The following is a 57,299-nucleotide window of genomic DNA, read 5'->3' on the forward strand; positions in this document are numbered from 1 at the left end:
TCTCCTTGTCAGTTGGGATTTCGACAAGTGTCACGGCTCCCGCCCCCCAGTCGTCGCCGGGCGTTACCCACAGGCCCGGCCGCTGGTGGTAGTTCGCTTCCAGATCGGCGTAGTTTGCCAGATGCCGAGGCCGTTGCATCAGACCGAAGCCTTTTGGCCCCTCATCCACAAAACTGGAAACCTGCAAGGTTTTGGGATTGGCCAACGGTCGCCAGATGCGCTCTCCGTGGCCATTTTCGATGAGCAGGCCGTCGCTATCGTGCACCGCAGGGCGAAAATCGTCGAACATGCTCCGGTTGCTCTCGTCGAACATGAACATCGAGGTTTCAGCTGCAATGCCAACATGTTCGAGCGTTTCACGCGGGAAAAGTGTCGCTTCGATGTTCATTACGGTGTTATCTCCCGGCGTGATCTCGAAGCGATAAGCTCCGGTCACACTTGGGCTGTCCAACAGAACATGCATGAAAACTGTTGAGGCCCCCGGTGCCGGTGTCTCCACCCAGAATGCGCGAAACTCTGGAAATTCCTCACCGTCGGAGCTGCCGGTGTTGAGGGCAAGCCCTCGCGCGGACAGTCCATAGGTCTGACCTTTGGCAACCGCACGAAAATAACTGGCGCCCTGAAAGACCGCATATTCCTGAAAAACGCCAGGCTTCTCGATTTCGCCATGAATGCGAAAACCCGAATAGCCGACTGTATCGGTAATCGGCAGATCCGGAAACTTGTCTGTCTTGTCGAAGGCATCCAACGCGAAATGGATCGGTGCGGAAGTTTTTTTATCATCCGACACAACGTGGATTTCGATAGGGGTTGGAAAATAAAGCCCAGGCGCGAAGAACTCCAGCCGCGCGGGTCGATCTGTGCCATTCCAAAAAGCGTTGCGTGTGTCGAACCAGATGGAGCGATATTGATCGTATGTAAGGTCAAGCCAAGGCTGGGGCACTCGCGGAGGCGGCGCATAGGGTTCAGACGCGAGAGTGCGGGCACGCTCCACAACCATTTCCGGGCTGAAAGCTACAGGCTCTTCCAGTCCTATTCCTTCCGGTAAAACTTCTGCCGAAGCCCTGCCGCAAGCGGCGAAAGCCGCAGCAACCGCAAGGGTCTGGCGTCTGGTTAATGCGTTCATGCCGCGTTTTCTCCTGCAAGTACCGAAACAGGTTCCGGCTCGCGTAATTTCTTTTCGGCCGGCTCGGCCTTCCACGGGTTTCGCTTGATCCACCCAACGAAATAGGCCGTCGCGATCAGGATCGCGAAGCCTGTGATGTTGACCAAAGCAACGAAGAGTACGTCCTGCACCCACAGGCTAGAACTCATTCCGTCCTCTCCGGTTCCCGGATTGATGTAAAACTCCCTCCAGACGTCGAACGCGGCGCCCAAGAAACGAGCAAGCAGCATCGAAGTCAGGAATACGGCGAGAGACTGTTGCCCAACCTTTCGGATGACGGCGACAACACGTGGCCAGACAGTGCCAATGTTGAGGCGCGCGCCCTTCGGGCCGACCATTACCCATGCGACGTAGGCGAGGGCGAGAAAATGCAGATAGCGGAAGAGGCCGAAATCGGTCTTTATGATCAGATATTGGTGGTCGATCCGCCAGTTTCGCGCAGAATCTAGACCAAACTCTCGCACCCCCACGTTGCTGAACGGAACGGCGAGTACGACAACTGCAGCGGCAATGACGAGCAGATAGCGGTTTACGGGTGGTGCCGGTATCCATCCTTTCATCAGGCAAAACCCGGTGAAAAATACCAATTGCCAAGCGAACGGGTTGAAGAACCATTCCCGCGTGTTGTTCGGCGGCTCAAACCAGAGCTGAGCGGGCAGATGCAGGAACTCGAGGCGAACGGCCAGAGGCTCAAGGAAAGCAAAGCCAAGATCGAAGTACCGACCGACATTCGCAGCACACCACAAGGTCAGGACCGCGACAATGACAGCCCATGTCCCTATTTTCTTGAGTGCCATAACAAGCGGTATCATCGCGAGGATTGCCAGGTACATCGGCAGAATATCGAAGTAGTTCGGCACATACGTCAGCGTCATCAATCCGATCAACTGCTCTATCGGATTTTCGAAGAAGGGGTAGAGGTTCAACTGGCCCACGTAGTCCCGTGGAAGGAATTCTATGGCGTTCAACATGATCATGCTCATGGCGATAACCATGAACATGCCGATGTGTGCCCAATAGACCTGCCAGACTCTGTGGGCCGTACGGACAGCCCCCATGGCCAGCCCGTGGCGTTCAAAGACTGCGCCGAAGGCAATTGCGGACGCCATACCGGAGCAGAATACGAAGATTTCCGTAGCGTCGGAAAAACCCCATCGGGCAGGGATCCATCTTGTCCACGGGTTACCCGGTGTATGGGCCAGCAGAATTATAAACATTGCGATGCCCCGGAAGAAATCCAGACGAGGATCGCGGGGACGAGTCGCTTGAGCAGGGCTTTTCATGGCATCCCTCTCTGCCGAAAACAGCATATGCGCAAGTGGTTACGCCAAAGGAGCGGCTGTCCGCCGAGCATCGGCACGGGCGGTTTCAAGCAGACATCGTCTACGGGCTGTATAGCCGTCTTCGAAGCCGCCACGCTTTGCCGTGCGTTCGCCCAACATCGTTTCTGCCGTGTCGAGGCACCCACTGCGGAGGGCAGCTTCGATCGTCAACCGTTCGAACACATCTCGCTGTGCGTGACTGCCGCCAATGCGTTGAAGGCCTACGCGAGCGGAAAGCAGATTGGTCAAGGCCGTCGTGAACTGGCCTTCGGAATAGGCTTCCAGCCCTTTGGCAGCGGAAAGACCGGGGTGACTGGTTATTCTGTGCATGTCCGTTTCTTTCCTGACAGCGTCTTCGGCCATTCGTTGAAGCATCTTCCGCATCGCGCCTTTCCGCTCACCACCCATCAGTGCAAGGATGTAGTGCAAATCGGCGAAGACAACACATCCATCGTCGATCCGGCCTTCGGACAGCGCGGCCAGTTCCTCCCATCTTGTCCCGACATTCACCCCCTCCACTTCCAGCCTGGAGAGGAGTGAGGCTGCATTGGAAATATCCCGGTAGTCGTCCGTTTTTTCGGCCCTGATTTCGGCATCATACAATTGCAACGCCTCTTCTGTTCGGCCGAGATCCAGCTGCATTAGCGCAATGTGCCACCACACATGATAGCGAAAATTGTTGCAGTGTTTCCAAGCCTGTGTCTGGCCGGAGAGCCAGAAAAGGCCTTCTTCCGCACGTGCCGTCATGTCGTAGACATGGGCAACCGCATGCAATCCCCAGGCGTCGTCCGGTGCAAGCAGAAGGCCTTCCCGCCCAGCCCTTTCGGCAGCGCTGTAATCTCCGGTTTCTTCGAGTGCAAATGAATAGCACCCCTTGAGGTAGCCAAGTGTCGCATGGCCTTCATAGGCAGGGCGGATCTTCTCCAGCGAAGATCGCATTTCATTCGGCTGGCCAAGGACGAAACGGATTGCCTGCACAAATTTCATCGCGAGGGCATCCTCCGGCCACTGCGCAAGCAAGTCATCGAATGCTGATGCCGCGGTGGACGGTTTTCCGGAAAGGTAGTGACCAAGGGCGAGGATATAGATCGATTCACGAGGATTTTCCGACCCGAGTTCCTTGGCGGTTCGCAGAGCTTCCTCGGCGGTCTCGATGAGTTCGGACCGTCCCAATAATAGACAGAAAAGTCCTTTTGTTGCGTGGGCTAGCGCGAAATTTGGCGCCAGTGCCTGCACTTCGGAGAGATGGTCCGGCGTCGTGGCAGAATGTGCGAGAAAAGCTTTGATCGTCTCGTTCCATTCCGCGATTGCATCTGGTTCACGCAGCGAAGTCTCGCATCCGCAGAAATCATCTCTGTTGCCCATATCGAAAATGTCCTACTTTCAACTCGTTGCAATCTGCATCATCGGATAGGTTGCTCCTCGCAACTCACAGTGGCGTCAGGTCACGAACGTGTTATTCGCATTGATGCAATATTTCGGAATTCACAAGATGGTGCGCGGAATGATGCTCAACAGATCGGCCGCCCTGGGCTTTTGCGGCCTCGTAGCCTTGGCAATCCTCGCTCTTCAGGCTGGAGGAATGTCGCTTTTTTGGGCATCACTCATCGGTGGCTTCGCTGGCTTCTCACTTTACCACGCGGCTTTCGGCTTCACAGCGGGCTGGCGACGACTGGTGACCGAAGGCCGGAGTTTTGGCATTCGTGCGCAATTCCTGCTGATCGGCTTGACTGCGATATTTTCCTATCCGTTGATCGGATGGTTTGGAGCCGGCGGTTTTGTCCAGCCAGTTGGCGTGGGCATGGCGTTTGGAGCCTTCCTGTTCGGAGCAGGGATGCAGTTCGGCGGTGGTTGCGGGTCCGGTACGTTGTTCGTCGTCGGCGGCGGCAGTACGCGGATGGTTATCACGCTCAGCTTTTTCATTCTCGGTTCTGTTATCGGCCATGCGCATGTTCCGTACTGGAACGAGTTACCACGGATCGGTGGCGTTTCGGCCATTCGCGAATTTGGCACCTTGCCCGCATTGGCTTTGCTTTTGATGGTTTGTGGCGGGCTCTCTTGGGCCGCGACAGTCTACGAGAAACGTCGTCATGGCAGTCTCGAGAAAACGCGCGAAACGGGTTCCCTGTTGCGTGGGCCATGGTCGCCATGGCTGGGTGCGTTGGCTTTGACGATTGTTGGTGTTCTCACAATTCTTGTTCTCAACCGACCATGGGGCATCACTCAGGCGTTCGTTTTCTGGGGTGGGAAGCTGCTCTATTTGGGTGGTTTGTCTACTGATCATTGGATGCTGGAGCGTATTCCCCAGTCTTCTCTGGACCGGAGCGTTTTCGCTCACGGCACTTCGGTGATGGACTTCGGCATAATTCTCGGAGCAATGATTGCAGCCGGACTGGCAGGGCGGTTTGCGCCAATCTGGAAGCTCAGCTTCAAGGACGTTTGGACAGCCGTTTTAGGTGGGTTGATGATGGGCTACGGAGCGCGGCTTGGCTACGGATGCAACATTGGTGCCTATCTGGGTGGTCTGATCTCAGGCAGTCTGCACGGTTGGGTTTGGGCGATTGCAGCTTTCGCAGGCTCCAGCCTCGTCGCTCGGGCACGAATGCCGCGGCCGGGAAGCAAACTTACGACTGCCTAAGGATCAGAAAGTACCATCGTAAGCGTGGCGGTCAATCCGACAGGCCAGAACCGTGAAGCCGTCACGCTGGAGAGCCAGTTTAGCTTCGTTCCGAAGGGTATCCTCGTTGTCGATCCAAACTCCCGTACCGCCGAGCGCGGAGGCGACTGCCGGAAAATTTGTACCTCCGAAGTCAACACCGAGGTTTGCGCGCTGCGATCCGCGCTGTTTCATTTCTATGAGCGCCAGACTTTCGTCCACCAGAACCGTGATGATCAGCGGTACCTTGAGGTCGCGAAGTGTAGCCAGTTCGCCCAGCCCCATCTCGAGTCCAGCATCTCCGACGAAAGCCACCACCGGCACATCAGCGTTCCCAATGCGATACCCCATTGCCAGCGGCACTGCGCAAGCCATCGTGCAGAGCGCAGTCGATTGAAGCATCTGCCGCGGAGCTGAACACTGCCAGACATGTGACAGCAGAATTCGGTGAGCCCCACTGTCGGCGGTGATGACGGTATTCTCCGGCATCACATCCCGAAGTGTTGCGAAAACTGCCGCCGGCCCCCAACCTTTTGGCTTGAAAAGTTCTGCCAGTTGCCGGCGCGTAGAGTCAATTTCTCCACCCGGCCAGCGATCGATTGGTTCCAATCCTTCGTTGAGCAGGTGGAGCGTCGGAGCGACAGAGCCTCTTAGTGTGAAGACGGCATCATGCATCCCGTGGGTACGCAATACGTCTGCGATTTCGATTACGCATTGTTCCTCTGACCACGGTTCTCGCCAACCGATACGCATCTCGATCGGGTCATAGCCCAAGAGAAGGATGCAGTCCGAAGCTCGGATAAGTGGCATCAATAACTGATCGGCCTTGGGCGACAGGCCCGCACCGCCAAGTGCAAGGGAATGGGTTTCCGCAAGGATTCCTTTCGCCTTGTAAGTTGTAATCAGTGGGATGCTCTGCCGTTTACAGAATGCTGCAACATCTGCGGCGGCACCCTGGTTCAGTGCGTCCACGCCGACTATCGCAAGTGGCCGCTGTGAGGCTGCCAGCCTGTCCCGACAAGTAGTCATCAGGTCCGTGTCGGCGGAAACGTGAGAAACACTTTGGCGGAAAGAACCGGAAGTGCGTATTCTTTCAGCGCCTTCTGCAACGGAAATGGGTACATCAACGTGCACGGGGCCAGGCTGCCCTTCGAGTGCCAGTTCGATGGCCTTGCGGATGATAACGGAGACAGCGCCTTCCGGAGCCCGGTAGCTGGCCTTCACGATTGGGCGCAACATGGCCTGATGATCGAAAACCTGATGTGTGTAAGTGTGGGCGTCAACCTCATCGACGCAACCCGTAAGGAAGATCAGTGGTACCCGGTCCTGCATTGCGTTGGCGACGACGTTGACGGCGTTGGCGACACCAGGCCCAAGAGTGGCGATGAGTACACCCGGCGCACCCGTCGCGTGCCAAAGACCTTCAGCCATGAAGCCAGCTGCATTCTCGTGTTTGGTGAGAACAAACGAAATGCCGGACCTGTCCAACCCTTCTATGAGGGCAAGAACTTCGCCGCCGGGAATGCCGAAGGCATGTGTCGCCCCTGCTGACGCCAGAGCCCGGCCAATGACATCAGCACCGTTCATCGCAAAACTCCATACTTTCGGATTTTTCGTAAAACAGAGATGGACCGTGACGGGAAATCAACTGATCTTGAGCGTCAACTTTCGTAGCCGCCCAACTCGCAAACCTTGGCCCACTCCTCCGGACGCACGGGTTGTACCGACAAGCGGCTGTTGTTTACCAGTACCATATCGGCGAGTGCATCCTGCGCTTTGCAAATTTCGAGCGTGACAGGTTTTGGCATCTCAGCAACGGCCTCGATGTCGACGCATTCCCAGCGAGTGTCATCGGTTGTGCTGTCCTGGTGCGCCTCGGCACAAACCCTCACAATGCCAACGATGCTTTTTTCCTTCTGCGAATGGTAGAAAAAACCCAGATCGCCCTTCGTCATCTCGCGCATGAAGTTCCGTGCCTGATAGTTTCGGACACCGTCCCACTCCTCGCCTTTTGCGCCCTTGGCTTTCTGGTCGTCCCAACTCCAGGTGCTTGGTTCAGATTTGAAGAGCCAGTATTTCATCCTGTCTGCTCCTGCTTGCTCAGGCTGTTTCTTCGCGCTGCGGCCGTGCCAGCAATGCTTGCATCGCCCCGGCCACGTCTAGTTCACCATTGAGCACCTTGGTAACGGCGGCGGCAATAGGCATTTCCACGTTGTGACGGGAAGCGAGCGTGACCGTGGCTCGTGCCGTCGCGATACCCTCGACTGTCTGACCTTCAGCGGCCACGGCGCGCGCACCAAGACGGTAGCCGGCGGCGAAGTTCCGACTCTTCTGGGAGGCTGAGCTGAGTGCAAGGTCTCCCAGACCCGAGAGGCCGGCGAGTGTCGCCGGATCGGCGCCCATGGCCTTGGCCAAACGCTGCATTTCGGCAAAGCCGCGTGTCATCAGTGCCGCCCGCGCACTTTCTCCCAAGCCGGCGCCGGCACACATGCCACATGCAAGAGCAACCACGTTCTTGAGCGCTCCGCCGAGTTGGACTCCGAGGATGTCGGTACTGGTATACAAACGGAGGGTCGGAGTGCTGAGGCTGTCCTGCAAAGTGGATACCAGGTGTCTGTCGGACGCCGCCAATGTCAGCGCTGTCGGGAAACCGCGCGCAATTTCGTCGGCGAAGCCGGGGCCACTTAATACAGCAAACTGTCGTTCCGGCAGCAGAGCAGAGGCGATTTCCGTTTGCAGACGACTGTCGTCCAACGAAATGCCCTTGGCCGCCAGTACAACGGGTGCGGATGGAAGAGCGTCACCACATTGCCGCAGGAAGGTTTCGGTCGCCTGGGCTGGGATGGCGAGGAGAAGTGTTGCGTTTGCCTTTATATCGGCGATCAGACCCGTCGGCTGTACAGACGGCGGAAGGCCGACACCCGGCAGCCTGCGGCTGTTTTCGCGTTGATTGGCCAGGGCCTCCGCTTGTTCCGTCGTGCGAGCCCAAAGTTGTACGGGACGCCCTGTCTTGGCAATCGCTATTGCCAACGCCGTGCCGTAAGCGCCGGCACCAATGACGGCGACCGGCGTCATGCCTTCGCTCCCCGCTTGCCAAAACCTATGAGAGCAGTTGCCAGGTTATCCAGAGGCCAGCGTGGCCGGGCAGGTAAATCCAGGGGGCTGGCACCGGACGCCTTGTATGTCTCGATCCCCGCCCAAGCGATCATCGCCGCATTGTCCGTGCAGAGCGATAGCGGGGGAGAAATCATCAGTGCGCCCGCATCGTCGACAAACGATTGAAGGCCGCTGCGAATTGCAGAATTGGCCGCGACGCCTCCGGCGACGGCCAAGTGCCTTGCGTAGGGTCCGTGGCGATCTTCGAACATCGCCCATGCCCGACGCGTCTTTTCGATCAGCACGTCTCTGACTGCCGCCTGAAAACCGGCAGCAAGGTCGTTTCGATCCTGCGGAGACAGGCCGCCCTTCCGGTTCGCAATTTCATCGGTAGCTCGGCGGAGGGCGGTCTTAAGCCCTGAAAAGGACATGTCACATCCCGGCGAGTCGAGCAGGGGGCGCGGAAACAAGAAACGGGTGGCATCACCCTCTGCCGCACAACGCTCGACTTGCGGTCCACCGGGATACCCGAGGCCGAGCAGCCTTGCCGTCTTGTCGAACGCTTCCCCGGGGGCATCATCGATCGTGCCTCCGATACGGTGAAACTCGCTGGCAGACTCAACGATCAGAAATTGGCAATGACCGCCAGAAATCAGCAGCATGAGATATGGGAACGCGATGCAGTCTGTAAGCCTGGGCGTCAGCGCATGCCCCGCAAGATGATTGACTCCCACAAATGGTATGCCGCGCGATAGTGATATCGCCTTGGCCGAGAGCAGTCCCGACAGAAGGCCACCAATAAGCCCCGGGCCTGACGTAGCGGCGATCAGGTCTATCTCGTTCAGGCTGACACCCGCACTTTGCAAAGCTCTTGAGATAGCATCGTCCAGTCTTTCCGCATGCGCGCGTGCAGCGATTTCCGGAACGACACCACCGTAACGTTCGTGTAGATCGTTCTGCGATAAGACGACATTGGACACGATCGTCCGTCCGTCATCGACAACAGCGGCCCCGGTATCGTCGCAACTGCTTTCAATGCCCAAACATAGCATGCAGGATGGCTCCCGGCGCAGTGAATTGCGCTCCTTCTCGCGGGCAGGTAACACTCGAACCATGGACACGCAATCCCGCCGCCAGCTTTTGATTACTCGGCCGGAAGGCGATGCACGGCGCTTTTCATTGGCGTTGGAACACTTGCGGCCACGTGAGTTTGAATGCGTGTTCGCACCGCTTCTAAAGATACGCTTCAACAAGATGGCACTGGATTTTGGCGCTTCAGATGTCTTGGTTTTCACCTCGCGCAACGGCGTCCGCGCATACATTGAGAACGGAGGGTCGAGGGAGGTGCCTGCAATTTGTGCAGGTGCGGCAACAAGTGCTCTATGTGAAAAGTATGGATTAACTGCGAAATTCCTGGGAGAGACGGCAGAGGCCATGCTTGAAGGCCTGCTCAGCGAAGGAGACCGCAGCGTCCGCTATTGTCATTTGAGCGGCCAATACAAAACGCGGGACGTGGCGGCAGAGCTCTCGGCGGCGGGGTTCAAGGCGGATAGTCTCACGCTCTATTCACAGATTGCCGGAAAATTGCCTGCAAAAACCCTGTCTGCCTTGGTCGACGGCTCAATAGATGGAGTCGCTCTATTTTCTCCTCGATCGGCAGAAGTGTTTGCCTCGGAGGTAAAATCCATCGGATTGCCGGACGATTTCAGGATGGTTTGCATTAGTGAAAACACCGCTAAACCGCTTATGGACTGCGGTGGCCAGTTGCTTGTCGCGAGTGAACCCAGCCAAGAAGGCGTAATCAATGCGCTGTAACGCTGCTTGTCGCACCGCACCCTCAGCACTAGACTAAAGGAAGCAGGGGATTCTTCGGGCACTTCGTCGGAAGTTGGGGGACCTGCTCAGAACTTGGGATGAACACGACGTATGCAGGATAAGCCGGAAGAGCCCGAAGATGAAGGATCTGAGGGAGTAAAACCCGAAGTGACCGAGACTTCTTCAGAAACAGCCGAAACAGATGCCGAGGCCAGCGAGCGCGCTTCTGTGGGTTCGGTTCCGGATGAGGCGTCCGTAGGCGAGACCGAAACCGGCCCCATGGCCGACGGGAATAATTCCGACGAAGATGAACCCGTTTCCGATCCTAAACCAGGCGACGAACTTTCGGCGGCGTTGGCTGGCTCGGCGTTGTTGTCAAAGGGTACTGTCGCAGAGCCGCAAGAGAGTTTCGAAACCGAGGAAGAGATTGAGGTGGAGCACGCCGACGAGTCTTCCGGCACGCTCGCCGGGAAGGTCCTTACCGGTCTGGTGCTGTTGATCGCCGGCATCGGGATCGGCCTGTGGGGCGCACCGAAACTTGCGCCGCATATACCGAATGGACTGGCACCGGTCCGGACGTGGTTGCTTCCAGGCGAGGGTGCGGTTCGCGCGGAACTGGAGGCGGTCAGGGCGGAAATGGACGCGCGATTTGCCGCCCTGCCGAAACCTGTGGACGCAGAGACTATTTCGGCAGAGTTGCGTGGCGCGGTGAGTGCCCAGGCAGAGGATTTCGAGGCGCAAATCGCTTCGCTGTCCGACCAGATCGCGGGTGCAGACAGCGAAGCGATTGAGGCGCGGCTCAACCAGTTGGAGACACGCCTTGCCGGGATCTCCGGCCAGATTGAATCGTTTGGAGACCTCGCCGCTGTCGAGGGCCTTTCCGAAGATTCACTTGCCGAAATATCCCAATTTTCGTCCGCAATCGCCGGTATGAGAGCAGAGATTTCGGAAATGGCCGCGAAGAACGGCGCACTTTCTCAACGTTTGGAGGAAGTGGCCGCGTCTGCGAATAGACGCGTGGAAGAAGCGGAGATTGCAGTTGCCGAAGCAGAGGTTTCTGCCGAAGACGCTGAGAGAACTGCTGCCGTCCGCTCCTCCATAGCTACGATCCGGGCATCGCTGGCGGCGGGCAGTCCCTATCAGGAAGCCGTCGATATCGTCGTAGCTGACGGAAATGCCGACGTTCCGCAAATTCTTACAGAGAACGCCGAGAGCGGCTTTGCCACAATGACAGAACTACGGGCGTCGTTTGGCGACGCGGCACTTGATGCGATTCGTGCCGAGATCAAGGCTGAAGCCGGCGGGCCGGTCTCGCGCTTTGGCGCTTTCCTGCAATCGCAGGTGGCGGCGCGTTCACTGACACCAAAGGAGGGCAACTCGACCGACGCAATTGTCAGCCGGATGAGTGCGGCTCTTGATGACGGAAATCTCGAAAGGGCTCTGACTGAGGCGGAGGACCTTAGCGAAGCTGCTTCTGCGGCAATGGCCGGATGGTTGCAGAAGGCGCACGACCGAGCCAATGCTGCTGCCGCCATCGAAGACCTGAGCGTTGCGACGCTCGGCACCAATTGAACCGGAAGGGCCCTCAATGATCTGGTCGCTCGTCAAGATATTGTTCTTTATCGGTATTGCTGCGGCTCTGGCATTTGGTGCCGGGTTGCTGATGGAAACGCCTGGCGGCGTTCGCCTTGCCTTCAATGGGCAGGAGTGGACGCTGACGCCGCTGGCATTCCTGATCTCCCTGATCCTGCTTATGATCGTCATCTGGTTGATACTCAAGCTTGCGGGTCTGTGCGTTGCCGTTGTGCGTTTTCTGTTGGGAGACAAGACGGCCATCAACCGGTACTTCGACCGCAGGGCTGAGCGTCGGGGCTTCGATGCCTTGGGCGATAGCCTGATGGCCCTTGCATCCGGCGATGCTCGCAAAGCGCAGTCCAGCGCACTCAAGGCTGAGAAATTGCTGAATCGTCCGGAGTTGACTCATTTGGTCAGTGCTCAGGCGGCGGAGGCCAACGGCAATCACGCACGGGCTGCAGAAATCTACAAGGCGATGCTTTCAAACGAAAAGTCGCGATTTCTGGCCATCAAGGGACTGTTGAAACAACAGCTTGACGCTGGAAACACCGATACTGCCTTGCGTCTTGCCGAGAAGGCATTTGCGATCAATCCGAAACACGATGAGATCGGCGATACGCTGTTTACTCTTCAGTCAAGAAAGAGCGATTGGTCCGGAGCGCGAACTACTCTGGCTGCAAAAGTACGGCAGTCCGCCTTGCCCAAGGACGTCGGCAAACGTCGAGAGGCGGTGCTTCTTGTTGCCGATGCGATCGTCGCCAAAGAGGCCGGCGAAGTTGCCCGTGCCCGTGATGCGGCGTACCAGGCCAACAGGGTTGCCCCCGATTTCGTTCCGGCGGCGGCCCTCGCGGCGAGGCTACATATCGATGCCGGTGAGCCGCGGAAGGCTTCCAAGATCCTCAAGCGTGCCTGGTCGACCAATCCGCATCCGGATTTAGCGGCCGCTTTTGCCGAGATCGCGCCTGCAGAAACGCCGATTGAACGCAGCAATCGATTTAAACCACTGCTTGCAATGAATGCGGATGATGCCGAGAGCAAGCTTGTCGGTGCTGAATTGGCACTTGCGGCAGAGGATTTCCCTGGCGCGCGGCGGGCGCTCGGCCCCCTCGCTGAAGAAGATCCGACTACACGATCACTGGCGATCATGGCGGCCATCGAAAAAGGCGAAGGTGCTTCGGACATTGTGGTGCGCGGTTGGCTGGCAAAGGCATTGAGTGTGCCGAGAGGTGAGTGCTGGATCTGCTCGAACTGCCATACAGTCCATGCCGATTGGTCGCCGGTCTGTGATGCATGTGAGAGTTTCGACACCATGGCCTGGGCTCGGCCCGTCGAGACCGGCCAGGGCGAGAACAGTACTGTAGCCATGTTGCCGCTGATCATCGGGGCACTTGAGGACCGGACCGAAGAAGAGGATCTGACATGGACGGAACCGGAACCGGATACGGGCCCGGCGGTTGCAGAGCCGGAAGTTAAGGCGGAAAAGCCCGCACCGAAGCCGGATTGGGTTGAGGCGGATGCTGTGATGGACACCGTAAATGAAGATGACGAAGTGTCACCTTCTGCTGCGAAGGCGGCGTCCTGACATTTGTCATTGCACCCGGCTTCCGCACTGAAGTTTTCCCGGATTTTGCGCATTCTATGGGATTGCGGTGGTGTCTCACAGCATGTAAAGGAAGCGCGGGTTGGCGTCATCGTTCCTATCGAACGTAGGTTCGATTATAATGCGGTGGGCCGGCAATAGCCGCTGTAGCTCAGATGGTAGAGCACGTCATTCGTAATGATGGGGTCGGGGGTTCGAGTCCCTTCAGCGGCACCACACAATTTTCACATTGCCCACTTCGTTTGAACAGACAGCCTGATTTTACGTTGTCTCTCGCTGCACGAGAAGTTTGTAGAGGTGACGGATGCGCTCTGTTATCGGCCGAGATTTGTCGCCAATCTGCTTGCCATCAATCGATGCGACTGGGGTTTGGGCGCCGAAGGTGCCTGTCAGAAAAGCTTCGTCGGCACCGTATGCCTCGAACAGAGAAAAGTTCTTTTCCAGTATGGGAATGTTGTTCTCTCGGCAGAGGTCGATAACCTTCTGTCGTGTTACGCCGTTCATGCAATAGTCACCGGTAGAGGTCCAGACTTCTCCTCGCCGGACGATGAAGAAGTTGCAGGCATTCGTCGTATTGACGAAGCCGTTCGGGTCGAGCATCAGGGCTTCGTCGGCGCCGGCAGCTTCCGCCTGTAGGCAGGCAATAATGCAGTTGAGCTTGGAGTGGCTGTTGAGCTTCGGGTCCTGGCTCATCGGCAACCCCCGAACCTGCGGAACCGTGGCGAGACGAATGCCTTCCCGCGCAAGGGTTTCGACCGGCTTCGAGTGTTCCATAATAATCACCATCGTCGGACCGGAGCGGCTCAGGGACGGGTGCTGGAAGGGCTTGTCCTTGACGCCACGGGAGAGCATCAGGCGGCAATGGACGTCGTGGGTCATACCGTTGGCAGCGGCTGTTCTGCAAAGCGCATCCAGGACTTCCGGCTTCGTCATACCGACATCAAGAGAAATGGTTTTGCATGAATTGAAGAAGCGATCCATGTGCTCGTCAAAGAACGCCCACTTGCCATTGTAGAGGCGCAGACCCTCCCAGATACCATCGCCCAGCATAAACCCAGAATCGTAGACGGATACCTTTGCCTCGTTGCGATGAACGATATCGCCGTTCACGTAGATCCGGATGTCCCGGTTCCGCGCGTCCTGTTCGGCATCGTGGGTTGTGAGGGCGGTATCGTGAGTATCCATCTTAGGAACTTTCTCAAATTCAGGAGTACGGCACCGAAAATTGCGGTGCCGTTGGGGGGCGGAGTCGGTCTACATCCAGCCACGCTCCTTGTAGTAGCGGATGGCTCCGTCGTGCAGTGGTGCCATGATGCCGTTGGTGATCATGTCTCCTTCGTTCAGGTTGGCGAACGCGGGGTGCAGTTTCTTGAAGCGTTCGAAGTTGTCGAACAAAGCCTTTACGACGGCATAAACAGCCTCCTCGCTCGTGTTCGTAGAGGACACCAGCGTTGCCAGAGGTCCATAGCTTCGAATCTCTGCTTTCTGCCCCCGATAGAGACCGGCCGGAATGGTCGCAGCGGCGTAGTACGGTGTGGCCTCAATCAGTTCATCGACCTCCGGGCCGTCTACCTGAATAAACCGTGTTTCACACGAGACGGTGGCTTCGGTAATGTTGCCGACAGGATGGCCGGCCGAAAACATGATCGCTTCAACCTTGTCATCGCAAAGGGCGGCCGACTGTTCGGCCGACTTCAATTCGGCGGCCAAAGCCAGATCGGTTGTGTCAATTCCAACAGCGTCCAGAAGCACTTCGGCCGTGGCGCGGGAGCCCGAACCCGGATTGCCAATGTTGACGCGCTTGCCTTTCAGATCCTGTATCGTTGCGATATCTGCGTCTGTCCGCGCGAGGACGGTAACGATGTCAGCATGGGCCGACAGGATAGAACGCAAGTCGCCATTCGGGCCAGCATCCTCGAAAGTACTTGTTCCGTTCATAGCGTGGTATTGCCAGTCGGATTGGACTACCCCGAAATTGAGATCACCTGCACGGATACCGTTCAAATTGGCGATCGAACCGCCAGTCGCAGGTGCTGTACATTTCAAACCGTTTTCCGCGGACTCCCGGTTGACCAACTGGCAGATCGATTGACCAACCACGTAGTAGACACCGGTCTGGCCTGCTGTTCCGATCGTTATGAACTCCTGCGCCTGTGCTAACGATGCGAAGCTCAGTGCGCCGAATGCGGAGAGGAGTGCAACTTTGAAATCAAACGCCATTTTTTTTCCTGTCTGTTTTCGTTGCTCGCAGATCAGTGTCTGCGTGAGGTGGCACGGTGTCACCACTTCCAAAGACAAAATGGCAGGAGTTTTGTAGGATTGTCAACAATTGACCGTACAAACCGGTGAGTTTCGAGCGTAGCTTATGGGGAAGCGAACCTCTCAAGCGCCTTCCGGTGTGTTCTCCGGAAAAAAGCACGCCGCAGAATGTGATGCGTCGGAAAGCTTTGGACGTTCAGCCCGGCATTTGGTCTCTGCTTTCCAGCACCGTGGTGCAAAGGGGCAGCCCTGCGGCACATTGAGTGGCGAAGGAAGTTCGCCCTTCAGGTTGATACGGTTTTTCGCCGCACCCGGCTCAGCTCGTGGCGTGGCAGAAAGCAAAGCCTTTGTATATGGGTGCATAGGAGCGTCGAGGACATCTTGCTTCGAGCCTCTTTCAACGGCACGACCAAGATACATCACGATCACATCGTCGGCGACATGACGCACGACGCTGAGATCGTGGCTGATGAACAGATAGGATAGGCCAAGTCGATCCTGAAGTTCCGTAAGGAGATTGAGGATGGCACTCTGAATTGAAAGGTCGAGGGCGGAAACCGGTTCATCAAGCACGAGCACCTTGGGATCCAACATGAGGGCTCTGGCGATCGCAATCCGCTGACGTTGCCCGCCGGAGAACATGTGCGGGTATCGGTCGAAATGTTCCGGGCGCAAGCCGACCATTTCCAACATTTGGCGCGCCTTGGATTCACGCTCCTTTCGGGAAGTTTCCGAATGATTGATCACAAGTGGTTCGCAAAGGATTGCTCCGATCCGCTGGCGGGGATTGAGCGAGCCATAGGGATCCTGAAAAACAATCTGAACGGATTTGCGCAAACTTGCCCAGTCAGTTGGCAAAACCGGTTTACCGTCGAGTACCAATTGCCCGTCCGTCGGCTCTTCGATCATTGCGACCATCCGCGCCAACGTGGACTTCCCGCACCCACTTTCTCCGACCACGGCGAGCGTGCGCCCAGCGTATAGCTCAAAGTCGACGCCACCGACGGCCTGAAGCAGCCGGGATTTCCTCAAGAGGCCGGTGCTGACGGTGTAGTGCCTTTGAAGGTTAGTTGCCTGCATAACTGCTTGCGTCATGAAGCATTCCTTTCCGCCGTGTTGCGCGGATAAAAACATTTTGCAAAGCCGAGTTGCGCGTTCTGCTGTTTCGGAGAATGCGCCCGGCACTTGTCATCGGCAAACCTGCAGCGAGGTGAGAACAGGCAACCTTCCGGGCGGTCAAATTGGCCCGGAACCATTCCAGGTATGGTCGGCAGGAGACGTTCCGTGGCCCGCTCGGGCAGGGCGTCGAGAAGAGCAACTGAATAAGGATGGTGAGGGCTGTGGAACAGCGAATAGACCGACTGTTCCTCGACCTTCTGACCGGCATACTGAACGCTGACACGCTCCGCTGTTTCGGCAACGACGCCCATGTCATGTGTGATCAATACCAAACCCATTCCCGTTTCCTCGCGAAGGCTGCGAAGCAGATCGAGAATCTGCGCCTGAATGGTGACGTCCAGAGCCGTAGTTGGTTCGTCCGCGATCAGAAGTTTGGGTTTGCACGCGATGGCCATGGCGATCATCACGCGTTGGTTCATACCGCCGGACATCTGATGCGGAAATGCCGAGAGCCGCCGTTCCGGATCAGGAATGCCGACTTGTTCAAATAGCTCAATGGCTCGCCTCTGACGGTCTGCTCGGTTCAGGCCGAGATGAAAACGCAGCGCTTCTTTTACCTGCCAACCGACGGTGAAGCATGGATTGAGCGAAGACATCGGTTCCTGAAAGATCATCGCCAGCTCCTTGCCGATGATCTGACGTCGTGATTGTCTGGTCATCGTCAAAAGATCATGGCCATCGAAGCTGATCTCATCGGCGGACACAGATGCGGTCCATGGCAGGAGTCCCATCAAGGCCAGCATTGAAACTGACTTACCGGAGCCGCTCTCTCCGACGATTGCCAAAATTTCGCCGGTATCAACATCCTGATCGACGCCATCGACAGCGCGAAACTTGCCGGATGCGGTCGTGAAATCGACACTCAGGTTGCGGATGCGCAGAAGGGGCATCGTTCAACTCCTCCGCAATTTCGGGTCAAGCGCATCACGCAACCCGTCACCCATCAGGTTGATTGCGAGAACGGTTACGAGGATCGCAAGGCCCGGGAAGGTCACAACCCACCAAGCCCTGAGGATGAATTCACGAGCCTCGGCCAGCATTGTGCCCCACTCTGGCGTTGGCGGCTGGGCACCCATTCCCAGAAATCCGAGTGCTGCAGCATCGAGAATGGCCGTCGAGAACGAAAGGGCCGCCTGTACGATGATCGGTGCCAGGCAATTGGGCAGTACCGTCACGAACATGAGCCGGCCGAGACCGGCACCGGCCACACGCGCGGAAGTCACATAATCCTTCTGTCTTTCGGATAGGACGCTGGCGCGGGTCAACCGAACGTAATGTGGTTGCAGTACGATCGCGATCGCGACCATCGCATTGACCAGAGAAGGGCCGAGTATCGCCACCAGCACTAGAGCAAGTAGCAATGACGGGAAGGCCAGAATGATGTCCATGATCCGCATGATCACAGTGTCCAGCCATTTTGGCGCGAAGCCTGCGATAAGTCCGACTACGATGCCTCCGGAGGCAGCAATGCTGACCACGATGACTCCAACGAAAAATGAGAACCGGGCGCCGACAATAAGGCGAGAAAGCATGTCTCGGCCCAGCGGGTCGGTACCCAGTAGATACTCCCATGTGCCACCCTCTTGCCAGACGGGCGGCTGAAGCGCGGCGGAGCGATACTGCATCGTGGCGTCATGCGGGGCGATCCAGGGGCCGAAAAGTGCAAGGAATGCGAAAACTGCAAATATCCACAGACCGATGACCGCCCCGCGGTTTTCCCGGAAATAGAACCAAAACTCGTGCAGGCTTCCGCTGCGCGCTTTGGGTTGCTGTAGCATTGCGGAATGCGCCATTATCGTTTCCTGATCTTCGGGTTGATCACACCATAGAGAACGTCAACCGTCAGGTTTACCACCATCACCATCACGGCAATCAGCAACAGCCCTCCCTGAACAACGGGGTAGTCGCGGCGGAAAATGCTGTCGACCATCCATTTGCCGATGCCGGGCCAACTGAAAATCGTTTCCGTGAGGATGGCACCCGCCAGCAAAGTTCCGACAGAGAGGCCGATGACCGTTATTACCGGGATCAACGCATTGCGTAGGGCGTGGACACCATTGATACGCCGTGCGGTAAGGCCCTTTGCTCTGGCCGTGCGGATGTAGTCCTCTCCGAGAACCTCCAGCATTGCGGAGCGGGTCTGGCGCGCTATCACAGCCAGCGGAATGGTTCCGAGCACAATAGACGGCAACAGCAGGTGCCGCACAGCAGAGGCAAAGGCTCCGCTCTGGCCAGATGCCAGGCTGTCTATCAACATGAAACCGGTGGCATTCGGAAAATAGTAGATTAGGTCGATCCGGCCGGAGACAGGGGTCCACTGCAGCATTCCGGAAAACACTATGATCAAGAGGAGTGCCCACCAGAAAATCGGCATTGAATAGCCGACGAGTGCGGTGGACATCAGGGCACGGTCAAAAAACTTGCCACGGTTTACGGCGGCGATGACGCCAGCGGGTAGGCCGATCACCACAGCAATGACCATTGCGCACAACGACAACTCCACGGTTGCTGGAAACAATGTAAAGAATTCATCCCAGACCGGTCTCTTGGTGACAAATGACTCACCAAGATCGCCACGCAGTACCCCAGTCAGGTAGTCCCAAAACTGGATGTACACTGGCCTGTCAAACCCGAATTGCGCAGATAGTTCGGCATACCTCTCCGGCGTTAGCCCGCGTTCACCGGCCATTACTATGATGGGATCGCCGGGTAAAACCCTGATGAAGGCAAAAGAGATCAGCGTCACGCCGATGAACGTCGGGACGAAGGTCAGGAGACGACTGACAAAGTAGTTTAGCATGGCAGGATCGTTAGCTCCTTCGGAAACTGTGTCAGCGATGTGCAGCCGTTTTCGGTCACCAACACATCATCCTCGATCCTCACGCCAAAACTGCCGATCTTGTAGAGACCGGGTTCATTGGTGAAGACAGTGCCGGCCGGCAAAACCGAGTGGTTACCACGCATGATATATGGCGCCTCATGAACATCCCGACCAAGGCCGTGGCCGGTTTTCGTGCGTATTCTGTCGGCGTAGGGAGAAGCCTCCAGTATACCGATCACCGCATCGTCTACCTGATGAGCGGTGATGCCCGCGCGGGTGATCTCGAACCCCCTGCGGTTTGCCCTGAGAACCGTATCATACACATCCTGCGCTTCATCGCTGGCGTGCTGCAAAAAGACAGTCCGGGTGATATCAGCCGCAAACCCGTCCTTCCTCGCGCCGAAATCGAGGAGCAGCGCGTCGCCGGGCTGGACGACGTAGTCTGCCCGTGCCTTTGCATGCGGGAGCGCAGAGCCGTTGCCGGCCGCGACGATTGGGTGAAATGCCTGATCTTCGGCGCCTTCCGCAAACAGCGCCTGGATCAATGTCTGTTCGATCTGCTTTTCGGTCTGGCCAATCCGCACGCTCTCCAGCGTTCGCACAAGGGCGCGTTCGGATATCCCGATGGCCGATTGCAATGCGGCTACATCTTCCTTTGTCTTGACCATGCGCAGACCTGAGATCTCCTGCTCGGCATCAATGATCTCCAGACCGGGTTGCGCACGCAGTAACGCATGGTGTGTGAACACCCGCATAACTTGGCCTTCAACTGCGAGTGAACGGATATGCAGATGTCGTAGCATGTCTGCGAAGGCGGCGTCGTAGCCGTCCTGATCCCGCCAGTCAAATACAGCACCTTCGAATCCGACCAGATCCCAACTCCGCAACTCAAGGTTGGGGACGAGTGCTGCCGGGTCTCCGTCGCGAGGGATCACAAGAACAAAAGGCCGCTCGTTGCTCATGAACAGATGTTGTACCACACGGGTGAAGTTCGGCCCGGGAACGAGTGCCAACGCATCCACATCAAGGGCAAGCGCGACCTTGCGGTATTCTTCAAGTCGGTTGCTGAGTGCTGGCATCGGCTGGTGACCTTTGGGCTGGCAAGCAATAAGGGCGGCGCAAGAATACGCCGCCCCAATCAATTATGCAGTTTATTGAGAGAGACCGACCTGGTTGAAGATGTGGCCACCGAGCGGATGTACCACGTAGCCCTCAACCTCCGGGCGCATTGTCATGTAGACGACTGAATGCGCAATCGTTGCCCAAGGAGCCTGTTCTTTGAAGATTACTTGGGCCTGCTTGTAGAGGTCCGCGCGTTCTTCTTGGGATGACAGTACCTTTGCCTGTTGGATCAGTTCTTCGAACGGCTCATGGCACCACTGTGCCCGGTTGGAGTTTTCGACACCTTCACACCCAAGCAGCACCGCAAGGAAGTTGTCGGGATCGCCGTTGTCACCCGTCCATCCCAGCAGGATTGCGCCATCGCGATCCAGTTCGCGGGAGCGGGAAAGGTATTCGCCCCACTCGTAGGAAACGATTTCCACGTTAACGCCGACCTGTGCAAAATCTTCCTGCATGAGTTCGGCCATTCGGCGTGCGTTCGGGTTGTAGGGCCGCTGAACCGGCATTGCCCAGATTTTCATGTCCAGGCTCTCGATGCCTTCTGCTGCCAGCATTTCCTTGGCGGCTTCGGGGTCATAGGCATCGTCAACGATGTCCTCGTTGTAGGACCACATAGTCGGCGGAATCGGATTTTTTGCGATCTCACCAGATCCTTGGAAAACAACATCAATGATCGACTGCTTGTCGATCGCCATGTTCAGAGCCTTGCGGACCTTGGGGTTGTCAAAGGGTGCAACGGTTGTGTTGTAAGCAAGGTAGCCGACATTGAGGCCTTCCTGTTCCATCACGACGATGTCTTCGGCGTCCTGCATCGCCTGTACGTCTGCAGGGTTCGGGTAGGCCATTACGTGGCATTCCCCTGCCTGAACCTTCTGGTAACGGACGCTTGCGTCCGGTGTAATGGCGAAGATCAAGGCTTCGACCTTTGCGGCATCACCCCAGTAATCATCATTGCGAACGTAACGGATCACGGCGTCCTTCTGATAGGCCTGGAAGCTGAACGGCCCTGTACCGATCGGGGCCTGGTTCAGCATTTCCGGTGTCCCTGCTTCCAGCATCGCGTCGCCATATTCGGCAGACTGGATGGACGCAAAATCCATTGCCATGTTAGCGATAAATGGAGCTTCCGGACGGGTGAGGTTGAACTTCACGGTATAATCATCGACTTTTTCGATGCTGCTGATCAGGTCTGGCATAGCCATTCCGGTGAAATATTCCCATGTTCCACCCGAAACCTGGTTATAAGGATGATCCTCATCCTTCTGCCGGTTGAAAGTGAAAATCACGTCATCTGCATTGAAGTCACGGGACGGCGTGAAGCTGTCGGAACCATGAAACTTTACACCCTGACGCAGGTTAAAAGTTACGGTCATGCCATCTTCGGAAACTTCCCAAGACTCTGCGAGGCCGGGGATGACTTCAGTCGTGCCGACCTTGAACTCCACCAGGCGATTGAAAATCGGGTGGCTCGACGCGTCGAACGTCGTTCCAGCGGTGTAGAGTGCGGGGTCAAAACCTTCGGGTGAGCCTTCGGAACAATATACCAGGGTCTGCGCCGAGGATGCTGTTGCGCACAGCGTTGCAAGCAACGCACCGGCTGCCAGCTTCTTTGAAAACAACATTGTTGATCTCCTGTTGGTAGGTTTGGTGAGTGATATTTTATTCACCGTCTCGGAAGCACTCCTCCCCCGAAACGGCGATCGTAAACTACCCATTGGCATTTTGACCAAGGGGCTGCAACCGGGGGACACTAGCCTTCTTCTGCAAACGTCAAGGTCGTCTTCAGCCCTTGCTGCATGTGTTCCTCGAGATGGGACAACATGGCCTGCAGATCATCACCACAGGCCAATTCTATGTACTTGTCGTGTGCTTCGCGACGCGGGCCTCTTCTTCCATGTGCCTGTTGGTGCAGGGAAAAATAGAAATGGAGGTTGGACTTCATTCTTTCCCAGCTTTGCAAGAGCAGAGCATGACCGGAGAGTTCATAACACCAACTGTGCAGATGCAGTTCGCGGGCAATTGCTGCTGTCGGAGCAATTCCGTCGTCGACTGCCTGACGTAACGAAAGTTCTCTTCCACGCAGATCGTCCAGCGCTGCAGGGGTGCGCTTCGCCCAGCACTCTTTGAACGCGAATTGCTCCAGGGTCGTGCGCAAGGAATAGATCTCCTGCAAGTCACGTGGCGACGCGGACCGGACGAAAAGGCCCTTGTACGGCTGACTGACCAAAAGACCGGCCTCGACAAGTTCGCGTATCGCTTCGCGCAAAGGGCCGCGACTGATTTGAAGCGCTGAGGCAAGGCCCGTTTCTGTAAGTTTCGTGCCGGCGGCTAGTTCACCGGTCACGATCAATTCCGTCAGTTGGTCGGCAGTCTGTCGGCGTCTCGTCGCATCACCAACTGGTTGCATCGCCCTGAAGGTGTTCATTTCAGCGCCGTGGCCGTCAGGAAAGTGCATTCAGGCATCGAAGTTGCTCGCGGCTATTGCACGTCATCATGCAATTCAAGGCCGAACCATCACATCGATGGTGTATGATTGTCAACAAGATGAGTTTCGATATCTATTCTGCGTTAAAGTTATCCGAACATGTCGGCCGTGATTGCGTCGTACCAGCCCAAGGACTCCTCAAAGGTTTGTTGACGAATATCGCGATCTTCTCCCGGTTGGCTGACGAAGCCGTCGATGCGCGCAATCTTGTCTTCCGTTGCTTCGTAGGTCGCGCCGACTTTGACACCATCGTTTTCGTCAATGAGCGACCAGCAGGTGTTTGCAAAACGCGCGGGAAACGTCCGGGACCCAGTCAGAGCACTTCGAACGGCCATCGCACAGACCTTTGCCTGGCTGTTGGCCGAGAATGCCGATTTCGGCATATCTCCCTGGTCGGCCGAGTCGCCGAGGACGTGAATGTTCTCATCCACCCTGCTGGCCATCGTAGCCGGCACGACCGGCGCCCAATTTCCCTCGGTTATTCCGGCTTTTTCGCAAATGTGTCCGGCCTTCATTGCGGGAACGACATTGCAGACATCGACCGCTTCAACCTCACCGTCGATGACGACTTCCATGGCGCCGGGTCGTACTTCCACCTTGTCGCCACCGAAGTCTGGACCGACACGCTCTATCATACCAGGGTAGTGTGCGTTCCAGCCTTCTTCAAAAAGGGCTTGCTTCGAAAAACTCTCCTTTGGGTCGACGATCAGGATTTTCGCGGTCGGGTTGGATTGTTTCATTAAATGGGCAACCATGGAGACCCGCTCGTACGGGCCGGGCGGGCAGCGATAGGGGTTCGGCGGAGCAATTAGGGCAAACGTGCCACCTTCTCGCATCGCCAGCACCTGAGCCCTCAGAAGTTCGGTCTGTGATCCAGCCTTGAAGGCGTGCGGCATCTTCGTCTGGTCGGTCTGTTTCCAACCCGGAATCGAACCTTCGATGAAATCTATTCCGGGGCTTATCACCAGTTTGTCGTAGGAAAGGACATTGCCTCCGGCAAGACTTACCGTCTGCGCCTCCCGGTCGATACCCGTTGCCCAATCGTGGAGAACAGTGATTCCGTACTCGGCTGCCAGCTTTCCATAGTTGTGTCCGATGGATGCAAGATCACGAAAACCACCGAGATAGAGGTTTGAAAAAAAGCAGGTGTAATAGGTTCGGGTCGGTTCAATCAGAACGACATCGATCTCGCCTGCGCTGTCCTTGGCGATGTAGCGTGCCGCCGTAGCGCCTCCCGCGCCGCCGCCGATGATTACGACCCTAGGTAGGCTCTGGCCGGTAACGGCCGGTGCGGCGAGCAAAGCTCCGGTCGCAACCGAGCCACTCACAAAGTCACGTCTATTGATCTTCATTGCTTCCCCCGTTTCCGTTTTCGTCCATCTGGGCAAAAAATGCTGCCAAGGCAGCAATTTCTTCGTCACTCAGCCGAGCGGCGACCGTCTGCATGGCCGAATTGCTTCTCTCGCCTCTCCGATAGGCGCGCAGCGCATCGGCGAAGCTTTCCATCGGCAAATTTGTGATCGACGGGATCCCCTTGCTGGTGCCGTCGGTCCGATGGCAGGTGAGGCATTCGCTGGCGAGGTATTCGCCGAATTCCTTATCGGCTTGTAGGCTGATTTTCGACTGGTCCGTTATTGCCTGAGCCTGCTCTTCCGCCAACGCGCCGGAGAAGACTGAAATTGTCGCAAGAAAAAGGTTGAATTTCTTTATGCATTGCCAAACGGAACTAACCCGTGTTTGCAGGTTCATGTCAGAAACCGGTCCGAATGCTGATTTTCTCAGGTGACATCGACCTGCTTCTCCTCACGATAGATGTCACCATCATCGTCAAACCAGGTAAACTGCAAAACGCCGGATGTTGGGATGACCGCTTCAAATTCGAGAAACGGATTGGAAGAGACAGAAGGGTGCATTTCCACGTCCACAACAGTCTCTCCCTCAAAGGTGCAGGAGAACCTGTTTATGATCGAGCGCGGGATCAGACCGCCTTCAGCGTTGCGTCGTTGTCCGGACTCCATTGGATGGGTGACCATCGTCTTTATGGTGAAGGACCGGCCAGCTTTGACTTTGGCGGGCAGTTTGATCCGCGTTTTTACGCCACTTGCCATTTGTGTTCTCCGCCTTCAATCATGCGCCGCATCCGCCGATGATCACGGCAACTTTCTTGGCGGTGCTTCGGTAAGTCCCGTCGGCCATCTGGGCAATCGCGATGACGTTTTGACTGCGCGCCAATCGCATTCTCGTCGAGGCGCGGCGCTTGCCGGCAAACTGGCCAAACGTGAAGACGACGACTTCGGCGTCCGGGTTGTCATCCGCAAAAATTGCAATGGAAACGGCGTTGTCAGCAAAAACTTCAACGGGAACGGTAAATCCATTCTCGGCAATTGAATCGATGGCTAGGTCCACGCCGCCCTCAGAAAGCTGGGCCCCGCCAGTAAAGTTATCAATGGCATCTGCGATTTGTTTCGCGCTGGCCTCAGGAAGCAAGGTAAGCATTGCAGTGGCGCTCAGCCCCGTAACGAAAAATGTTCGCCTTCGTAGGTGCATTCCGCTTCTCCTCGACCGATACATTGCCACCGGTGAACATTTTTCGCAATTCCGTCGCGGATTTGTGAGATGCGTTAGGGGAGCGGTGACGAGACTGATTTACCACGCATGCATGCCAACATTGGAATTGCACGTTGAGCCTGGCATCTTTCGCATCATACCGCCCAAAGGGTTCAGGCAGTTATCAACCCGTCCATGATACCAACCAATTCCTCGGTAATTCCCGGCTCGGAAAGCGCATGTCCGGCGTGGGTAACCATGCGCAGGTCCGACGCGGGCCAAAGGGAGTGCAGTCGCTGCGACGTAATGGGCGGGCAGATCATGTCGTACCGCCCCTGAACGATGAAGCCCGGGATATGTTGGATCTTGGGCATGTCGCGAAAGATTTGCCCGTCCTCTTCAAGAAAGCCGTCATTGATGAAGTAGTGGTTTTCCAGCCGGGCAAACGCTCTGGCATAGGTGCCCGACGGTGAGCCACGTTGTCCGTTGGAATTTATCGAAGCCAATTGGCTTTCCCACCCGGCCCAGGCACGGGCAAACCTAGTCTGCTCGGCATGGTCCCTGCCGAACAATCGCTTGTGGTAAGCCGCGACCAGGTCGTTGCGTTCCTGCTTCGGCACCATGTGGGAGAAAGCCCGCCATTGTTCGGGCCAGAATGCGCCTGCACCACCTCCATAAAACCAGGCAATTTCGGCCTTTGTCATGGTGAACACACCGCGAAGGATCAAGTTTTTGACGCGGTCCGGGTGTGCCTGAGCGTAGATAAGCGCCAGAGTTGCGCCCCACGAACCGCCGAAAACGCTCCACTTATCGATTTTGAGTTCTTCGCGGATGCGCTCAATGTCGGCAACCAGATCCCAGGTTGTGTTGTTTTCGACTGACGCGTTTGGCGTGGATCGACCACAGCCGCGCTGATCGAACAGTATCGTTCGATAGTGGCTCGGATCGAAGAACCTGCGCATACCCGGTGAACAGCCTCCGCCGGGACCACCGTGCAGGACAACAACTGGCACGCCGTCAGGATTGCCGCATTCTTCGACGTAAACCTTGTGGTTGCCAGGTACTGCCATCATCAGCGTGCGATACGGTTCCCGCGGTGGATGCAGGCTGGGCCTTGGTGACGCACTGGCAGGATGGATGTTTTCTGGCATCAGGATCGAGCTATGTTAACGATGCGAACACAATTACAGGTTGGTCCAATGAGTGCAACGCCGTCCGTCAGTTCCGTCAACGAAACCGAGATCGCAAAGTTCGAAGCGATGGCGGCGGAGTGGTGGGATACAGAAGGCAAGTTCAAGCCGCTTCATATGCTTAATCCCACCCGGCTTGACTATATTGTCAATCAGATCAGTGCCGAATTTGGTCGCGACACTAAGGCCGAAAGCCCGTTCGCGGGCCTTCGTTTGCTCGACATCGGTTGCGGTGGCGGCTTGCTTGCAGAGCCAATGGCACGTTTGGGAGCCGAAGTGGTGGGAGCGGACGCCGCTTCCGGCAATATTCCCGTTGCTCAGATTCATGCCAAACAATCCGGTCTCGAGATCGACTACCGTCACGCAACCGCAGAGGCGTTGGCTGAGGATGGCGAGAGGTTCGATGTAGTTCTTAACATGGAAGTGGTGGAACATGTCGAAGACCCACAAGCCTTTTTGACGACTTGCCAATCGCTTTTGAAACCGGGTGGGCTGATGATCTGTTCAACTCTCAACCGAAACCCCAAGAGTTACCTGATGGCAATTATCGGCGCCGAGCACGTGATGCGATGGTTGCCGAAAGGAACGCATGATTGGAACAAGTTCATTACGCCTGACGAACTCTTTAGCATGCTCAGTGAGGCCGGCCTCGAACCCGTGGATCGGAAAGGTTTCCAGTTCAATCCTCTATTGTGGAATTGGCGGATTTCGGAGGCTGACCTCAGTGTAAATTATGTGACTGCCAGTGTAAAACCCAGCGTAGCGGAACACTGAAACTGTTTGAGTAGTTTCGAAAATCTCGGGCTTAGGTTGGTCAACCTACCGGACTGGCCAGACTTTGCCTCAGTTTGCGCAGCAGCGGTAACGCCGCCCGCAGTTCCTCAGGGTCAATCGTCTTCAGTATCTCATTGAAAACCGGTTCTACGGCCGACGAAGCATGTGCCAAGGTACGTCGACCGGCTGGGCTGATCGAAACAAATTTGCGACGGCCGTCATCCCAATCTGGGCGAATATGCACCGATCCGGCGGCTTCGAGCTTGGCTAGTGTATTTGTCAATGCTCCCTTCGTCAGGTTGAAACTCCGCGCCAGCTGAGCTGGTGTTTTTTCACTGGCGGACACTGCCAGATGATTGAGAACAGTGAAGTGCGAAACTGCCATGCCCTTCGGTAACGACTTTTGCAGGCGCGCGTGCAGCAATTGGTCGATTGTCGCAATTTCCGAGACCAGAGTGAGAATTGTGGCATCACCTGGGCCCGTTTGGCGCGATCTTTCCATTTACCTCGTCACTCTGCGAGCATTGAATCCAGTTGGCCAGCCCTTTCAAGAGCATTGATATCGTCGAAGCCGCCGACGTGAGTTTCTCCGATGAATATCTGGGGCACGGTTCGCCGACCTTTGGCGCGCTGCACCATTTCCGCCCTCCGTTCGGGTTCTGCCATGACATCGACTTCTGAAAAACTGATACCCTTCTCGCTAAGCAGTCGTTTGGCAGCCGCGCAATAGCCGCAAATCGGAGTTGTGTAGATTTCCACGGTTTTCATCGTCATGCCCTCGAACTGATACGGGCTTTATATAAGTTCCAGCGCATCTCTTGCAACGCGCGCGAGAACCAGCGCGCTGACGCCTGCTGGATGGCCGGTTCGCACTGCAGAGGTCGCCGCGCCAAGCGTTGCCCCGGTAGTTAAAACGTCGTCGATCAAAACACACTTTCTGCCGGCAATCGCCTCGATACGGCGCGGGTTCAGGCGTATGGTATTCTGGAGAATGGCGAAGCGCTCTGCTCTGTTTTTGCCCTCCAGCGATGTCGTCCGTTCTTGTCGGATCAGGAGATCCGGCACGCAATGCACGCCGGTCAAAGCGGAAAGCTGTCGGGCCAGTTCCGCCGATTGGTTGTGGCGTCGACGCGCGAGGCGCGACCAATGCAGCGGTACGGGCGCCAGAACGTCTGCATTTCGCAATAGATCACGACCGGCAGCCGCCATCCAGCCCGCGGCTACCAACGCCAGATCCAACCGGTCCCGATGTTTGAGCCCAAGGACGACCTTTTTGCCAGTGCCCTCGTAGAGGATTGCTGCACGCCCATTGTCCCAACCAGGAGGCGCGTACATGCATGCGTCGCAAATGACATTTGTTGTCGGCAGGGAGAGTGGCACCGGCAAGCCACAACAATTGCAGATTGAACCGCTGATAAAACTGGTATCTTTCCAACAGGTCGGGCACAGGCCGTGACTATCTGTGGTCTCCTCCTCACACCCTACGCATTGCGGCGGATAGACTGCATTTAAGATGGTGCCCAAGCCACTGGCGATTGCATGAATCATCTAGACCACCTATGTGCCGGGAAAAGGAATTTGGATGTCATCGGCCCCTCGTCTGTTTGATAGCGAAGCCCTCTCTCAGCGTAGGCACCGCGCGGCGCTTGCACCTGCCCATTTTCTCCAGAGGCAGGCGGCAGCCGAAGTCAGAGAAAGACTCGAAGACATTAACAGAGTCTTTACAGCACCGGCTGTGATCGGGCCGCAGGCAGAAGAATGGTCCCGATGGCTTGGCATCGAGAACACTGCTGTGGTTTTGCCGGATGCTGAAATCCTGCCATTCAAGAAAGGCTCTCACGATCTGATCGTCCATGCCTTGTCATTGCATTGGGCCAATGACCCGGTCGGACAGTTGGTTCAGATGCGTCTCGCACTTCAGCCAGATGGATTGATGATCGCTTGCTGCTTCGGAGGACGGTCGCTGTCCGAGCTTCGGGCTGTACTGGCGGAGGCAGAAGCAAAAATCCGATCGGGTCTCTCTCCGCGGGTGGCCCCGATGGGTGAAATAAGAGAGCTAGGGTCGCTGTTGCAGAGAGCCGGTTTCGCCTTACCCGTTGTCGATGCCTCGTTGACCGAAGTCACCTACGAAAATGCGACAGCATTGATGCGCGATCTCAGGGCGATGGGAGAGACCAATGTTCTAGCTGCGAGAGAGCGTGGATTTTTCCGTCGCGATGTTTTGGCTTTGGCCGAGAGCTTATATCGCCAGCACTTCCCGGCAGAAGGTGACCGTATCCGGGCCACCGCCGAAATTGTGTTCCTGACCGGATGGGCGCCGTCTCCCGACCAACCGCAAGCACTGCGTCCGGGATCGGCCAAAATGAGGCTCGCCGATGCGCTTCAAGTGGAGGAACATTCTGCAGAAGATGCGACACCGAGACCCATGCAGAAAGATTGACTGAACTGACGGCCGCGATACTTCGCAATGACAGTGACTAGCGGCAGAAATCAAAAGGAAGATAAGCATCGATGCCAGAGAACAGTCCCTTGGCCTTATCCCAAGGCGAGAGCGACAGGCTTGCATTCGCCGAAGACTCTCATCCGGCGATTCCGAAAGCGCGCATCGGCATAGTTCTAGCCAATCTCGGAACTCCGGATGCGACAGACTATTGGTCCATGCGCCGTTATTTGAACGAGTTTCTGAGCGACCGTCGTGTGATTGATTATTCGCCTTGGCTTTGGCAGCCGCTGCTGCAGGGCATAATCCTGACAAAGAGGCCATTTTCCAGCGGAGCAGCCTATCGGAGTATCTGGAACAACGACAAGAATGAAAGCCCGCTGTTGACCACAACGCGAGCTCAGGCAGAAAAATTGGCGGCACGGTTAAGGGAAACATACGGTGACCACGTCATCGTCGAGTTCTGTATGCGCTACGGCAATCCTTCCACGCGGTCCGTGATCGAGGAGTTGAGGGAAAAGGGGTGCGAGAAGATCATTTTTTTCCCTCTTTACCCACAATACTCTGCCCCGACGACGGCTACGGCAAACGACCAGGCATTTCGGGTGCTGATGAAGATGAACTGGCAACCCGCGATTCGAACGGTTGCCGCCTACTATGATCATCCCCTGTATATCGAAGCGCTGGCGCAATCCGTGGAACGGGCATATTCGGAGCTTTCCAGAAGGCCGGATGTGCTGGTCACATCCTACCACGGCATGCCGACCCGTTACCTCAAGGAAGGCGACCCATATCACTGCCAATGCCGCAAGACGTCTCGCCTGCTGAAGGATCGCCTAGGATGGGAGGATACAGAGATCGTCGTCACCTTCCAGTCGAAGTTCGGGCCGGAGGAGTGGCTGCAACCATATACTGTCGAGGAAGTCGCGCGATTGGCTTCCGGGGGAAAGAAGAACATTGCCATCATGGCACCAGCGTTTTCGAGTGATTGTGTAGAAACGCTTGAAGAAATAAACGAGGAGATCAAGGAAAGCTTTGAAGAGGCGGGCGGCGAGGTTTTCACATACATCCCGTGTCTAAATGATCAGGAAGCCCACATCGATATGATGCAGGCAATTGTCCAGGATGAACTGTCGGGATGGATGCCGCCGCGCTGATCGCGGCGACGGTGTCTGTTAGGCGCTTACGGCGCTCAATTCCACAGATGGCGCATCTACACGGCGAACCGTGGATACGATCGGCTTACCCACATAGTAGGCCGGACCTACGCGAACCATCACATTGCCATCGGCATATTTACGCACGAACTCACCCTGAATAGAGATATGTGTGCCTGTCTGTATTGTCTGAAGCATTTCTATTTCTCCCAAACCACCATTCTTGTGCGCACTTCTGTGAGTACTTCCCCGTTGGCGTGTCACAAAAATGCCTTCATTTCCTAAGAATGCAAGCCACAGTTTAAGGAACTGTTGAAAAATTGAGGATCTGTGTTGTCACAGCCAATCACGAAGGATTGGGATCAGTGGTAAATCTGCTTCGGGCATGGGGAAGTTTTTCAGGTCGCGAACATGAACCCATTTCAAAACCTGCCCCTCGACCGGTGAGGGAGTGCCTTCCCATTTTCGGCACACAAACAGAGGCATGAGTAGGTGAAAATCCGGATAGCTGTGGCTCGCAAAAGTCAGTGGCGCCAGACAGCTTCGCCAAGTTTCGATGCCGAGTTCCTCACGCAATTCCCGGATTAGGGCAATCTCTGGAGTCTCACCGCTCTCGACCTTGCCGCCGGGAAATTCCCATAGGCCTTCCATGGGTTTACCCTTGGGGCGCTGTGCCAGAAGTAAGCGGCCATCCCGGTCGATGAGTGCGACAGCCGAGACCAAGACCGTCTTCAAGAGCGATAGTCCGCGTTGATTGCAATATATTGTTTGGTCAGGTCGCAGGTCCAAACTGTGGCGCTTCCTTCGCCGAGGCCGATGTCGACATTGATCACGATATCCGAATTTTTCATGTAGTCGGCGCCGTCCTGCTCTTGGTAGGTCGGCGAGACCCAGCCTTTGTCAGCCACGAGTATGTCCCCGAAGGAGATTGACAGCCTGTCCCTGTCTGCCGCCGCTCCGGATTTTCCGACCGCCATGACCACTCGGCCCCAATTGGGATCTTCGCCGGCAATTGCCGTTTTTACCAACGGCGAATCTGCGATCGCCTTGCCGATTCGGTGGGCGTCTGCATCAGAGCTGGCACCACTAATCCGGACTTCGACGAACTTTGTCGCTCCTTCGCCATCCTTCACAACCTGATGCGCCAAGTCGAGCATCAGGCTGTGCAAGGCATTTCCGAATGTAAGGGCACGCGGGTCTTCCTCGGAATCGAGCCTATCGATGTCAGCCTTTCCGGTCGCGATCATCAGCAATGTGTCTGATGTCGATGTGTCGCTGTCGACCGTGATACAGTTGAAAGTGGAAGCATTGGCCTTGGAAACCATCTGCTGCAACAATTCGGTGGCAACCGGTGCGTCAGTGAAAAGGTAGACAAGCATGGTCGCCATATCGGGAGCGATCATGCCGGAACCCTTGGCAATGCCGGTCAGCGTGATGGTTTTTCCGTCTAAATCCAGCTTACGGACTGCTCCTTTCGGAAATGTATCTGTGGTCATTATAGCTCTTGCGGCATCAGCGATCGCAGAGTCTGAAAGGTCAGCTTCTAGCAAGGGCAATTTCGCTATGATCCGGTCATCTGGTAGAGGTTCGCCGATCACGCCGGTCGAAGACAGAAATACATGGTTGGAGGGTATCTCCAGAGCCTTGGCCACAGCTTCGGCACAACGCCGCGAACTATCCGCGCCGACCGCACCCGTAAAAGCGTTTGCATTCCCGGAATTCACAAGGATTGCAAAGCCCTTGTCGTCAACAAGCGTCGAGTTGCGCAACGACTCCTCACACCACAATACCGGCGCGGCACGCGTGGACGAGGTTGTGAAAACGCCGGCAACCGTGCTGCCGGCGTCTGCGGAAATCAACGCCACATCCGTACGACCCTGATACCGCACACCCGCCTCTGCCGTGGCGAAACGTACGCCGGCTATCGGAGGCAGTTCGGGAAAACCGCCTGCAGGCGCAAGAGGTGAAACATGGGTGATTTTGGCCATGGCCGGGTCTCTTATTGATCGAAGATTGTGATGTCGCGGATGGCCGAAGCTGGCACCGCGTCGAGATCGATATTAACCTGGGCCTCGCTTCTCAGGGCTTCGAGTTGCTCCTGAAGCCGCTGCTGCCGGATCTGGTTCTCGAACTCTGCACGCGTTTCTTCCAGGGTCGGCTTGGCCTTCTCACGTGTCTCGTTGAGTTGAATTATGTGCCAGCCAAATTGCGTCTGCACTGGTTCCGATACTGTGCCGACTTCCATTGTCGTCACCACGCTGTCGAATTCCGGCACCATTGCTCCGGCGCCGAACCATCCAAGCGAACCGCCATTGGGGCCGGAGGGGCCGGTGCTCTCGGCTTTCGCTGTGTCAGCGAAATCGGCTCCGTTCTCGATGGTTTCTTTCAGTTCCTTGGCTTTTTCCTCGGTCTCAACCAAAATATGCGAAGCGCTGTACTCGGTTTCCGCCGGCAGGCTGCCGATTGCTTCATTATACGCGGCCTGAACCTGCTTCTCGTCCACCGGTTTCGCCATTTCGGTATCGACCGTTGTTCTCGCCAAGACGGCTTTGCGTTCCAATTCGACCTGAAGCTTGAGGCGCTGGCTCCAATCATCTTCCGAGCCCGCCTCTTCGGCGAGCAGGGTCTGATCGACAAGCTGCTCGACAATACCTTCGATAAGTGTCTCGTCAGGCAATTGCTTGTATTGATCGGGTAACATCTGCGAAAGTAGGGCAATCTCGCCAAGCGTGATTTCCGTATCGCCCACCGTCGCAACGACCGTCTCGGCAGAATACTCCGCAACAGCTTCGGTTGCCTGCGGCTCCTCCTCGGTAACGTTCGTTTCCTGGGCGTTCGCGGCAGTGCAAAGTAGCAACGTGGACGCAGTTAGGCCCGTGGCGAGGAGTTGGCGTTTAAGGATCATGTGAAATCTCCAGTTTCTGGCTGGCCATCTGGCCGACCGGGACACCTTGGGTGCCGTTGACAGGTGCACACCCTCCCCTTAGATGAGACCGGTCTGGGATGGGTGCGATCATCTTGGAGCCCACATAAAGTGCAATTCCGTGCCGGACAAGGCCGGTCAGTGGCGCAGATGGGGACTCTGGGTGAGACCCGGGCCTCCCGACGCCAAGTTATTGCGCAAGAACGCTGAAAGAGACAGATCATTCATGATGGGCCTAGGCACGATCAAGAAGAAGGTTTTGGGCACGCCCAATGACCGGAAAATCAAAGCCGTTCGTAGCACCGTTGCGCGGATCAACGCGCTGGAACCGGAATTTCAGGCACTGGACGATGCCGGACTGATTGCCAAGACAGCCGAGTTCAGACAGCGTTTCGCGAATGGTGAGACATTGGACAGCCTGCTGCCCGAAGCCTTTGCGAATGCACGGGAGGCTGCCGTCAGAGCGCTGGGGCTTCGTCCTTTCGATGTGCAGCTTATGGGCGGCATATTCCTGCACCAAGGCAATATATCCGAGATGAAAACCGGCGAAGGCAAGACGCTCATGGCCACGCTGCCGGTCTATCTTAATGCAATTGCAGGTCGTGGAGTGCACGTCGTCACTGTGAACGATTACCTCGCGCGACGAGATGCCGAGTGGATGAGCAGCGTCTATGCGGCACTTGGCCTTACGACTGGAGTGGTCGTTCCCGGTGTGGACGGGGTGGAGAAGCAGAAGGCCTATGCGTCCGACGTTACATACGCGACGAATAATGAACTTGGCTTCGATTATCTGCGCGACAACATGAAGACAGATCTCTCAGAGATATTCCAGCGCGATCACTATTTCGCGATTGTCGATGAGGTGGACAGTATCCTGATCGACGAGGCCCGAACGCCATTGATCATTTCCGGACCTGCCGAAGATCGGAGCAGTCTGTACGTAACCATCGACAAGCTTATTCCGGCCCTGACAGAAGAGCATTACGAAATAGATGAGAAGTTTCGTCAGACGACGTTGACGGAAGCTGGCAATGAATTTCTGGAACAGCGCCTTCATGCGGACGGACTGCTTACGGGCGACGCAAGCATGTACGACCCGGAGAGTGCAACTCTGGTTCATCACGTCACACAGGGTTTGAAGGCGCACAAGCTGTTCAAAAAGGACAAAGATTATATTGTCCGCAATGGCGAGGTGATGCTGATCGATGAGTTTACTGGCAGGATGATGGAAGGCCGTCGTTTGTCGGATGGTCTCCATCAGGCTCTGGAAGCCAAGGAAGACGTCGACATCAAGCCGGAAAACGTGACGCTCGCCAGTGTTACCTTCCAGAACTATTTCCGCCTCTACGAAAAGTTGGGAGGCATGACGGGTACGGCGCAGACCGAAGCGGAAGAGTTTCAGACGATCTACGGGCTAGGGGTGGTGGAGGTTCCCACCAACCTGCCAATCAAGCGTGCCGACGAGGACGACAGGGTTTATCGCACCGAGCGAGAAAAATACGAAGCGGTCGTCGAGCGGGTCGTTGAAGCTCACAAGGCCGGCCAGCCGACCTTGGTCGGAACTATTTCGATTGAGAAGTCCGAAGCCCTGTCGCAACTTCTGAAGGCCGCCAACGTGCCCCACAACGTCCTCAATGCTCGTTTCCATGAGCAGGAGGCAAAGATCATCGCGGATGCTGGTGTGCCTGGTGCGGTTACCATCGCCACCAACATGGCTGGACGCGGTACAGATATTCAACTCGGTGGAAACGTCGATTCCCGCATTCTCGAAGAACTCGAGGCCGCCGGAGAGAACGCTGATCCTGTCGCGATCCGGGAGAGGGTGCAGGCCGAAGTTGCGGATGCGAAGAAGAAGGCGCTGGACGCTGGCGGGCTTTTTGTGCTCGCGACGGAGCGCCACGAAAGCCGCCGTATCGACAACCAGCTTAGAGGCCGTTCCGGGCGTCAGGGCGATCCCGGCACTACCTTGTTCTTTGTCAGTCTCGAAGACGACCTGATGCGGATCTTCGGTTCGGAGCGCCTGGACACGATGCTTCGCCGTTTGGGCCTGAAGGAAGGCGAAGCCATCGTCCATCCCTGGATCAACAAGGCGCTGGAGAAGGCGCAGCGAAAGGTCGAAGCCCGCAATTTCGACATCCGCAAGAACTTGCTCAAGTTCGACGATGTCATGAACGATCAGCGCAAGACGATCTTCGAACAGCGGCGTGAAATCATGGAGCAAGACGATGTTTCGGAAACGATTGCTGACATGCGCGAGGATGTGATCGACGATCTCGTCACCGCTCATATTCCGCCGAAAGCCTACCCGGACCAATGGAATACCCAAGGTCTTTACGCTGAGACCATCCGGCTGCTGAATCTCGATCTGCCGATCATGCAGTGGGGCGAGGAAGACGGCGTCGACGACGATGTGTTCAGGGAGCGGATTACTTCGGAAGCTGACAAGCTCATGGCACAAAAGGTTGCGCAGTATGGGCCGGAAGTCATTCGATCTGTCGAAAAGCAGGTGCTCCTCCAGACCATTGACGCGCAATGGCGCGAGCATTTGCTGACACTCGATCATCTTCGTTCAGTGGTCGGCTTCCGTGGTTATGCTCAAAGAGATCCATTGAACGAGTACAAAACTGAAGGCTTTACACTTTTCGAGAACCTGCTCAACCGCCTGAGGGTGGAAGTGACGCAGAAGATGGCGCATCTCAAATTGATGACCGCCGAAGAGCAAAAGGCCATGATTGAGCAGTTGCAGGCTCAGGCACGGGCGGGGCAGGCAGCAAGCGAGACAGAAACGGCCAGTGCCGCCCCTGTGACAGCGGGCGATTCCAGCCCGGAAGCAGTTTCTCCTGCCCGGCCGGAGATTGATCCAGGTGACGAAACCACTTGGTCGCTCTCGGGCCGGAATGAACCTTGCCCCTGTGGTTCCGGCAAAAAATACAAGCATTGTCACGGGCGGGTGTAAGGTAATCCGCGCGACTTGGTACTTAATTGGGCAGATTGAGATATCGTGCAGACAAGGTGATCTTTCGAACATTTTTATGCCAAAAAAGTGTAGATAGTAGCTGCTGAGTCGAGCGTGCTGGCCCCGGCTTTGCCGCCTGGTCCATTGGCGACAACAGGTGAAGACGCAGCGACTTTCCGGGAACGATCAGAACCCGAGTGGGGGCCTGGTTTTTTCGTGCTGAGTATCGTGTGGATCGGCCTACTTCGTGTGGCCATCTGCTCGTAAGAGAATGATAGGAGAAGAAATGTTCAAATCGGTTTCGGAATTAATCGATGTTGATAACTTCAAAGCGTGTCTGAAATCATATGGCGCAGAAGGTCCGTTCGATCACTGCGTTATCGACAACTTTTTCAAACCGGAGGTCGCCGCTGCGCTTGAGGCAGAGTTCCCAGGTTTCGACGATGAGGTTTGGCACCAGTACGACAATCCGATCGAGATCAAGAAAGTGTCCAACATCTGGAACACGTTTCCGCCCCTTACCTACAACACCTTCAATGTTTTGAACTCGCCGGAATTCCTGCAACTGCTGTCCGACAATGCGCTCGGCGGCATGAAACTTTATGCAGACAACGGTCTGAATGGTGGTGGCTGGCACATGCACAAGAAGGGCGGCAAGCTGAACACACATCTCGATTATTCTCTGCACCCAAAGCTTGGGTTGCAGCGGAAACTCAACATCATCATCTACATGAATTCCAACTGGCAGGAAGACTGGGGCGGCTCTCTGGGCCTTTGGGGCAACGAGACCGATGAGAAACCCGGTGACCTGGAAAAGTCAGTGCCTGCCATCTTTAACCGCGCCGTCATCTTCGATACTACGCAGAACAGCTGGCATGGCCTGCCAGAGCCACTGACCTGTCCGGACGACGAAACCCGCCGCAGTCTTGCGGCCTATTTCCTGTGTGACGCGCCAGAAGGTGTAGATGAACGCGGCAAGGCATTGTTCGCCCCCACAAAAGAGCAGGAGGGCGACACGGAAATTCTTGACCTCATCAAGAAGCGGTCGAATGTCCAGACTGCTGCCTCGGTCTACGGCAAGAAGTGATTTTTGGGGCGACGCTGAAACAGAATTGGCGTCGCCTCATCTCATGGAATTGTGTAAATTCCGGTACAGACAGCCCAACATAAATATGTTCAAAAAATGATGTTTGGCCTTATTTAAGTCGATTCGGGGCACTAGATGATGGTCTCGGGAGCAGTTTGGGGTCCAATCTGTGTGTACCTGTTGCGGAAAAAGCAAAGTTAACTCGTTTGTGTAAGAACTTGTTAAAATTTGGATATTCCGCATCTATATTGGTGATCGGTAACCGATGGCGTAGGAGGAATCGGGCGTGAAACTGGACGATCGTTTTATGACGATACTCACGGCACTGGTGCTGTTCATCGGTGTCGGGGCCCTTCTGAGCCGTGGTGAAGACGGTCAGTCTCTCCTTGGTGGATCCGCCAAGTTCCAGCCGAAGCCGGATACCTTTCAGCTGCGTGCCGGTCGTCTCCAGTCGTTGGACGTTCTCCTGAACGACAAGAACAAGGACTTGGTAGACGTTTCCGCTCTCTCGATCGTGGAGCCGCCGGAATGTGGCTTGGCAGAGGCGATCAACGGCGCAATCCAGTATTCCGATTCACTTGACTGCATCGACAAACTTGAGATGTCGTACTGCGTTCCGTTCGAAGGCGAATGTGAAGCGACGATTGTCACGCTCAACGTCATCAACGTCGACAAGGAAAAACAGGAAGCCATCGAGATGGCCCGCCGTGAAGCGGAGGCCAGTGGCAAGCCGCTGGAATCCGGCGGCAGCGCGCCGTCAATCATGACTGATATGACCGGTCAGGCAGCGGCACCGGAGCAGCAGTCGCCGCAGTTTGCGATGCAGCGGCCGGTGCGACTTGAAATTCCGTCGACCGCAGAAGTTATTACTCCGACCGAGGCGACTGAAAGCATCCGCAATCGCGATGTGGCGGTCGCAGTGAATGTGCAGAGCACTGATATTGCGAACATGACGGACAGCGGTGTGAACGTTTCGACAGCGTCCGCACGTGCAGGCAATGTTTCCATGGGGGGTATCTCCATGGCGTCGCCGATGCCGGGCGGTGAGGAAAGCGACATTTCCATCGCAATGGCCGATACGACACCGCAACGTAATCCTTCACGCCCGACGGCTCCGTCAGGTCTGGCTGCCTCAACATCGATGAGCGCACCTGCGCCGCAGCCCGGCACATCTCTTGCTGGCGCTCCGTCTTCACCATCGGCGCCGGCCCTCGGTGGCGGTACGCCGACAGCACCTGCACAGCAAATGGCTGCCGCTCCGACTGCACCTTCATCGCCGTCTGCTCCGAGTGCGCCGACCGCGGCTCCTGCACCTGCTGTGGCCGACATCAAGGAAGCGGCGCCCGCCGCCCAGACCCGCGTGGCCGATGCGCCTGAGGCAACTCCCCAGCCGGAGACGCCAGAAAGCTCCGGCGTTTTGGCCAGCTTGGCGCGCAGCAGTTCCTTTCTCGGCGTGACCGTTTCCGCAGCCAAGGCGCTGTTGTCGCCGGAAGAAGAGCGCACCGTTGCGGCGGTTGTTCCGACGAACACGACCTCGGCCCCGCGTCCGAAAGACTACTCCGTAAGCGATGGTCTTGGTGCGCAGGCGCCTGACATTGGTGATCTGGGTCAGGTGACGCCTTTGCCGCAGGCTGACCGTCCGGTTCCGACCGGGTCCAATGCCCCGACGCTGGTGGCTTCCCTTGCTACCGACGATGTAGAGGCACTGTCCGGCCTTTCGACACCGGCAGCACGTCCTACTCCGGAAGCACCGAAGGCAGCGGAGGTTCCTACAGTCGAAACCCCGGTCGCAGAGGCTGAGACTGTGGAGCCGGAACAGGAAGTTGCGGCCCTCACGACTGACGAGGAGCTGTCAACGGTTCCGGCCGTCGATCCCGAAGTTGCAGTTGAAGAGGTCGTCAAGAATTGCGGTGTCGACATGGCGCTGCAGGTCCAGGTTGGCGCTGAAATCGTTGCATCGATCGTATCTCCTTGCCGCCCGAATGAACAGTTTACCGTAGAGCATTCGGGCATGGCGTTCTCGGCTAATACCGATGCCGAGGGTATGGCAAATGTTATCGTTCCGGCTCTTGTTTCGGATGCGACGGTCAAGGTTTCCTTTGCCGACGGTGCCGAAGAAGAGGGCGCGATCAGCGTCACCAATCTCAGCAAGGTGACGCGCGTCGCGGTCACCTGGGATGCAGATATTAACTTCGACCTTCATGCGCTCGAGTTTGGTGCGCAGGAAGCATCCGAAGGTCATGTATGGGCCGAACAGCCGAAGAACTATCGCGAAGCACGCCGTTCCGGCGGTGGCTACCTGCTAGCGCTTGGCCCCGAAACAGGCCCTGGCCTTCGCGCAGAGGTTTATACTCTGTTTGAAACCAGCCGTACTCAGGGTGGCCTTGTTGACCTGTCTCTCAAACTCGCCGAATTCGGGCAGGAATGTAACGACTCGCCGGTAATTCGTACCTTGCGCACAGAAGGCTTGGATATCGAGAGAGATCGAGATATTCAGTTTGCATTGTCCGGTTGTGAAAACGCTTCCGAAATCGTGGTACCAAACACGATCCGCGATATCCGGATTTCGCGCCGTTAACGAGTTCTTCCGCCTTTCGATCTAGGTGTGCGGGCCAATATCCCCTGCGGCACGGATGCTGAAACTTGTGCAAGTCGACTCTCAATTGGATCCTTGCGTGCGCTCTATTGGGCGCATTTTCGGCGACCGAATCCATTGCCCAAGATGATGTTCTGAAGTCACTGGATGGCAGCCTAACGCTCCGAGGCTCCATACTGGCAGCTGATCAGGCAAGCTTTCTTATTTCCACGGCTGTGGGCGAAGTTCGCGTCTCGCGTGAAGGAGTTTCCTGTACCGGGCCGGGCTGTCCGGATGCGACCGGTGAAGCCTCACACGAGTTTTCCCGATTCCGGATAGTTACCTCGCACGGGCTTGAGGAAGCGCTGCTTCTGTCTCTGATTGAGAGTTACAGCCTCTCTCAGGACGCCGACATGCTCGTCAGTCCGTTGGGGGGAGAACGGACTGAAGTGACGTTGAGCAACGAAATGGGTGAGGACCTTCTGGCGATCTCCATAGATGCCAGCACGACAGCAAAAGCTTTCGAGCAACTTGCGATATCCGATGCAGGCCTTGTTGTCGCCAATCGTCAGATCCAGGAAGGCGAGGCTCAGCTGATCCGTACACTCGGCCGTGGAAATGCAGCTGCGGATGGGCGGCAATTCATTGCAGCTTTGGATGGCGTTGTAGTTGTCACTTCACGTGACAATCCTGTCAAATCCATGACCGAAGATGAAATCGCTGCTGTTTTGGCTGGCCAGGTTGATGATTGGTCCCAAGTCGGCGGAGAACCTGGCCCGATTTCGATATTTCGATCTGACGAAGAGACCGGAACGTGGCTTGTGGCAGAAGAACAGGTGATGGAACCAGCGGGACTGAAGATCTCGGCACTTGCTCGAACGTTGCCCACCGATGCCGAGGTTTCCGACCGTGTTGCGTCCGATCCGGGTGCCATCGGCATTACCACGTACTCAAACCTGCGCAGCGCTCAGGCGCTGCTAATTGAAGGCACGTGTGGCATCTGGGCTCAAGCCGATCCCTTTACGATCAAGACCGAAGAATACCCGTTCACCAAACGGATATTCATGTATCGCTCTGCGCAGGAATCCTCAGGCATCGACAGCTTCATCCATTATCTCGAAAGCGAGGAAGCGCAAGACGTCATTGCCGACGCCGGTTTCGTCGATCAGGGAATTTCCGGCGTCTCGGTGAACGCCCAGGGATTGCGTTTTGTGTCGGCCATGCTGCCCTCGAGCGCAGAAACAAGCCTCATACAGCTCCAAGAAATGATGCAGGAACTTTTGTCGGCGGAGCGGCTCTCCCTGACACTTCGGTTTGTCGAGGGAAGTCGCGACTATGATGCCCGCGGTGAAGCGGACCTCAAACGTCTCGCCGACATGATTGCCACCGGCCAGTATGACCGGAAGGAAATTCTGCTCGTCGGGTTCACCGATTCTCGCGGAGAGGCGCAGGAAAATCGCCGCCTTAGTCAGCAACGGGCTGAAGAGGCTGAGGAGCGTTTGCGCGCACTGCTGCCGGAAAACCGCAAGGCGACGGTCAGGATCAAGCCCGTCGGGTTTGGAGAGATGTCACCTCTCGGTTGCAACGATACCCCTCGTGGGCGCAACGTCAATCGACGGGTGGAGGTCTGGCTCAGGGACATCAGCCGATAGCGCCGTCTGCCCGTATCAACCGGATCATAGAAGCCCGAGGCTTCGGAAGCTGCTGATATCCTCCCGACCAATAACAATGTGATCGTGGATGACGATTTTCATGGTCGCGGCAGCTTTCACTATCTGGTTCGTCATTTCGATATCTGCGGTCGAAGGCGATGGATCGCCCGACGGATGGTTATGGACGAGGATGAGGGCAGATGCGTTTAGTTCCAGCGTTCGCTTTATAACCTCACGGGTGTAGACCGGAACATGATCGACAGTGCCCCGCCCCTGCTCTTCATCAGCAATGAGGATGTTCTTTCGGTCTAGGTAAAGTATACGGAACTGCTCGATTTCCTGATATGCCATTGTTGTCTTGCAATAGTTAATCAGTGCATCCCAGGAAGTGATTGCATTGCGACCAAGAACCCGTGTCTGAGCAAGCTTGTGGGCTGCCGCTTCAACGATCTTCAATTCTCGAATGACGGCCGCGCCAACACCTTGGACATGCGCCAGCCGCTCAGGCGACGCCGACACCACGGAATTGAAGTCCCCGAAGGCTGCGATGAGATCCTTGGCAAGGGGTTTGACGTCGCCACGTGGGATGGCGCTGAACAGTATCAGTTCCAGCATTTCGTAGTCTGCCAGAGCTTGAGAGCCCGCACGCACGAAGCGCTCCCGTAGCCGTTTGCGATGGTCCTTCTGATGCCTGTACGCCATTTCAGGTAGATCGCTCGTTCTGATAGGCATGGGCAGCGGTTCGGAAAGCAGGCTCATTTGCGTCCCGTCACTCATCCCACCAGGTTCTCTTGCCTTGCTCATGCCTTTGTTTTTCCTTTCTCGGTTAACAAGCCATTAATCAATCAAAGACCGGAGATGGACTTTGTGTAGTTGGCAGGGAATAAACGGGCAGAACAGGCAAAGAGGTTTGTATGGAGTGGCGTTCGCCAAGGATTTTTATCGGGGGATCGCCGGGTATCTCACATTACCAGGTGTTGGGAGAGCGCAATTCCGGGACCAACTTCGTTTCCACGCTGCTGCGCCGAAACCTCGGCCATGGCATTGTCGAGGAAAGGCCCTATGGATGGAAGCACGGCTTTATCGACCGCCGGGTCGTTGCGACCCCACAGCTCCTCACACTCGTAGTCTACCGCCACCCGGTGCGTTGGTTGCAAAGTGTCCATTCCAAACCGCTGGAACTGACAGACAATTTTGACAATCTTACGTTCGACGAATTTCTGCGCACGCCGTGGACTGGCGGTTTCGTTCGCGAAGGCGGACCGAAGGAACCCAGCACTGCGGACCTGGAGCCCAAGACCGCGCGCGTATTCACCAGCCCGATGGCGGTGCGCACAGCCAAAATTTCGTATCTGGAAGAGATGGCTGACATGGGCGGCAACATTGCCTATTTGCGCTTCGAAGACGTCAACCGGGATCCCGTCAGGACCCTGCAAGCTCTCTCGGATGCCTTCGCTTTGGCGCTCAATGCCTACCAGTCCATTGATGGATTCAAGGGTGACGGCGGAAAGTACCTGCCCAAGCATGTGCCGCTGCCGTCAGCGCAACAACTCACGAAAATCTTCGATGGGCTGGACTGGGCGGTCGAACGCTCCATCGGCTATGATTTCGACGACGTCCCAACGTTCGACGGACTTAGCCCTTGGGATAGGCGCAGTCTCAAGAGCCGGTGGCGCGAACTGTGGCGGTCGGGCAGCAAGGCCTGACTTTCTATTTCCAGGTCGGATGAAAAAGACTAGCGGGCGACAGCGTAAATATCTCGCAACCATCTTCGGTTACGCCGACGGAATGCTCGAACTGAGCCGACAGCGACTTGTCCTTCGTAACCGCCGTCCAGCCATCTGAGAGCACCTTGGTCTCGGGACGTCCCAGATTTATCATTGGTTCAATAGTGAAGAACATTCCCGGTTCGAGAACCGGCCCCGTCCCCGTCCGGCCATAGTGGAGAACATTGGGAGCTGCGTGGAAAACGCGTCCCAGACCGTGGCCACAAAAATCGCGAACGACGCTGCACCGCTGGGCCTCAGCATAGGTCTGGATAGAGTGGCCGATGTCGCCGAAAGTATTGCCTGGTTTGACCGCTTCAATACCCTTCATCAGAGCATCATGGGTGATGTCGATCAGACGCTGAGACTTTCGCGCCAGTTTTCCGGCGACGAACATTCGCGACGTATCACCGTACCAGCCATCGACAATGCAAGTAACATCGATGTTCAGGATGTCCCCGTCACGCAGGCGCTTTTCCGAAGGAATTCCGTGGCAGACAACGTGATTGATGGAGATACAACTGGCATGTTGGTAACCTTTGTAACCAATAGTTGCCGACACGGCGCCGTGTGCGACGATGTAGTCTTCGATCAACCGGTCCAATTCACCGGTTTCCACGCCCGGCACCACATGTTCCGCAATCATGTCGAGAGTTTCGGCGGCCAGTCTTCCCGCTTTGCGCATGCCTGCGAAATCCGCGTCCGAATGGATGCGAATGCCGTCTCTGTTCAGCCGCCCGGGTGTTAAACCTTCCACTCTCAATGTCCTTTCGACGGGAAATGTAGGTGCAGTGAGCGCTTTTTGCAAAACCACAAGCACGGCGAAAGCGCAAGTTTCAACAGACGCTGGCTTCCGAAAGGGGATCTGCGAGGGAGACACCGTTCGTAGAAATCCGAGTCGCCATCACCAGTGTCTCAACGCCCGCGGCTTTTGCGGCCAATGCGGCATCCGCATAGACAGGGTCGATATCGTCGGCAATCGAGAAACGCGTGCAATCCGTTCTCTGAACTACGTAGAGCACCACGGCCCGGTGACCTTCCGCCGCCATCGCCATCAGGTCGCCCATGTGCTTTGCTCCGCGCGCGGTTACACTGTCGGGAAATTCCGCCAATGTACCTTTACGCCGCAGATGCACGTTCTTGACCTCCAGATAGCAATCGGCACGTCCGCCTCCCTGAAGCAGAAAGTCTACCCGGCTGCCTTGTCGATAGCGGACCTCACGGCGGAATGTCTCATACTCAGAAAGACCCGGAATGCGTTTCGCGGAAAGTGCCTCTTCGACAATGACGTTCGGCAACCCGGTGTCGATCCCGGCCAGATGGCCGCAAGGTAACTCGATCAGTTTCCAACTGAACTTCAGTTTCCGATTGGGATTGTCGCTGGGTTGCAACCAGATCGTACTGCCACTTTCATTCACACCAGTCATCCGCCCGGGGTTGGCGCAATGGGCAACAACTTCTTGCCCGTCTTCAAGCGTGACATCGGCTAGGAAGCGTTTATACCGGCGCAGAAGTGTTGCGCGGATCAGGGGCGGGTCGAAAATCATGCCTCCTGCTACCTCGCGTATCAGCAGGGGGCAAGGAACGAATAGATGGCAAATCCGACAGCGGCAATGCTGGTAATCGGCGACGAAATTCTCTCCGGACGCACACGTGACGCCAACATGTACCACCTAGCAGGGCGCTTGAACGCGCACGGTGTCGATTTGCGTGAAGTCCGTGTTGTCGGCGATGAAGCTGCGGACATTGTGGCAGCGCTCAATGAACTTCGCCGGCGATGGAACCACGTTTTCACGTCCGGTGGTATCGGCCCGACCCATGACGACATCACGGCCGATTGCATCGCGGAAGCATTCGGCGTCGGAATCGACGTACGCGACGATGCGCGTGCCGTTCTTGCCAGCAACTATCCCGGGGGCGTCGCCGACCTCACATCGGCCCGATTGCGGATGGCACGCATACCGGATGGCGCAAGCCTGATAGATAATCCGGTCAGCAAGGCACCTGGTTTTCAGCTTGAGAACGTCTATGTCATGGCCGGTGTCCCCAGCGTGTTTGAGGCGATGGTGGAGTCTGCTTTGCCCCTCATCACGGGTGGTGCGCCATTGATGTCGGAGAGCGTCCGCATAGATAAAGGCGAGAGCGACGTGGCGGAGCCGCTGGCACTTATCGCCAGTACATACCCTTCCGTTTCCATTGGCTCATATCCTTTTCAGCGCGACGGCCGGTTCGGGACAAACATTGTTCTTCGCTCGGCCGACAGGGATTCGCTGGACGCAGCCACAAACGCGGTACGCGCGTTGGCAGTCTGAATGACGCAACAAGCGCCCTTTACGCTGGCCTTCGCATAGCTTTACATTGGGCCGTCACGCGGACGTGGCGAAATGGTAGACGCAACGGACTTGAAGGAAACTTGAGTGCCTCCGGGGAAACGCGGAGCGTAGAACTGCTCAAATTCGGGGAAGGCTGCCCGGCAATGCCGGTGCTGATCCCGAGCCAAGCCCCTTTCCCGGGGGAAGGTGTAGAGACTAGACGGGCAGCACCTTAGGGCCGTGGGCCGATGGTGAAGGGATAGTCCAGACTAGCAAACCTTGCGGCTTCCACGAAGCAGCAGGGGCGGCGAAAGCCGTGGCGGTACGAAAATCCGTTTTCCGTAAGGGAGTGTGGGTTCGAGTCCCACCGTCCGCACCACAATTTCCGGTATCAATCCGGTAGGCGCCCGCCTGTGGCATCAGTAATTTCGGCCGCAAGTCTTCGAACCTTCGACCCGATTTCAGGCACCAGGCCGTCGGGCATACGAACCGTCGGCCCGGAAACGGATAGACCCGCCACCGCCTGTCCGCTGGGCCCATAGACGACGGACGCAACACACCGCATCCCCAGATAGCGTTCCTCGTCATCAAAGGACCACCCGCGCACGGCTGTGTCCGCCATATCCCGGAACAGCGCCTCAGGTGTCGAGACAGTCTTCTCCGTAAACGCCGCCAGACCTGCCCTTTGCAACAGCCGTTCCACATCCCGCCTCGGCATCGAGGCGAGGAGCGCCTTGCCGATTCCCGAGGCATGCATCGGAGTGCGTGTGCCTGGGCGGAAAAAAGCGCGGATCGGATTGTGAGTCTCCACTTGACTGACAAAGACCACATCCGTCCCGTCCGGTATCGCCAAATTGGCCGTTTCTTGCGTTTCTTCCATCAGCCGCTGCATTGCGTTCTGACTTGCCTCAACCAGATTTGTCCGCCGGAGAAAAGCGGAGCCCACCCTAAATGTTTCCAGGCCCACCATCCACCGCTGAGACGCTTCATCGAATGTGGCCATCCCGTGCTTGTTCAGCGTCATCAGCAGCCTGTGCGCCGTCGAGGGCGGCAGGCCAACCTGAAATGCCAGATCGGACAGCGTTACCTTGTCCTGACGAGCCAGCGCCGTCAGCAGTGTGAGGCCCCGGTCGAGGGCCTGTACCGTTGCGCCGGAACCGTCAGAGCTTGCAGATCTGGGACGGCCTCGTGGGCGTTTCGGAAGCTCACGATCTGACATGTGATCCCCATTTTTCCATTTCAATATAGCTAATAGAAATGAAAAATATTTTCAACAAAACCTGCTGGTGGCGAGTGAAAAATGAAAATCTCTTACAAGACAATAAGTTGCGGCGCCGACGTTTAAAACAGAAACCATTTCCAGAAAAATTGCAAACTGCATCGCAATAGTTATGTTTGCCGTCAAAATCATGGAGGACTCACCAATGTCAGGCCAGAATCCTGTCTTCATTCCCGGCCCAACCAACATTCCGGACCGCATTCGCCACGCCATGAACGTTCAGACGCTGGATCATCGGGCGCCGGATTTCATTGATGTCTTTGCACCGGTTCTTGCAGATCTCAGAAAAGTATTCAAAACCACCTCCGGCACTCCGGTCCTGTTTGCAGGCAGTGGTACCGGAGGCTGGGAGGCGGCTCTGACGAACACGCTCTCGCCCGGTGACAAGGTTCTGATTGCCCGCTTCGGCATGTTCTCCCACCGCTGGATCGACATGTGTGAGAGGCTGGGGCTGGAGGTGGAGGTTATAGAGTGCGAATGGGGGGCGGGCGCACCGGCGGATCTGTATGGCGAGGCGCTGGCGTCCGATACGGCGCATTCCATCAGGGCTGTTTTAGTTACGCACAATGAGACGGCGACGGGTGTCGTTTCGGACATCGGCGCCATTCGCAGAGCCATGGATGCCTGCGGTCATCCCGCCCTCCTGTTCGCCGACGCAGTCAGTTCCCTGGGTTCCATTGATTTCCGCATGGAGGAGTGGGGCGTCGATATTTGCGTAGCGGGTTCCCAAAAGGGGTTCATGCTGTCCACAGGCATGGCAATTATCTGTGTCAGCGCCAAGGCGCTGGCTGCTGCTGAAACGGCCGGTCTGCCCCGCTGCTATTTTGATATCCGTGAGATGACCAAGGCCAATGCCAAAGGCGGTTTCCCGTACACGCCCCCCCTGAACCTGATCATGGGTTTGAGGGAGAGTCTGGACATGATTTTCGAGGAAGGGCTTGAAAACGTCTTCGCCCGCCATGCCCGTCTGGCAGAGGGTGTGCGCAAGGCTGCTGCGGCATGGGGAATGGAACTCTGTGCGCATTCGCCGGAACTCTATTCCAACTCGGTCACTGCCGTTGTCGTGCCAGAAGGCTTCGATGCGACTCGGCTGATCAATCATGCCTATGATACGTATGGCATGTCCTTCGGTGTCGGCCTTGGTGAGGTTGCGGGTAAGGTATTCCGGATCGGTCACCTCGGCTCCCTGACGGATGCGATGGTGCTTTCGGGCCTTGCAACCATAGAGATGGCCATGAAAGACTTGAACTATCCGATCACGCTCGGCTCCGGAGTCGCAGCCGCGCAGGAACACTACCGCACAACCGCGAACACCGCGCGTGCGGAAGCAGCATGAGGTAAGCATGAAAGACGTAGACGGGCTGGATCTGCCTACATATGAGGACGTGGAGGCCGCGCACGCGCGAATCAAACCTTATATCCACCAAACACCGGTGCTTACGTCGGAATACCTCGATGACCTCACCGGGGCGCATCTGTTCTTCAAGTGCGAGAACTTTCAAAAAGCCGGAGCTTTCAAGGCACGTGGCGCCTCGAACGCAGTGTTTTCGCTGGATGACAAAAGTGCCGCCAAAGGTGTGGCCACCCACTCTTCCGGTAACCACGGTTTGTCGCTCAGCTATGCGGCGGGGCGTCGCGGTGTCCCATGCACCGTCGTAATGCCGCGCACGGCACCGCAGGCCAAGAAAGATGCCGTGATGGGCTATGGTGGCCGTATCGTGGAATGCGAACCATCGACATCCTCGCGGGAGGAAGTCTTCGCCCGCGTCGTTGAAGAGACCGGAGCAGAGTTTGTCCATCCGTACAACGATCCGAGAGTTATCGCCGGGCAGGGTACCTGCTCCAAGGAGATGCTCAAGCAGGTTGATGGGCTGGACGCGGTCATTGCCCCGATCGGCGGCGGTGGAATGGTATCCGGCTGTTGCCTTACACTTTCCTCCATCGCGCCGCAGGTGAAAATCTATGCGGCAGAACCACTGAACGCTGACGACGCCGCACGCTCTTTCCGTGCTGGCCACATCATCGCCGATGATGCGCCCGATACGGTAGCAGATGGCCTGAAGGTCCCGCTGAAAGAACGCACATGGCATTTCGTCTCTAACCATGTCACAGACATCCTTACCGCGACGGAAGAAGAAATCGTCGATGCCATGCAGTTGATCTGGAAGCGCATGAAACTTGTCATGGAGCCGTCCAGCGCCGTACCGCTCGCTACCATTTTGAAAAATCGCGATGTGTTCGCCGGCAAGCGCGTGGGCGTTATCATCACCGGCGGCAATGTCGATCTGGGCAAATTGCCCTGGATGAAAAACTGAGGGAGAAAGCACATGAACGCACCAGTCAAACTCGAAGAACTCGAAGTCGGCTATGACGTCCCGGCTGCCATCGGAATGTCTGAAAATGATATCCAGACACCGTGCCTCGTGCTGGATCTGGACGCGCTGGAGCGAAATATCGTCAAGATGGGCAATTTCGCCAAGGAAATGGGGGTCCGCCACCGTATCCATGGGAAGATGCACAAATCCGTCGATGTCGCGCTCTTGCAGGAAAAGCTGGGGGGCTCCTGCGGAGTGTGCTGTCAAAAGGTCTCGGAGGCCGAGGTTTTCGCTCGTGGCGGCATCAAGGATGTGCTCGTCTCCAACCAGGTTCGCGACCCGGCCAAGATCGACCGTTTGGCGCGGCTGCCCAAGCTGGGCGCTCGCACGATCTGCTGCGTCGATGATGTGGCCAATGTGGCGGACCTTTCTGCGGCCGCGCAGAAGCACGGCACGGAAATCGAATGCCTTGTGGAGATAGATTGCGGCGCGGGCCGCTGCGGCGTGACGACGACACCGGAGGTGGTGGAAATCGCCAAGGCAATTGATGCGGCGCCCGGCCTGAAATTCTCCGGCATACAGGCGTATCAAGGTGCGATGCAGCACATGGACGAGTACGAGGACCGAAAGGCAAAGATCGATATCGCAGTGGCCATGGTCAAAGATGCCGTGGACGCGCTGAAGGCTGAGGGCCTTGAATGCGATATCGTCGGTGGCGGTGGTACCGGATCCTATTACTTTGAGGGGAATTCAGGCGTCTACAACGAGCTGCAGTGCGGTTCCTACGCCTTCATGGATGCGGATTATGGCCGGATCCACGACAAGGACGGCAACCGGATCGATCAGGGTGAATGGGAGAACGCGCTTTTCATTCTGACCTCGGTGATGAGCCATGCAAAAGCGGAAAAAGCTATCTGTGATGCAGGTCTGAAGGCCCAGTCTGTTGATAGCGGCCTGCCGTTCATCTACGGGCGGGACGACGTCGAATACATCAAATGTTCCGACGAGCACGGTGTGATCTCGGACCCCAAGGGTGTCTTGAAGGTCAACGAGAAACTTAAATTAGTGCCGGGCCACTGCGATCCGACCTGTAATGTCCATGACTGGTACGTGGGCGTGCGCAATGGCAAGGTCGAGACGATCTGGCCGGTAAGTGCTCGCGGCAAGGCTTACTGACATGGATGGTGCAAAGAACGCGGAAGCGGCAGATTTGCCCCTTCTGATTGTCTCTGAAGAAGTCTGTGAAGCAGTTGTCAGCCGTGCCGACGCATTCACGGCGGTGGAAGCCGTTTTCGGTGCGATGGCCAAGGGCGACGCCTGGAACTTCCCGGTGGTACGTGAGGCTCTAGGCCATGCGGACGCTTTGTACGGCTTCAAATCCGGCTTCGACAGGGCCGGGTTGACGCTGGGCCTGAAGTCTGGCGGTTATTGGCCTGGCAACATGGCGAAAGGACTGACGAACCACCAGTCCACCGTTGCGCTTTTTGATCCGGACACGGGCAGGCTTCAGGCAATTGTTGGAGGCAACTACCTGACGGCAGTGCGTACGGCAGCCTCGAGCTCTGTGTCGATTGCCCACCTGGCCCGCAAGGATGCCAAGGTGATCGGTATGATTGGTGCCGGTCACCAGTCCGCTTTCCAGTTGCGGGCAGCTTTGGAGCAGCGCAGCTTCGAAAAGGTCGTGGCCTGGAACCCCGATCCGTCGATGTTGCCGCGTGTGGAGGCGGTCGCCAAGGATGCGGGATTGCCATTCGAGGCGCTGGAACGCGACGCGCTCTGTGCCGAGGCGGATGTGATCATCACTATCACTTCCGCTTTCGAGCCTCTGCTTATGCGGAAGTGGATCAAGCCGGGAACGCACATCGCCTGCATGGGAACGGATACGAAGGGTAAACAGGAGGTCGATCCCGCGATTTTGATGGACTCAACTGTCTTCACCGACGAGGTTGCCCAATCCGTGACTATCGGCGAGGCACAGCATGCGGTCTCGAGCGGTGGTCTGGCCGATTCGGCTATTGTTCCGATCGGCGATGTTATCAACGGCGATCATCCGGGGCGCTCTTCGGACAATGAGATCACTCTCTTCGACGGAACCGGTGTCGGCTTGCAGGATCTGGTAGTCGCACGAGTGGCAATGGACAGGGCTAGAGCTGAAGGCCGCGCACAGTCCATAATACTTTAATAAAAGGAATTATGTGCAGTTGCGGCATGCGACTGCACACTTTTTCCCCTCGCCGCGCATCGGGCCTGTTTCACTTCCCACGGCCAAAAATTTGGAATTTTGTCCCTTCAGAACTTACGGCCCGATGCCACTTTCCGGCTTAATTTCGGGTGATTTCAAAACCTTGTTGACGCTTTCCGGCCCCGCTTTAGCCATATTTACGTAGTCATCTGCGACCTGTGATACTTTTGACGATCATCCGTATTGATCTTTGAAAGCCAGAGTTGACTTGAACTGAATGGATCGGCAGCTTCCGGCTAAAGTCGTGTCGCGGAGATAGAAAACCTCGGAGGGTTTAATAGTGCTGAAAAGCTGGAAGTATATTTGCACGGGTGTACTCGCGGGACTTTTGTCTTCCGCCTCGGCCCAGGCTGAGGAAGTTACACTCAAGACAATCGACGGAACCCTGACACTTACAGGTGACCTGCTCGATTTCGATGGTCGCGTCTACAAGATCCAGACGCTGATCGGGTCGCTGGAAATCGACGTGGCGTCCGTTACCTGTGAAGGCAGCGGTTGCCCGGCGGTTGAGGAAAAGACCGAATTTGCAATCGCCGTTGGCGATGGCGTAAACAATGCCCTGCTCGCCAACTTGCTGGAAGAATATGCCTTCCAGGAGGAAATGACGGCAGAGCAGCGGGTCTCCGGTTCCACCGGCGGCACGAGCGCATTGGAAATGATGGACGACTCTGACGAAGTGAAAGTCAGCGTTTCGGTTCAGCAGTCCGACACCCAGAGTGCCCTGACCAAGTTGATCGACGGCTCCGCCGCTATCGCCTTGACGACCCGTCCGGTTGCAGGCGAAGAGATCAGCGCCTTCACGCGTGCCGGCTTCGCCGACCCGTCGCTGCCGGGCCAAGAAACGGTTATCGCGCTCGATGCTCTGGTTCCGATCGTTGCACCGGGCAACCGTACGCGCGCAATTTCACTGGAGGAACTGGCCCTTATCGCATCCGGCCAGATCCAGAACTGGGCACAGCTGGGCGGCCAGAATGCGCCGATCCGGATGATACTGCCGCGCGAGGAAAGCTCCACTTTCGAGACTTTCAACCGCCTCGTTATCGACGCCAACCGCGCCCGCGTGAATGGCAACATCGAGCGTGCGGACAGCGAGGAAACACTGGCAGACGAGGTTGCACGTGACCCGAATGCCATCGGCGTGGTCAGCCTCTCGGCGCGCCGGAACGCGGAAGTCGTTCCTATTCGCCGCGTCTGTGGCCCCTTGGCAAAAGCGACGCCTTTCGCTGTAAAAGCTGAGGAATATCCGCTTACTCGTCGTGTGTTCATGTATGTTTCCGGGGCTCCGGTGGCATCGCGGATCACGGATCTGATTGCCTTTGCCGGTTCGGGTGCGGCGCAGGATGCCATCCAGGGTGTTGGTTTCATCGACCAGGGCATCATGGCTTACGACATCGACAACCAGGGTATTCGCCTTGCCGCCGGCCTGCTGGCCGCGCCGACACCGGCCGCCCTGCAGCAGATGCGCGATCTGTCTTTGTCGCTGGTGGACTCGCAGCGTCTCTCCACGACGTTCCGTTTCACCACCGGTTCCTCCCGCCTCGACAACAAGGCGCTGGGCGACGTTGACCGCATGGTCGAGTTCCTCAACAGCGAAGAAGTTGCTGATAAAGAAGTACTTGTCATCGGTTTCACCGATTCCATCGGCCGCGAGGACCTGAACATTCTGCTGGGTCAGAGCCGTGCCGAGCAGGTGCGTGAATCCCTGATCACCGCTTCCGGCGGAACGCTGACGGGTGACCGGATTGTCGCCCAGTCCTTTGGTCCGCTGGCGCCGATCGGCTGCAACGAAACGGCCGAAGGCCGCACGATCAACCGCCGGGTCGAGATCTGGATCCGCGATCGGGTCTGATCCCTAACCATTCGAACACCACCACAGAGGGGCCGTGCGAAAGCGCGGCCCTTTCTGCTTTTGGCGCGTATGGTTTCGGTATGGGTTTGGTATGGTTTCGGTATGGGTAATTCGCTCGATTCCGTAATTTCCCGCTGCCATCGGCGTGCCAAAGATGCAGGTAAAGGTTTTGCTTACCTCAGAGGTAACCGAACCGATTACCTGTCCGCTTTGCCGGAAAAACCGGCAACTCCACCCGTCGCTCGATCAAACGCGTCTCGCTGCGACTCTCCGCTTGCCACAACTGTTGCGGGCGGCAGAGTGGGGACATGACACTTCCCGTTTCCGATCCGTGGTATCATGCCACGCAATTGAGTGAGAGGCTGTGGCTGATCACCGAGCCGCGCGTCCACCCGATTTTTTCCGCCAACATGCACCTGGTGCTCGGGCGCGACGGCGATCTGCTGATCGACAGTGGCATGGGCGTCGCGCCACTGCGACCGTTCGTCGATACGCTGAGGCCGGAGCGGGACAAGCCGCTGACGCTGCTGTCCACGCACACGCATGTGGATCACATCGGGGCGGCGCATGAGTTCGACATCCGGCTGGTGCATCCGCTGGAGGCCGAGGCGTTGCGCAGGCCGGAACCCTACAGCCTGAACGCAGAGGAGATTCCGGAGCGGTTGCGCCGGCTGTTCCTTGATGCCGGGTATCCTCCGCTTTGGCCGCTGCTGGTCGATGCGGTCCCGTGGAAGGCATACGACGTCGCCGCATATGAGTTGAAAGGCGCCGAGCCGACGCGGATGGTGGAAGACGGCGATGTCGTCGATCTTGGCGACTGGCATGCGGAAGTGCTGCACCTGCCGGGACACTCTCCGGGACAGGTCGGGCTGTGGGAGGCGGAGACGGGCACGCTGTTCGGAGCGGATGCGATCTATGACGGGCCGCTGATCTATGACGGTGCGGGGATGAGCGTGGCGGACTACGCGGCGACGCTTCGCAGGATTGCCTCCCTGCCGGTGACCAGCGTTCACGGAGGGCATGATCCAAGTTTCGGCAAGGAGCGGATGGACGAGATCGTGCGGCGGTATCTGGAGATCTGGGAGGGCGAGGGCGCGACCGTCTAGCCCTGCTGTGCGGCAGAAGGCTTCGTACCACGCCGGGTGAATCGCGGTTTGCCTTACCCGCCCGGATAAATGTGCGGAAACACTACCTCTCCGGTGCCTTGCAAGGATCGTTCAATTCCCTGCATGGCAAGGTCAACTGAAGAAGCGGTGATGCCTTGTCTTCATTTGCCGGACTTTCTGATCTCTGCCAACGTTCCCAAGATGACGCCCAGGGTGAGCATCAGGATGGAATAGTCCAAGCCGGCATCAAGGGCGCGGCCTGGCCGTTGGAGTTCCGGGATGTAGATCCGCAGAGGAACCATGCATATTCCGAGTGCTCCGAAGATGAAAAGTAACCAAGCCAAAGGCTTGGACAGTCGTGAAAAGAACATTTGGATACACTCCTTTTCCGGCCTTCAATGTGCGACGATTGATTTCCATGGTCTATTTTCCAAGGCCGAGAGAATTTCATAAATAATTGAAAAAACAAGCTTCGCGATTGGGCAATCATGGTTGGCGCGGTTGTTCCGGCCGCTGCCAGCCTGACCTAAATTGTAGGCACGCAGGCCGCTGACTTGTCAGGTGGCCACAGTAATTTTCGGGGATGACTGGGACCTGCGCCTTTCGGCTGGAGCCGAAGCAGCCAGCCGGGCATCTGAGCAATTCAGCCCGTTTCCTCCAGAACGACGGACTGCAACGCACCGCCGAACCCCAGGGCGTTCCACGTCAGGCTGTCCTTGTTGCGGTGAAGGACCACCCGGCCCTCCTGAAATGGGTTGGTGCAGAGTTCGGCGACGCCGGAGCGGCCGAGCCAGTGGCCGTAGGCGTATTCGGACTGGAACGCCTCTTCAGGTTTGCGGATGCGGTTGGTGGCGGGCATGTCGGCGACCGGGGGACCGATCGCGAAGAGGAATGTGCGGTCCGACGAGACGAGGATCGCGGTGAGGCCGGGGCCGGTGTGGCGGGTGGCAGTGAAGCTCTCGACCGGTTCGCGGTGCCAGAGTTCGCGATACTCCCCCTTCAACCCATCCTCGATGAGGTTGCCGCTTTCATCGAACGTCATGTAGCCGGCGTCGATGCCGTCGGGGCGTCCGCGCCAGTTGATTTCCCGCGCCCATGTGCAGGTGCCGCCCTCGACCGTAATCGTGCCGGCAAAACCCTCGGCCTGCATTACGGTGTCGAGAGCCTCCGACCCCAGTTCGGCGGGGCAGGTGGCGCTGCCGACGGGAGGGCGCTGGCGGGGGATGCGGATGTCGGCGTAATGGGGACCCGCCTGCAACCAGTGAACGCGGGTATCATGATCTTCCTCCGCGCCTGCTTTTATCCAGGCGCGTTTCCAGTGCCCCTGCAGGGCGGCCGTGTCGATCACGCGGCGGCGGCGCGATGGGCGGAGATGGCGGTAACGATCTCCTCCGTTGTCTGGTTCGCGCCCTCCTGCAGGTATTCCATCGCGTTGAGCGAGGCTTCGTGCGTCTCCGGCGAGGTGCCACCGACGCTGTCGGACACGACGCGGCAATAGTAATCGTGCTGGTGGGCGTCGGCAAAAGTGTAGTGGACGCAGACATCCGTCATGCCCCCGACCATGACGAGGGTTTCGGCCTTCAGCCCCTTCAGCAGGATTTCCATCTCAGTGCCGAAGAAGGCGGAGTAGCGACGCTTCGGCAAGTAATAGTCCGTCGGGCGCATGCCCATTTCTTCCTTTGCCACGGGCGTTCCGGGCTCACCCTCCATGCAATGGATGCCCTCGGAGCCGTCGAGTTCGCGGCCATAATCCACCATGTCGCGGCGGTGGATTTCCTGAATGAAGATCACCGGAAGCCCGGCTGCATGGGCGGCATCCACCACCCTTCGGGCGCGGCGCATGTTGTCGGCGTAGCCCGGCATGACGGGGATGCCGGCCTTCACGTCCATGAAGGCTGATTTCTGGATGTCGATCACCAGAAGGACGGTGTTGCCGACAAGGGTGGGTTGACGTGGCATGGGCTTGCTCCTCAGCTTCTGGTCTCATCCGCACCCATAAGGCGGGGCAGGTCGCCCCAGCGGGCGACGGCGGAA

Annotated in this window: 54 protein-coding genes and 1 tRNA gene (2 of these 55 cut by a window edge); 20 read left to right on the plus strand and 35 right to left on the minus strand. The window is 56.9% G+C overall.

Going from position 1 to position 57,299, the window contains the following annotated elements; translation table 11 throughout:
• From GO499_RS17715 to GO499_RS17725, 3 genes are all read right to left on the minus strand, one after another.
• Positions 1-1,126, minus strand: partial view of an OpgD/OpgG family glucan biosynthesis protein gene (locus GO499_RS17715; RefSeq protein WP_161864047.1) — the 5' portion only. It extends 410 nt beyond the left edge of the window; only the first 1,126 of its 1,536 coding nucleotides appear in the window; its start codon is at positions 1,124-1,126; the stop codon falls past the left edge of the window.
• Positions 1,123-2,382 carry an OpgC family protein gene (locus tag GO499_RS17720; RefSeq protein WP_284154799.1) on the minus strand — a complete coding sequence of 420 codons (1,260 nt, stop codon included), beginning with the start codon at positions 2,380-2,382 and terminating at the stop codon, positions 1,123-1,125. The genes GO499_RS17715 and GO499_RS17720 overlap by 4 nt, the downstream gene beginning before the upstream one ends.
• 105 nt (positions 2,383-2,487) lie before the next feature.
• Positions 2,488-3,852: a tetratricopeptide repeat protein gene (locus GO499_RS17725; RefSeq protein ID WP_161863437.1), complete on the minus strand. Its 1,365-nt coding sequence runs from the start codon at positions 3,850-3,852 to the stop codon at positions 2,488-2,490.
• 217 nt (positions 3,853-4,069) lie between these two features.
• On the opposite strand from GO499_RS17725, the gene GO499_RS17730 reads away from it, so the two are divergent.
• Positions 4,070-5,125, plus strand: coding sequence for a YeeE/YedE family protein (locus tag GO499_RS17730; RefSeq protein WP_284154800.1), 1,056 nt, complete (start codon positions 4,070-4,072; stop codon positions 5,123-5,125).
• A gap of 3 nt (positions 5,126-5,128) precedes the next feature.
• On the opposite strand, the gene GO499_RS17735 is transcribed toward GO499_RS17730, so the two are convergent.
• The 4 genes from GO499_RS17735 to tsaD form a co-directional block, all read right to left on the minus strand.
• On the minus strand, positions 5,129-6,730 hold the full coding sequence (locus GO499_RS17735; RefSeq protein WP_161863438.1) for a thiamine pyrophosphate-binding protein: 1,602 nt from the start codon (positions 6,728-6,730) through the stop codon (positions 5,129-5,131).
• 74 nt (positions 6,731-6,804) lie between these two features.
• A complete protein-coding gene (locus GO499_RS17740; protein WP_161863439.1) occupies positions 6,805-7,224 on the minus strand; it encodes an EVE domain-containing protein in 420 nt (139 codons plus the stop codon).
• A 19-nt stretch (positions 7,225-7,243) separates the two neighbouring features.
• A complete protein-coding gene (locus GO499_RS17745) occupies positions 7,244-8,218 on the minus strand; it encodes an NAD(P)H-dependent glycerol-3-phosphate dehydrogenase (RefSeq protein WP_161863440.1) in 975 nt (324 codons plus the stop codon).
• Positions 8,215-9,291 (minus strand): tRNA (adenosine(37)-N6)-threonylcarbamoyltransferase complex transferase subunit TsaD, encoded by a 1,077-nt coding sequence (tsaD, locus tag GO499_RS17750; RefSeq protein WP_161863441.1) that lies wholly within the window; start codon positions 9,289-9,291, stop codon positions 8,215-8,217. The genes GO499_RS17745 and tsaD overlap by 4 nt, the downstream gene beginning before the upstream one ends.
• A gap of 61 nt (positions 9,292-9,352) precedes the next feature.
• Between tsaD and GO499_RS17755 the strand changes: the two genes are divergently transcribed.
• From GO499_RS17755 to GO499_RS17770, 4 genes are all read left to right on the plus strand, one after another.
• Entirely contained in the window at positions 9,353-10,054 is a 702-nt protein-coding gene (locus GO499_RS17755) for a uroporphyrinogen-III synthase (RefSeq protein ID WP_161863442.1), read from the plus strand.
• A 168-nt stretch (positions 10,055-10,222) separates the two neighbouring features.
• On the plus strand, positions 10,223-11,626 hold the full coding sequence (locus GO499_RS17760) for a COG4223 family protein (RefSeq protein ID WP_161863443.1): 1,404 nt from the start codon (positions 10,223-10,225) through the stop codon (positions 11,624-11,626).
• Positions 11,627-11,642: 16 nt separating this feature from the next.
• Positions 11,643-13,211: a heme biosynthesis protein HemY gene (locus tag GO499_RS17765; RefSeq protein ID WP_161863444.1), complete on the plus strand. Its 1,569-nt coding sequence runs from the start codon at positions 11,643-11,645 to the stop codon at positions 13,209-13,211.
• 158 nt (positions 13,212-13,369) lie between these two features.
• Positions 13,370-13,445, plus strand: a tRNA-Thr gene (locus GO499_RS17770).
• 45 nt (positions 13,446-13,490) lie between these two features.
• Here GO499_RS17770 and GO499_RS17775 read toward each other — a convergent pair.
• The 14 genes from GO499_RS17775 to pip form a co-directional block, all read right to left on the minus strand.
• Positions 13,491-14,414: an aminotransferase class IV gene (locus GO499_RS17775; RefSeq protein WP_161863445.1), complete on the minus strand. Its 924-nt coding sequence runs from the start codon at positions 14,412-14,414 to the stop codon at positions 13,491-13,493.
• A 69-nt stretch (positions 14,415-14,483) separates the two neighbouring features.
• Positions 14,484-15,515, minus strand: a complete 1,032-nt coding sequence (locus GO499_RS17780; protein ID WP_348520811.1) for a TAXI family TRAP transporter solute-binding subunit — start codon at positions 15,513-15,515, stop codon at positions 14,484-14,486.
• 96 nt (positions 15,516-15,611) lie between these two features.
• A complete protein-coding gene (locus GO499_RS17785; protein WP_161864050.1) occupies positions 15,612-16,583 on the minus strand; it encodes an ABC transporter ATP-binding protein in 972 nt (323 codons plus the stop codon).
• A complete protein-coding gene (locus GO499_RS17790) occupies positions 16,580-17,557 on the minus strand; it encodes an ABC transporter ATP-binding protein (protein WP_161863446.1) in 978 nt (325 codons plus the stop codon). Before GO499_RS17790 ends, GO499_RS17785 begins: the two co-directional genes overlap by 4 nt.
• Before the next feature lie 3 nt (positions 17,558-17,560).
• Positions 17,561-18,460, minus strand: coding sequence for an ABC transporter permease subunit (locus tag GO499_RS17795; RefSeq protein ID WP_161863447.1), 900 nt, complete (start codon positions 18,458-18,460; stop codon positions 17,561-17,563).
• Positions 18,460-19,467 carry an ABC transporter permease subunit gene (locus GO499_RS17800; RefSeq protein ID WP_161863448.1) on the minus strand — a complete coding sequence of 336 codons (1,008 nt, stop codon included), beginning with the start codon at positions 19,465-19,467 and terminating at the stop codon, positions 18,460-18,462. The genes GO499_RS17795 and GO499_RS17800 overlap by 1 nt, the downstream gene beginning before the upstream one ends.
• The gene (locus GO499_RS17805) at positions 19,461-20,567 is read right to left on the minus strand and encodes a M24 family metallopeptidase (protein WP_161863449.1); all 1,107 of its coding nucleotides are present in this window, start codon (positions 20,565-20,567) and stop codon (positions 19,461-19,463) included. The genes GO499_RS17800 and GO499_RS17805 overlap by 7 nt, the downstream gene beginning before the upstream one ends.
• A 72-nt stretch (positions 20,568-20,639) precedes the next feature.
• The gene (locus GO499_RS17810) at positions 20,640-22,232 is read right to left on the minus strand and encodes an ABC transporter substrate-binding protein (protein WP_161864051.1); all 1,593 of its coding nucleotides are present in this window, start codon (positions 22,230-22,232) and stop codon (positions 20,640-20,642) included.
• 128 nt (positions 22,233-22,360) lie between these two features.
• Positions 22,361-23,065, minus strand: coding sequence for a GntR family transcriptional regulator (locus GO499_RS17815; RefSeq protein ID WP_161863450.1), 705 nt, complete (start codon positions 23,063-23,065; stop codon positions 22,361-22,363).
• Between the two features lie 119 nt (positions 23,066-23,184).
• Positions 23,185-24,447, minus strand: a complete 1,263-nt coding sequence (locus tag GO499_RS17820) for an NAD(P)/FAD-dependent oxidoreductase (protein WP_161863451.1) — start codon at positions 24,445-24,447, stop codon at positions 23,185-23,187.
• Positions 24,434-24,844, minus strand: coding sequence for a c-type cytochrome (locus GO499_RS17825; RefSeq protein WP_161863452.1), 411 nt, complete (start codon positions 24,842-24,844; stop codon positions 24,434-24,436). Before GO499_RS17825 ends, GO499_RS17820 begins: the two co-directional genes overlap by 14 nt.
• A gap of 29 nt (positions 24,845-24,873) precedes the next feature.
• Positions 24,874-25,203: a thiosulfate oxidation carrier complex protein SoxZ gene (gene soxZ, locus GO499_RS17830; protein ID WP_161863453.1), complete on the minus strand. Its 330-nt coding sequence runs from the start codon at positions 25,201-25,203 to the stop codon at positions 24,874-24,876.
• 19 nt (positions 25,204-25,222) lie between these two features.
• Entirely contained in the window at positions 25,223-25,591 is a 369-nt protein-coding gene (locus GO499_RS17835) for a thiosulfate oxidation carrier protein SoxY (RefSeq protein ID WP_284154802.1), read from the minus strand.
• A gap of 224 nt (positions 25,592-25,815) precedes the next feature.
• Complete coding sequence (gene pip, locus GO499_RS17840; protein WP_284154803.1) at positions 25,816-26,715, minus strand: prolyl aminopeptidase; 900 nt, start codon at positions 26,713-26,715, stop codon at positions 25,816-25,818.
• 126 nt (positions 26,716-26,841) lie between these two features.
• Between pip and ubiG the strand changes: the two genes are divergently transcribed.
• Positions 26,842-27,606: a bifunctional 2-polyprenyl-6-hydroxyphenol methylase/3-demethylubiquinol 3-O-methyltransferase UbiG gene (gene ubiG, locus GO499_RS17845; RefSeq protein WP_161863456.1), complete on the plus strand. Its 765-nt coding sequence runs from the start codon at positions 26,842-26,844 to the stop codon at positions 27,604-27,606.
• A gap of 40 nt (positions 27,607-27,646) precedes the next feature.
• Here the strand turns inward: ubiG and GO499_RS17850 are convergent, their stop codons facing one another.
• The 3 genes from GO499_RS17850 to GO499_RS17860 are packed head-to-tail and all read right to left on the minus strand — an operon-like array spanning position 27,647 to position 29,154.
• Positions 27,647-28,108 carry a MarR family winged helix-turn-helix transcriptional regulator gene (locus GO499_RS17850; RefSeq protein WP_161863457.1) on the minus strand — a complete coding sequence of 154 codons (462 nt, stop codon included), beginning with the start codon at positions 28,106-28,108 and terminating at the stop codon, positions 27,647-27,649.
• A gap of 8 nt (positions 28,109-28,116) precedes the next feature.
• Complete coding sequence (gene grxC, locus GO499_RS17855; RefSeq protein WP_161863458.1) at positions 28,117-28,374, minus strand: glutaredoxin 3; 258 nt, start codon at positions 28,372-28,374, stop codon at positions 28,117-28,119.
• A gap of 27 nt (positions 28,375-28,401) precedes the next feature.
• Complete coding sequence (locus tag GO499_RS17860) at positions 28,402-29,154, minus strand: ComF family protein (RefSeq protein ID WP_161863459.1); 753 nt, start codon at positions 29,152-29,154, stop codon at positions 28,402-28,404.
• Positions 29,155-29,188: 34 nt separating this feature from the next.
• Between GO499_RS17860 and GO499_RS17865 the strand changes: the two genes are divergently transcribed.
• Positions 29,189-30,046 carry a methyltransferase domain-containing protein gene (locus GO499_RS17865; protein ID WP_161863460.1) on the plus strand — a complete coding sequence of 286 codons (858 nt, stop codon included), beginning with the start codon at positions 29,189-29,191 and terminating at the stop codon, positions 30,044-30,046.
• A gap of 71 nt (positions 30,047-30,117) precedes the next feature.
• Positions 30,118-31,203 (plus strand): ferrochelatase, encoded by a 1,086-nt coding sequence (hemH, locus tag GO499_RS17870; RefSeq protein WP_161863461.1) that lies wholly within the window; start codon positions 30,118-30,120, stop codon positions 31,201-31,203.
• A 336-nt stretch (positions 31,204-31,539) separates the two neighbouring features.
• On the opposite strand, the gene GO499_RS17875 is transcribed toward hemH, so the two are convergent.
• From GO499_RS17875 to GO499_RS17885, 3 genes are read right to left on the minus strand one after another with little or no spacing between them, the layout of a single operon-like run.
• Positions 31,540-31,938: a (deoxy)nucleoside triphosphate pyrophosphohydrolase gene (locus GO499_RS17875; RefSeq protein ID WP_161863462.1), complete on the minus strand. Its 399-nt coding sequence runs from the start codon at positions 31,936-31,938 to the stop codon at positions 31,540-31,542.
• Positions 31,935-33,191, minus strand: coding sequence for a bifunctional glutamate N-acetyltransferase/amino-acid acetyltransferase ArgJ (gene argJ / locus GO499_RS17880; protein WP_161863463.1), 1,257 nt, complete (start codon positions 33,189-33,191; stop codon positions 31,935-31,937). The genes GO499_RS17875 and argJ overlap by 4 nt, the downstream gene beginning before the upstream one ends.
• Before the next feature lie 11 nt (positions 33,192-33,202).
• Positions 33,203-34,108 (minus strand): peptidylprolyl isomerase, encoded by a 906-nt coding sequence (locus GO499_RS17885; RefSeq protein ID WP_161863464.1) that lies wholly within the window; start codon positions 34,106-34,108, stop codon positions 33,203-33,205.
• Between the two features lie 244 nt (positions 34,109-34,352).
• On the opposite strand from GO499_RS17885, the gene secA reads away from it, so the two are divergent.
• The 4 genes from secA to GO499_RS17905 all read left to right on the plus strand — a co-directional run bounded on the left by secA (position 34,353) and on the right by GO499_RS17905 (position 42,396).
• Positions 34,353-37,082, plus strand: a complete 2,730-nt coding sequence (secA, locus tag GO499_RS17890) for a preprotein translocase subunit SecA (protein WP_161863465.1) — start codon at positions 34,353-34,355, stop codon at positions 37,080-37,082.
• A 286-nt stretch (positions 37,083-37,368) separates the two neighbouring features.
• On the plus strand, positions 37,369-38,169 hold the full coding sequence (locus GO499_RS17895; RefSeq protein ID WP_161864052.1) for a 2OG-Fe(II) oxygenase: 801 nt from the start codon (positions 37,369-37,371) through the stop codon (positions 38,167-38,169).
• Positions 38,170-38,455: 286 nt separating this feature from the next.
• Positions 38,456-40,747, plus strand: coding sequence for a hypothetical protein (locus GO499_RS17900; protein ID WP_161863466.1), 2,292 nt, complete (start codon positions 38,456-38,458; stop codon positions 40,745-40,747).
• Positions 40,748-41,157: 410 nt separating this feature from the next.
• Positions 41,158-42,396, plus strand: coding sequence for a phosphate ABC transporter substrate-binding/OmpA family protein (locus GO499_RS17905; protein ID WP_161863467.1), 1,239 nt, complete (start codon positions 41,158-41,160; stop codon positions 42,394-42,396).
• A gap of 24 nt (positions 42,397-42,420) precedes the next feature.
• Here the strand turns inward: GO499_RS17905 and radC are convergent, their stop codons facing one another.
• On the minus strand, positions 42,421-43,128 hold the full coding sequence (gene radC, locus GO499_RS17910) for a RadC family protein (RefSeq protein WP_284155003.1): 708 nt from the start codon (positions 43,126-43,128) through the stop codon (positions 42,421-42,423).
• 182 nt (positions 43,129-43,310) lie between these two features.
• Here radC and GO499_RS17915 point away from each other — a divergent pair, with 182 nt between their 5' ends.
• On the plus strand, positions 43,311-44,102 hold the full coding sequence (locus GO499_RS17915; protein WP_161863468.1) for a hypothetical protein: 792 nt from the start codon (positions 43,311-43,313) through the stop codon (positions 44,100-44,102).
• 4 nt (positions 44,103-44,106) lie between these two features.
• Here the strand turns inward: GO499_RS17915 and map are convergent, their stop codons facing one another.
• Positions 44,107-44,919: a type I methionyl aminopeptidase gene (gene map / locus GO499_RS17920; RefSeq protein WP_161864054.1), complete on the minus strand. Its 813-nt coding sequence runs from the start codon at positions 44,917-44,919 to the stop codon at positions 44,107-44,109.
• A 79-nt stretch (positions 44,920-44,998) separates the two neighbouring features.
• On the minus strand, positions 44,999-45,709 hold the full coding sequence (gene sfsA, locus GO499_RS17925; protein WP_161863469.1) for a DNA/RNA nuclease SfsA: 711 nt from the start codon (positions 45,707-45,709) through the stop codon (positions 44,999-45,001).
• 45 nt (positions 45,710-45,754) lie between these two features.
• Here sfsA and GO499_RS17930 point away from each other — a divergent pair, with 45 nt between their 5' ends.
• The gene (locus GO499_RS17930; RefSeq protein ID WP_161863470.1) at positions 45,755-46,474 is read left to right on the plus strand and encodes a competence/damage-inducible protein A; all 720 of its coding nucleotides are present in this window, start codon (positions 45,755-45,757) and stop codon (positions 46,472-46,474) included.
• A gap of 391 nt (positions 46,475-46,865) precedes the next feature.
• Here GO499_RS17930 and bhcR read toward each other — a convergent pair whose 3' ends face one another.
• Positions 46,866-47,693, minus strand: coding sequence for an HTH-type transcriptional regulator BhcR (bhcR, locus tag GO499_RS17935; protein ID WP_161863471.1), 828 nt, complete (start codon positions 47,691-47,693; stop codon positions 46,866-46,868).
• Between the two features lie 205 nt (positions 47,694-47,898).
• Here bhcR and bhcA point away from each other — a divergent pair, with 205 nt between their 5' ends.
• From bhcA to GO499_RS17965, 6 genes are all read left to right on the plus strand, one after another.
• Positions 47,899-49,089: an L-aspartate--glyoxylate aminotransferase BhcA gene (gene bhcA, locus GO499_RS17940; protein WP_161863472.1), complete on the plus strand. Its 1,191-nt coding sequence runs from the start codon at positions 47,899-47,901 to the stop codon at positions 49,087-49,089.
• 7 nt (positions 49,090-49,096) lie between these two features.
• A complete protein-coding gene (bhcB, locus tag GO499_RS17945) occupies positions 49,097-50,068 on the plus strand; it encodes a beta-hydroxyaspartate dehydratase BhcB (protein ID WP_161863473.1) in 972 nt (323 codons plus the stop codon).
• A gap of 12 nt (positions 50,069-50,080) precedes the next feature.
• Positions 50,081-51,244 (plus strand): 3-hydroxy-D-aspartate aldolase BhcC, encoded by a 1,164-nt coding sequence (gene bhcC, locus GO499_RS17950; RefSeq protein WP_161863474.1) that lies wholly within the window; start codon positions 50,081-50,083, stop codon positions 51,242-51,244.
• A gap of 1 nt (position 51,245) precedes the next feature.
• Positions 51,246-52,250 (plus strand): iminosuccinate reductase BhcD, encoded by a 1,005-nt coding sequence (bhcD, locus tag GO499_RS17955; protein WP_161863475.1) that lies wholly within the window; start codon positions 51,246-51,248, stop codon positions 52,248-52,250.
• 340 nt (positions 52,251-52,590) lie between these two features.
• Entirely contained in the window at positions 52,591-54,159 is a 1,569-nt protein-coding gene (locus GO499_RS17960) for a phosphate ABC transporter substrate-binding/OmpA family protein (protein ID WP_161863476.1), read from the plus strand.
• A 308-nt stretch (positions 54,160-54,467) separates the two neighbouring features.
• A complete protein-coding gene (locus GO499_RS17965) occupies positions 54,468-55,265 on the plus strand; it encodes an MBL fold metallo-hydrolase (protein ID WP_161863477.1) in 798 nt (265 codons plus the stop codon).
• Positions 55,266-55,426: 161 nt separating this feature from the next.
• On the opposite strand, the gene GO499_RS17970 is transcribed toward GO499_RS17965, so the two are convergent.
• The 4 genes from GO499_RS17970 to GO499_RS17985 all read right to left on the minus strand — a co-directional run.
• Positions 55,427-55,636, minus strand: coding sequence for a hypothetical protein (locus GO499_RS17970; protein WP_161863478.1), 210 nt, complete (start codon positions 55,634-55,636; stop codon positions 55,427-55,429).
• Positions 55,637-55,908: 272 nt separating this feature from the next.
• Positions 55,909-56,613 (minus strand): hypothetical protein, encoded by a 705-nt coding sequence (locus GO499_RS17975; protein WP_161863479.1) that lies wholly within the window; start codon positions 56,611-56,613, stop codon positions 55,909-55,911.
• The gene (locus tag GO499_RS17980) at positions 56,610-57,224 is read right to left on the minus strand and encodes a cysteine hydrolase family protein (protein WP_161863480.1); all 615 of its coding nucleotides are present in this window, start codon (positions 57,222-57,224) and stop codon (positions 56,610-56,612) included. The genes GO499_RS17975 and GO499_RS17980 overlap by 4 nt, the downstream gene beginning before the upstream one ends.
• Before the next feature lie 11 nt (positions 57,225-57,235).
• A protein-coding gene (locus tag GO499_RS17985) for an ABC transporter permease (RefSeq protein ID WP_161863481.1) crosses the window boundary here: on the minus strand, positions 57,236-57,299 show its end. The gene runs 737 nt beyond the window's last position; the window shows 64 of its 801 coding nt (coding positions 738-801); its start codon lies off the right edge, out of view; its stop codon occupies positions 57,236-57,238.

This window comes from Algicella marina (assembly GCF_009931615.1).
In the GTDB taxonomy this organism is placed as follows: domain Bacteria; phylum Pseudomonadota; class Alphaproteobacteria; order Rhodobacterales; family Rhodobacteraceae; genus Algicella; species Algicella marina.

Coding starts and splice junctions, on each gene's coding strand:
- GO499_RS17720 (WP_284154799.1), bottom strand. CDS start 2,382: ATGTTTATAATTCTGCTGGCCCATACACCGGGTAACCCGTGGACAAGA.
- GO499_RS17725 (WP_161863437.1), bottom strand. CDS start 3,852: ATGGGCAACAGAGATGATTTCTGCGGATGCGAGACTTCGCTGCGTGAA.
- GO499_RS17730 (WP_284154800.1), top strand. CDS start 4,070: ATGTCGCTTTTTTGGGCATCACTCATCGGTGGCTTCGCTGGCTTCTCA.
- GO499_RS17735 (WP_161863438.1), bottom strand. CDS start 6,730: ATGAACGGTGCTGATGTCATTGGCCGGGCTCTGGCGTCAGCAGGGGCG.
- GO499_RS17740 (WP_161863439.1), bottom strand. CDS start 7,224: ATGAAATACTGGCTCTTCAAATCTGAACCAAGCACCTGGAGTTGGGAC.
- GO499_RS17745 (WP_161863440.1), bottom strand. CDS start 8,218: ATGACGCCGGTCGCCGTCATTGGTGCCGGCGCTTACGGCACGGCGTTG.
- tsaD (WP_161863441.1), bottom strand. CDS start 9,291: ATGCTATGTTTGGGCATTGAAAGCAGTTGCGACGATACCGGGGCCGCT.
- GO499_RS17755 (WP_161863442.1), top strand. CDS start 9,353: ATGGACACGCAATCCCGCCGCCAGCTTTTGATTACTCGGCCGGAAGGC.
- GO499_RS17765 (WP_161863444.1), top strand. CDS start 11,643: ATGATCTGGTCGCTCGTCAAGATATTGTTCTTTATCGGTATTGCTGCG.
- GO499_RS17775 (WP_161863445.1), bottom strand. CDS start 14,414: ATGGATACTCACGATACCGCCCTCACAACCCACGATGCCGAACAGGAC.
- GO499_RS17785 (WP_161864050.1), bottom strand. CDS start 16,583: ATGACGCAAGCAGTTATGCAGGCAACTAACCTTCAAAGGCACTACACC.
- GO499_RS17790 (WP_161863446.1), bottom strand. CDS start 17,557: ATGCCCCTTCTGCGCATCCGCAACCTGAGTGTCGATTTCACGACCGCA.
- GO499_RS17795 (WP_161863447.1), bottom strand. CDS start 18,460: ATGGCGCATTCCGCAATGCTACAGCAACCCAAAGCGCGCAGCGGAAGC.
- GO499_RS17800 (WP_161863448.1), bottom strand. CDS start 19,467: ATGCTAAACTACTTTGTCAGTCGTCTCCTGACCTTCGTCCCGACGTTC.
- GO499_RS17805 (WP_161863449.1), bottom strand. CDS start 20,567: ATGCCAGCACTCAGCAACCGACTTGAAGAATACCGCAAGGTCGCGCTT.
- GO499_RS17810 (WP_161864051.1), bottom strand. CDS start 22,232: ATGTTGTTTTCAAAGAAGCTGGCAGCCGGTGCGTTGCTTGCAACGCTG.
- GO499_RS17815 (WP_161863450.1), bottom strand. CDS start 23,065: ATGCACTTTCCTGACGGCCACGGCGCTGAAATGAACACCTTCAGGGCG.
- GO499_RS17820 (WP_161863451.1), bottom strand. CDS start 24,447: ATGAAGATCAATAGACGTGACTTTGTGAGTGGCTCGGTTGCGACCGGA.
- GO499_RS17825 (WP_161863452.1), bottom strand. CDS start 24,844: ATGAACCTGCAAACACGGGTTAGTTCCGTTTGGCAATGCATAAAGAAA.
- soxZ (WP_161863453.1), bottom strand. CDS start 25,203: ATGGCAAGTGGCGTAAAAACGCGGATCAAACTGCCCGCCAAAGTCAAA.
- GO499_RS17835 (WP_284154802.1), bottom strand. CDS start 25,591: ATGCTTACCTTGCTTCCTGAGGCCAGCGCGAAACAAATCGCAGATGCC.
- pip (WP_284154803.1), bottom strand. CDS start 26,715: ATGATGGCAGTACCTGGCAACCACAAGGTTTACGTCGAAGAATGCGGC.
- ubiG (WP_161863456.1), top strand. CDS start 26,842: ATGAGTGCAACGCCGTCCGTCAGTTCCGTCAACGAAACCGAGATCGCA.
- GO499_RS17850 (WP_161863457.1), bottom strand. CDS start 28,108: ATGGAAAGATCGCGCCAAACGGGCCCAGGTGATGCCACAATTCTCACT.
- grxC (WP_161863458.1), bottom strand. CDS start 28,374: ATGAAAACCGTGGAAATCTACACAACTCCGATTTGCGGCTATTGCGCG.
- GO499_RS17860 (WP_161863459.1), bottom strand. CDS start 29,154: ATGATTCATGCAATCGCCAGTGGCTTGGGCACCATCTTAAATGCAGTC.
- GO499_RS17865 (WP_161863460.1), top strand. CDS start 29,189: ATGTCATCGGCCCCTCGTCTGTTTGATAGCGAAGCCCTCTCTCAGCGT.
- hemH (WP_161863461.1), top strand. CDS start 30,118: ATGCCAGAGAACAGTCCCTTGGCCTTATCCCAAGGCGAGAGCGACAGG.
- argJ (WP_161863463.1), bottom strand. CDS start 33,191: ATGGCCAAAATCACCCATGTTTCACCTCTTGCGCCTGCAGGCGGTTTT.
- GO499_RS17885 (WP_161863464.1), bottom strand. CDS start 34,108: ATGATCCTTAAACGCCAACTCCTCGCCACGGGCCTAACTGCGTCCACG.
- secA (WP_161863465.1), top strand. CDS start 34,353: ATGATGGGCCTAGGCACGATCAAGAAGAAGGTTTTGGGCACGCCCAAT.
- GO499_RS17895 (WP_161864052.1), top strand. CDS start 37,369: ATGTTCAAATCGGTTTCGGAATTAATCGATGTTGATAACTTCAAAGCG.
- GO499_RS17905 (WP_161863467.1), top strand. CDS start 41,158: ATGCTCGTCAGTCCGTTGGGGGGAGAACGGACTGAAGTGACGTTGAGC.
- radC (WP_284155003.1), bottom strand. CDS start 43,128: ATGCCTATCAGAACGAGCGATCTACCTGAAATGGCGTACAGGCATCAG.
- GO499_RS17915 (WP_161863468.1), top strand. CDS start 43,311: ATGGAGTGGCGTTCGCCAAGGATTTTTATCGGGGGATCGCCGGGTATC.
- sfsA (WP_161863469.1), bottom strand. CDS start 45,709: ATGATTTTCGACCCGCCCCTGATCCGCGCAACACTTCTGCGCCGGTAT.
- GO499_RS17930 (WP_161863470.1), top strand. CDS start 45,755: ATGGCAAATCCGACAGCGGCAATGCTGGTAATCGGCGACGAAATTCTC.
- bhcR (WP_161863471.1), bottom strand. CDS start 47,693: ATGTCAGATCGTGAGCTTCCGAAACGCCCACGAGGCCGTCCCAGATCT.
- bhcA (WP_161863472.1), top strand. CDS start 47,899: ATGTCAGGCCAGAATCCTGTCTTCATTCCCGGCCCAACCAACATTCCG.
- bhcB (WP_161863473.1), top strand. CDS start 49,097: ATGAAAGACGTAGACGGGCTGGATCTGCCTACATATGAGGACGTGGAG.
- bhcC (WP_161863474.1), top strand. CDS start 50,081: ATGAACGCACCAGTCAAACTCGAAGAACTCGAAGTCGGCTATGACGTC.
- bhcD (WP_161863475.1), top strand. CDS start 51,246: ATGGATGGTGCAAAGAACGCGGAAGCGGCAGATTTGCCCCTTCTGATT.
- GO499_RS17965 (WP_161863477.1), top strand. CDS start 54,468: ATGACACTTCCCGTTTCCGATCCGTGGTATCATGCCACGCAATTGAGT.
- GO499_RS17970 (WP_161863478.1), bottom strand. CDS start 55,636: ATGTTCTTTTCACGACTGTCCAAGCCTTTGGCTTGGTTACTTTTCATC.
- GO499_RS17980 (WP_161863480.1), bottom strand. CDS start 57,224: ATGCCACGTCAACCCACCCTTGTCGGCAACACCGTCCTTCTGGTGATC.